Source organism: Amycolatopsis sp. NPDC102522 (assembly GCF_055584485.1).
Genome location: NZ_JBVJLY010000006.1, coordinates 169,432 through 226,503, shown reverse-complemented (window position 1 = coordinate 226,503; position 57,072 = coordinate 169,432). Strand labels below are relative to the sequence as shown.

Below are 57,072 nucleotides of genomic sequence, written 5' to 3'. Positions count from 1 at the left end.
TCCTCAGGCTAGAAGAGCGGGCGATCGCCGCCTAGCTACACGATGGTGTGACCCTCGCTGACCGGACGCTGATCGGCCCCGGGCATGCTGGAGGGACCAGACCGCGGAAGGGGGATCATGTCGCCACTCGTCGTGCACGGACTGTGGTCCCGAGGCCGCGGGATCGTGCTGTGGGGTGAACACGGCGACCGCCCGGCGACGACGTCGATGCGGCCGTCGAGCGCCGCCCGGCCGCATCCGTTCGCCGCGTCGGTCGCGGATCTGACCGCGCTGCACCCCGGCAAGCCGGCATCGGCCGTCCTGCTGCTGCCGTCGAGGCGCGGCGGTCCGGTCGCCTCGCCCGAGCTGGGCTCGCGCGGCCGCCCGCAGCAGGAACTGACGCTGGAACCCTGGTCGGTACCGGCGCTCCTGATCGACCCCTCCGAGCTGGGCGACCTGGCCGACACGGTCAGCTACGGCACCTCTGTCCGTCATCTCCGCGCGGTCGTCCGGCTGGCGGACGACCTGGTGCGCCGCGGCCGGGTGCTCCCGACGCTCGTGCGGAACGAGATCGTGGCGCGAGCGCGCTGGCGGCCGGTGGCCCGGGGCGGCGACGCTGTCGCGCTCCGGGCGCTGATCGCGGCCACCCCGCCGGTCGGCAGGGCCGAACACCCCGGACCGGATCCGTCGGCGCTCGTCACCGACGCGCTCCACACGCTGGTCGACGCCGCCGTCCGCGATCGCCTGGCCGCCGCAGGCCACGCGATCGAAAGCGACGGGCGTGAAGGGCCGTTCGGGGCGTGGTTCCACGCGCTGAAGAGCGCCGACGACCGGATCAGTCAAGCGCCGGGGCGGATGGGGATCGTCGCCGAAGGCATCGCGGCGTGGGACGAGGTCGGCGACACCGACCTCACCGAAGGCACGGTCTGCCTCAGACTCGACGAGGTTCCCACGCTGTACGGTCCTGCCGACGACCCGGACGACCAGACCGGCGACGGAACCAAGTGGCAGCTGCGTTTCCTCCTGCGTTCCGCAGCCGATCCCAGTCTCCTGCTCCCGGCCGAGGACGTCTGGTCCGGCAGCGCGGGCGCGAAGTTCACCGACCCCGAAGGCCTCTTCACCGCCGAGCTGGAGCGAGCCGCGGGAGTGCTGCCGATGCTCGGCCCGGCGGTCGAGGCCGAGAAGCCGGGCATCTACGACCTGACCGTCGCCGAAACCGTGGAGTTCCTCGACGGCGGCGCCGAACAGCTGGTCGCGGCCGGATTCGACGTCCAGCTCCCGGCGAGCTGGGGCGGCAGGCGGAAGCTCGCGCTCAAGCTGTCGGTCCGCGGTGCGCCCGTCGACCAGGCCGCCGTGCACCGGCTGGGCCGTCACCAGCTCGCTTCCTACCGCTGGGCGCTCGCTGTCGGGGAGGACGCCCTGACCGACGTGGAACTCGCCGGGCTCGCCGCCGCGAAGTCGTCGCTGGTGCGGCTTCGCGGCCGGTGGGTGAGCGTGGATCCCGAACTGCTGCGCGCCGGTCTCGAATACCTCCGCCGCGACGCGGACCGTGAGAAGCCGCCGCTGCCCACCCCGGCGGACCTGCTGGCCTTGCTCCACGGAGGCTTCGAAGCGCCCCTGCCGGTCACCGAGGTCACGACCGACGGCTGGATCGACGACTTCCTCGCCGGGCGTGTCCAGCGCACCATCGAGCCGGTCGAGCCGCCGCCGACGTTCCTCGCGACCCTGCGGCCGTACCAGAGCCGCGGCGTCGCCTGGCTTTCGTTCATGACGTCGATCGGGCTCGGTGCCTGCCTCGCCGACGACATGGGGCTCGGCAAGACCGTCCAGCTGCTCGCGCTGGAAGCGATCGAGCGGGCACAGGAGGACAGGGAGCCGACGCTGCTCGTCTGTCCGATGTCGCTGCTCGGGACGTGGCAGCGTGAAGCGGCCAAGTTCGCGCCGGAGCTGCGCGTGCACATCCATCACGGTGCCGATCGTGGTCACGCGCGCGTCGAGGGCGCGGACCTCGTCGTCACCACCTACTCGACCGCCGCCCGCGACGTCGACGAACTCGCGGGTATCCGGTGGCACCGGCTCGTGCTCGACGAGGCGCAGGCGGTCAAGAACCAGAACACCGGTCCGGCGCAGGCCCTGCGCCGGATCCCCGCCGGCCACCGGATCGCCCTGACCGGGACCCCGGTGGAAAACCGGCTCGCCGACCTGTGGTCGCTTTCGGATCTGCTCAACCCTGGCGTCCTCGGTGGCAGGCAGGAGTTCCGTGAGCGGTTCGAGGTGCCCATCGAACGCCGGGGCGACCTCACCGCGGCCACCGAGCTGCGCCGGCTCACCCGGCCGTTCCTGTTGCGGCGCCTCAAAACCGATCCCACCGTGCTCGCGGACCTGCCCGAGAAGATCGAGATCCTCCAGGAATACCGCCTCACCCGCGAACAGGTGACGCTGTACCGCGCGACCGTCGACGAGATGATGACCAAGATCGCCGACAGCGCCGGTGTCAAACGACGCGGCAACATTCTCGCGGCGATCACGAAGCTCAAGCAGATCTGCAACCACCCCGCGCATCTGCTGCACGACGGTTCGCCGATCGGAACCCGGTCCGGCAAGGTCAACCGGCTCGAAGAACTCCTGGCGGAGATCCTCGACTCGGGCGACCGCGCGCTGTGCTTCACCCAGTTCGCCGAGTTCGGGCACCTGCTCGTGCCGCATCTTTCGAGCAGGTTGAACGTGAAGATCGCCTTCCTGCACGGCGGGTTGTCGCAGCGGCGCCGTGACTCGATCGTCGAGCACTTCCAGTCGGGCGAAGGCCCGTCGATCCTGTTCGCGTCGCTGAAGACCGGGGGAGCGGGGCTGACGCTCACCGCCGCCACCCACGTCCTGCATCTCGACCGGTGGTGGAATCCGGCGGTCGAGGAACAGGCCACCGACCGTGCCTTCCGCATCGGCCAGCGGAACAGTGTCCAGGTGCGGAAGTTCGTCTGTCCCGGCACCATCGAGGAACGGATCGACGCCGTCATCACCAAGAAGGAAGCGCTCGCCGACCTCGTCGTCACCGACGGGGAAGACTGGCTGACGGAGCTGTCCACCGGCTCGTTGCGCGAGGTCTTCGCACTGGGACGGGAGGCTGCCGATGACTGAGGGATTCCGCCGGGCACTCGACGACCTCGGCGTCCACAAAGGACTGGTCCCGCCCTGCCGGGTCGACACCCTGACGATCGGTCCCGGTGCCGCCGTCGCCCAGGTGCGGGTGACACGGCAACGGTTCTACGAGGTCCGCATCGGTCTGCCGACGTTCGGCAAGCAGGTGTGGACGGCGGTCATCGCCGCCGTCGTCGCCGACGAAGCCACGACGACGGCCCTGCTCGACGGGCGGATCCCGGACGACATCGAACGCTTCTTCGCCGCCGAGCAGGTGCCGCTGTTTCCCGAGGCGGCGTGGGAACTGTCGCTGGACTGCACCTGCCCGGGCACGCGCGTCCCGTGCGATCACCTCGTCGCGGGGCTGATCGCGCTCGAGGAGGAAGCGGACCCGTTCGCCATCTTCGCCCTCCGCGGGCGCGATCGTGCGACGCTGCTCGAAGAGATCGGACGGCAGGCGGGCGCCCGCGTGACGGCTCCGGCGGCGGAAGACGAGGCGCCCGGCCTCGACGAGGTCATGGACGACTTCTTCGGCTGGGGCCCGGCCGGGGACGTCACGAACACGCGACGACCGCCGGCCGGTGACCCGCTGGGACTGCTCGACGAGGTCCCGCCACTGAAGTCCACAGTGGACGGAAAATCGGTCACCGCCCTGCTGCGACCGCTCTACCGGTCGCTCACCGGTCAGGAGTGAAGGAACTTCGGCTCGCGCTTCTCGGTGAACGCGGCCATGCCCTCCTTCTGGTCCTGGGTGGCGAAGGTGCCGTGGAACAGGCGCCGTTCGAACCGGAGCCCGTCGGCAAGACCGGACTCGAAGGCCTGGTTCACGGCTTCCTTGACCATCATCGCGGCGGGACGCGACATGCTCGCGATCTTCGCCGCCACGGCGAGAGCGTCGTCGAGCAGGCTTTCCGTCGGGACGACACGGGAGACGAGCCCTGACCGCTCGGCTTCGGCGGCGTCGATCATGCGGCCGGTGAGGCACAGGTCCATCGCCTTGGCCTTGCCGATCGCGCGGGTGAGCCGCTGGGAACCGCCCATGCCGGGGATGACGCCGAGGGTGATCTCCGGCTGGCCGAACTTGGCGTTCTCGGCCGCGATCAGGACGTCGCACATCATGGCCAGTTCGCAGCCGCCGCCGAGGGCGTACCCGGAGACCGCGGCGATCAGCGGGACACGGACCCGCGAAAGCGCGTCCCAGCCGGCGAACCAGTCGGCCGCGTAGACGTCGCTGAACGACTGCGGCTGCATCTCCTTGATGTCCGCGCCCGCCGCGAAGGCCTTGGCGGAGCCGGTGAGCACGATCGCGCCGACGTCGGGATCCTGGCCGAGTTCGCCCGCCGCCCCGGTGATGTCCCGCATGGCCTGCAGGTTCAATGCGTTGAGCGCCTTGGGCCGGTTGAGGGTGATCAGGGCGACGCGGTCGCCCGCCCGCTCGACGGTGATGGTCTCGTATTCGCTCATGCGGTGATTTCCTTGGTGAGGAGGCCGTCGCGGACGGCGGTGATGATGGCGGAGAAGTCCCGGCCGGGGCCGTCCCGTTCGACGAACGCCGCGTAGAGTTCCGCGGCCCTCGTGCCGAGCAGGGTGGCGACGTCGTTGTCTCTGGCCGCGGATTCGGCCAGGCGCAGGTCCTTCAGCATCAGGCCGCTGGCGAACCCGCCGGTGTAGTCCCGGTTGGCGGGGCTGGCCGGGACGGGGCCGGGCACCGGGCAGTTGGTGGTCAGCGCCCAGCACTGCCCGGATGCGGTCGAGGCGACGTCGAACAGCGCCTGCGGGGTGAGGCCGAGTTCCTCGCCGAGCGCGAAGGCCTCCGAGACGGCGATCATCGAGACGCCGAGGATCATGTTGTTGCAGATCTTCGCCGCCTGACCGGCGCCGGAGGATCCACAGTGGATCGCCCGGGCGCCCATGATGGCCAGGAACGGCTCCGCGGTGACGAACGCCTGCGAGTCGCCGCCGACCATGAAGGTCAGCGTTCCGGCTTCGGCACCGACCACACCGCCGGACACCGGGGCGTCGACGGCGCGGTGACCCGCCTCCAGGACCAGTCCGGCGGCTTGCCGCGCGTCGGCGACGTCGATGGTGGAGCAGTCGACGAACAGGGTCCCGGGCCGCGCGGACGGCAGGATCTCCCGGTAGCAGTCGAGGACGTGCCGGCCGCTGGGCAGCATCGTGATGACGACGTCCGCCGCCGCGACGGCCGCGCCCGCGCTGTCGAACCTGGCCACGCCGTCGGATCGTGTGCCGGGCGCCGGGTCGTAGCCGTGGACGGTCTCGCCGGACTTGACGAGGTTGGCGGCCATCGGACCGCCCATGTTGCCCAGGCCGAGGAAGGCGATCGTCATCGGGCCACCCCGTTCCATTCGGCGTCACCAAGATCGGCGAAATAGGCGTCGACGATCTTTTCGTCCACTTCGGACAGGACGGCGGGGGACCACTTCGGGGAGCGGTCCTTATCGATGATTTGCGCCCGGATGCCCTCGGCGAACTCGGCGGAGGAGAGCGCGCGGGTCGAGATCCGGAACTCCTGCGCCAGCACGGTTTCCAGGTCGGGCATCGCGGCCGCGGACCGGAGTGCCCGCAGGGTCACCTTCAGCGAGGTCGGCGACTTCGCCTCGATCTCCTTGGCGGCGGTGGCGGCGACGTCGCCACCGGCGTGGAGCCTGGTCAGGATCTCCTCGACGGTGTCGGCCGCGTAGCACTGGTCGATCCAGTCGGCGTCCTTGGCCAGCGTGCTCGGCGGCGCGGGTTCGGCGATCAGCTCCAGCGCGGTGTCCGGGGTCCGTGACGCGAGCGCGTCGAGCAGGTCCGGGATCTTCTCGCTGGAAACGAAGTGATCGGCGAGTCCACAGTGGATCGCGTCGGCGCCCGAGATCGACCCGGCGGTGAGCGCGATATGCGTCCCGAGTTCACCGGGCGCACGCGACAGCAGAAACGTGCCGCCGACGTCGGGGACGAAACCGATGCCGGTCTCGGGCATGCCGACGCGGGAGCGTTCGGTGACGATCCGGTGGCTGCCGTGCGCGGAGACGCCGACCCCGCCGCCCATGACGAGCCCGTCCATGAGCGCGAGATACGGCTTGGGGTAGCGCGAGATCAGCGCGTTCAGCCGGTATTCGTCGGCCCAGAACCGCAGAGAGGCGGTGCCGCCGGTGCGGGCGTCGTCGTAGATGGCGCGGATGTCGCCGCCCGCGCAGAGCCCGCGATCGCCGGCGCCGTCGATCAGCACGGCGCGGACGCCCGGGTCGGAACGCCAGGCTTCGAGGTGGTCGAGCATGGCGAGGACCATGTCGTGGTTCAGCGAGTTCAGCGCACGCGGCCGGTTCAGCGTGATCCGGCCGATTCCACTGTGGACGAGGAATTGGACGTCGTTCACGAGGCCTCCTGCAGCATCCGGCGCGAGATGATCACGCGCATGATTTCATTGGTCCCTTCGAGGATCTGATGCACCCGCAGATCGCGGACGATCTTCTCCAGCCCGTACTCGGCGAGGTAGCCGTAGCCGCCGTGCAGCTGCAGTGCCTGGTTGGCCACCTCGAACCCGGTGTCGGTGCAGAAGCGTTTGGCCATCGCCGAAAGCTGGGTCGCGGTGTCCTCACCGTGGTCGAGCGCGTCCGCGGCCCGCCAGAGCAGGGTGCGGGCGGCTTCGAGATCGGTGCGCATGTCGGCCAGCCGGAACTGCAACGCCTGCTTCTCGGACAGTTTCTCGCCGAACGCCGAACGCTCCGAGAGATGCCGGACGGCCATGCCGAGCGCGGCTTCGGCTCCACCGAGGGAGCAAGCCGAGATGTTGAGCCTGCCACCGTCCAATGCGGACATCGCGACGCGGAACCCGTTGCCTTCGCCGCCGAGCAACGCGGAAGCGGGAACGCGGGCGCCCTCGAAGATGACCTGCCGGGTGGGCTGGGCGTTCCAGCCCATCTTGATCTCGTTGGGGCCGAAAGAAACACCGGCCGTGTCCCGTTCGACGATGAACGCCGAGATCCCGCGCGCGCCGGGTCCGCCGGTGCGGGCGAGTACGACGTGGACGTCCGAGGTGCCCGCACCGGAGATGAACTGCTTGACCCCGTCGAGCACGTACTCGTCGCCCTCGCGGCGGGCGCGGGTGGAGAGCGCCGCCGCGTCGGAACCCGCGTCCGGTTCGGTGAGGCAGTAGCTGCCGAAAGTGTCCATGGTGGACATTCGAGGCAGGTATCGGTGACGCTGCACGTCGTCGCCGAACTTGTCGATCATGGTCGCGACCATGTTGTGGATGGAGATGTACGCGGCCAGCGACGGGCAGCCGGTGGCGAGTGCCTCGAAGACGAGGACGCCGTCGAGCCGCCCGAGCGCGGAGCCGCCGAGGTCTTCGGGCAGGTAGACGCCGCCCATGCCCAGCTGGGCGGCCTTGCGCAGGACGTCGACCGGGAAATGCTTGGCCTGGTCCCATTCGATCGCGTGCGGCGCGAGGTGTTCCGCGGCGAATTCCGCCGCGGTCTCGCGCAGGGCTCGCTGTTCGTCGGTCAGTCTCATCGCGGCCTCAGCTCATCGTCGGGATGACGAAGGAGGCGCCTTCCTTGGTGCCGGATGGCCAGCGCGAGGTGACCGTCTTGGTCTTGGTGTAGAAGCGGATCGAGTCCGGCCCGTGCTGGTTGAGGTCGCCGAAACCGGAACGCTTCCAGCCGCCGAAGGTGTGATAGGCGATCGGGACCGGGATGGGCACGTTGACCCCGACCATGCCGGTGTTCACCCGCGAGGTGAAGTCGCGGGCGGTGTCACCGTCGCGGGTGAAGATCGCGACGCCGTTGCCGTACTCGTGTTCGCTGGGCAGCCGCAGCGCCTCCTCGTAGTCGGCCGCGCGCACGATCGACAGCACCGGGCCGAATATCTCCTCGCGATAGATGCGCATGTCGGAGGTGACGTGGTCGAACAGGCAGCCGCCGAGGAAGAAGCCGTTCTCGTGACCATCCACAGTGGTCTCGCGACCGTCGACGAGCAGTTTCGCCCCCTCGGCGATGCCGATGTCGATGTAGTCGCGCACCCGCTGGACGGCTTCGGCGGTCACCAGCGGCCCGAAGTCGGCGGTCTCGTCGAGCGAGGCGCCGATCTTCAGCGTCTTGACTCGCTCGGTCAGCCGGGCGGCCAGCGCGTCGGCGGTGGCCTCACCGACCGGGACGGCGACCGAGATCGCCATGCAGCGCTCGCCCGCGGAACCGTAGCCGGCGCCGATCAGCGCGTCGACGACCTGGTCGAGATCGGCGTCCGGCATCACGATCATGTGGTTCTTGGCGCCACCGAAGCACTGTGCGCGCTTCCCGTGCGCGGCCGCGGTGGTGTAGATGTACTCGGCGATCGACGAGGAGCCGACGAAGCCGACAGCCTCGACACGGGGATCGGTGAGCAGCGCGTCGACGGCTTCCTTGTCGCCGTTGACCACGTTGAACACGCCCGGCGGCAGACCGGCTTCGAGGAAGAGTTCGGCCAGCCGCAGCGGGACCGACGGGTCGCGTTCGGAGGGCTTGAGCACGAACGCGTTCCCGCAGGCGATCGCCGGGGCGGCCTTCCACAGCGGGATCATCGCGGGGAAGTTGAACGGGGTGATCCCGGCGACCACGCCGAGCGGCTGCCGCATCGAGTAGACGTCGATGCCGGTGCCCGCGCTGTCGCTGTACTCGCCCTTGAGCAGGTGCGGGATGCCGATGGCGAACTCGACCACTTCGAGACCGCGCTGGATGTCACCGCGCGCGTCGGGCACGGTCTTGCCGTGTTCGGAGGAGAGCAGCCGGGCGAGGGAGTCTTCCTCGGCGCGGACGAGGTCGACGAACTTCATGAGGACCCGGGCGCGCCGCTGCGGGTTCCAGCGCGCCCATTCGAGCTGGGCCTGAGCGGCGTCGGTGACCACGGAGGCGACCTCGGCGGCCGACGCGAGCGGGACACGGGCCTGGACGGCGCCGCTGCTGGGATCGAAGACGTCGGCGAAGCGGCCGGAAGTCCCCGGTACCGGCTTGCCGCCGACGAAGTGACTGAGTTCGGTGCTCATGGATGCCCTTTCCGAAAGTACGCAGGACGAAGCCGCCCGAGGCCACGATCGGTGGCCGGGCAGGGGAGTACGGACGACTTACCGCCGGGGTGGTGGCGGGTCGGCGACTTTCGCGCAGGCAGGAAGAATCCGCATGCGTTCAGCTCCATCCTCGTGGACGAACGTGGACATCTGCGGCCGGTATCCTGGCTCCCGGATCCGCGGCGGCTCCGGCCTTCCCGGCTCGCGCCAGTGGCCTTCTCTACGGGAGCGCCGCTCCCCGGTCACAGTGGCGGGACCGCACCGGATTCTCACCGGCTTCCCTGCACCGCAGACCTGTGGACACCATAAAGTAGGAAGTCCGACTATGTCGAGGTTGTGGTGTACGCCTCAGGTGGGTGGAGGCGATCCACAGTGGACACGAACCGCCGTCGCGAACGCGTGCACCGGACCGGCCGAATGGGTGGTAGGCCTGGTCGGATAACGGAAAATCGGCAGCGGGAAACGGATCCGGTCTGGTAGTTGTCAGGTATGAGTGATGAGCCGACAGCGGCGGAGCTGGCCGACGAACTCCTCGACGTACTCGCGACCGAGATGCCGTTGATGGCGACCTTCGACAATATCGCCGGGCACGATCACGAGTTGCGGGACGTCTCCGAGGCCGGTGACGCCCGGCTGAGGGAACGGGCTGTCCGGATCGCCGGACACGCCGCCCGCTCCACGGATCCGGACCGGATCACGCTCGGCGTCGTCGCCCACCACGCGGAATCGCTCCTGACCAGGCTGGACGCACGGTTGAGCGAGTTCATCCTCGCCGACCCGATGGCCGCCGAAGGCATCGGGGCACTGTCCTGGCTTCCGCAGCTGGCACCGTCCGGGGAGCAGGCGGAGGAGGACTACCTGGCGAGGCTTTCAGCGTTCCCGGAGTTCTTCGCGGCTCTCGCCGACCGCCATCGCGCTGGGATCGAGGCAGGCCGGACCCCGGTGGAACGTGCGGTGCGCAACGCCGTCGACTACCTCGACCGGTTCCTGGCCGCTGAACCCAACCCGCTGGTCGTCCCGGCCCTGACCGGAGACCGCACGGCGCGGCGGGAGCGGCTGTTCACCGAAAAGGTGCGGCCGGCGCTCGTCGCCTACCGCGAGACGCTCGCCCGCGAGATCGCCGGACACGGCCGCCCCGACGACAAGCCGGGTCTTTGCCGGCTGGAGGGCGGCAAGGAAAGCTACGCGGGTCTGGTCAAGACGCACACCACCACCGGGGTCTCCGCGGAGGAGCTACACCGGATCGGCCTCGAAATAGGCCAGGCGCTCGACGAGGAGTACCGACGCCTCGGCGCCGCCGTGTTCGGCGAGGACGACCCCGTCGCGGTCCGGCGGCGGCTGCGCACCGATCCGTCGCTGCGCTGGCGAGACGCGGACGAGATGATCACGACGGCGACGGAAGCGGTCGCGCGGGCGACGGCCGCCGCTCCCGGCTGGTTCCGCCGGGTGCCGTCCGCCGAATGCGTCGTCCGTGCGGTGCCGGAAGCGGATGGCCCGTCCGCCGCCCAGGCGTACTACATGCCGCCCTCGGCCGACGGCAGCCGTCCCGGCGTCTACTCCACCAACGCCTACCAGGTGACCGAGCGGTTCCGGTTCATCGCCGAGTCCGTCGCCTTCCACGAAGCCGTTCCAGGACACCACTTCCAGGCTTGTGTGTCTTTCGAACTCGAAGGAGTGCCGCGGCTGCGCAAGCTCGTCCCGCTCTCGGCGTTCGACGAAGGCTGGGCGCTCTACACCGAACGGCTCGCCGACGAAATGGGCCTGTACTCCGACGACGTCATGCGGCTGGGCATGGTCGCGGAGGACTCCTTGCGCGCGGCACGGCTCGTCGTCGACACCGGGCTGCACGCCCTGGGCTGGACCAGGCAGCAATGCGTCGACTACCTCACCGAGCACTGCGTGCTCAGCGACGTCGAGGTGCGGTCCGAGACCGATCGCTATATCGAGTGGCCCGGCCAGGCCCTGTCGTACATGACGGGCAGGCTGGAGATCCAGCGTCTGCGCGCCCTTGCCGAGGAACGCCTGGGCGAGGCCTTCGACATCCGTGACTTCCACGACGTCGTGCTGAGGCACGGGCAGATTCCGCTGCCCGTGCTCGGCGACGTCCTGCGGGAGTGGGTGGAGCGGGTGCGTATGGGGCGAGAGTGACGATCACGAAGGTAGTGAAGGCCTCGCCCGCGTAACAATGGCACTTACTTGAGCTTCAGGAGCTTTTCGACGTTCCCGTGCGCGATCTTCTCGCGGTCCGCTTCGTCGATCGGCGCGGTCTTGAGCAGGTTCACCATGGGCTCGTTCGGGGTGTACGGGTGATCGACCGAGAAGATGATCCGGTCGGCCCCGAGCACGGCCAGCGCGCACTGCAGCGGCGGGAAGGTCGCGTAGCCGCTGGTGGTGATGTGCACGTTGGTCTTGAAGTAGTCCGCGACAGGCTGGCGAAGCTGCTCGTTGATCGGTGTCAGCACGACGTCGATCCGCGAAAGCGCGAACGGGATCATCTCGCCCATGTGGCCGATGATGATCTGCAGGTCCGGGTACTCGTCGAGGACACCGGAGACGATCAGCCGCAACAGGTGCACCGCCGTCTCCGAATGCCAGCCCCAGGCCGCCGTGGCGAGGTTGTCGGCCTGGAGGTCGGACAGGCCCGAGAAGTAGGCGTCCAGCACGGGTTTCGGCGGTAGCGCCGGATGCAGGTAGAGCGGGACCCGGAGCGATTCGGCGGCGGCGAGCACCGGCTGGAACGCCGCGTCGTCGAGAAAACGGCCCGTGGTGAGGCCGTTGAGCATCGCGCCCTTCAGCCCGAGTTCCTCGACGGCGCGGCGGAGTTCGTCGGCCGCGGCGTCCGGGGCTTGCAGCGGCAGAGCGGCGAAACCGGCGAATCGGTCGGGATGGTGGGAGATCGCGTCGGCCAGCGCGTCGTTCGCCTGGCCGGCCCGGTGCGCTTCCTCGGGCTTCAGCGCCTCCGCGCCGGGGACGGCGTGAGACAGGACCTGGACGTCGATGCCCGCCGCGTTCATGTCCGCGATCCGGCCGCGTCCGAGGTCACGGAGCTTCTTCCGGATGCCCACCATGATCGGGTGATCGCCCAGTTCACCCTCGCCTTCCTCGTTGTACAAGGTCGGATGGGTGAAATGCTCTTCGATGGCGATGACCTTCAACTCGATCCCTCCACGCGGACGATCACGGAATTCGTCGTCCAGTCTTCTCGTTTCGCGCGGAATACGGATCTTCTTTCGTGCCGAACACGCGGCGCCGGGAGTGGCCCCGGCGCCGCGTGAGCGGGCTCAGTCGCGCTTCGCCAGCGTCGCGACCTCGGCGTCGGACAGCGGCCTGTCGTAGAACCGGACGTCGTCCACCGCGCCGCGCAGGAAGTCGACCTGCTGGCCGCCGTACTGGCCGCGGCCGATCACCGTGTGGCCGGTGCTCGGTGCGGCGGAGCAGGCGTTCTGCGAGGCGACCTTCTTGCCGTCGACGTAGAGCGACAACGTTCCCGACTTGGCGTCGCGGACGCCGGTCAGGTGGTACCACTTGCCGACTTCCGGCTTCTCCGGCGACAGGGCGCGGAGGCCGACGAAGCTCATCGCCCACCGCTGGTCCTGCCCGGAGTACTGCAGGAAGAACGCGCTGTCGCGGCCGGTGTCCTGGCTGACGACGGTCTGGAACGCGCCACCGGTCTCGTCCAGCTTCGCCCACGCCGAGACCGAGTAGCTGCCCGCCGTGTTGACGAGGTTCGCCCCGGCGTCGGCCTGGCCGTTGCCCGCGAAGGCCAGCGCGCCGCCCTCGACACCGCCTGCCCATTGGGCGTTGGTCAGCGTGGCGTGCGCGGTGCCGACCGAGTCCGTGGCGCTGGATCCGTTGCCCTCGTTGAACTTGTAGGCGTGCACGCCGGTGATCCCCGGGGTGCCGGGGCCGGGGTCGGGCGCGCCGCTGCCGCTGCCGTCGGCGTTGCGGATGATCGCCTGGTTGACCGCGCGCACCTGCGCGAAGTCCATCTTCTTCACCTGCCTGTCATAGGTGAAGAAGCCGTTGACCTCGTGCTCGACGTCGGTGATCTGCGTGTAGATCGAGCCGCTGATCCCACAGCTTTGCGCCGAGGAGAGCACGTCACGCTGGTTCTGGACGTAGCGGCTGTTCAGGGTCGCCTGGTCCTTCACCATCTCGTAGGCGTGGCCTTCGCCGAACCACATGTGGTCCTTGACCTCGAGGCCGTAGCCGCCGTGTTCGCCGTCGATCGAGATCCGCTTGCCGTCGGGCATCGGCTTCGCGGGGCCTGGGTAGGCGTGCCAGTCGAGGACGTCACCCTTGCCGGAGTCGCCGAGCGAGTCGCAGCAGTTGACCCCGCTGTGCGCGTTGACCAGCCGGGTCGGGTCCTGGGCCTTGACGCTTTCGGCGACCTTCCCGGTCTCCTCGCGCGACCACTCCGCCCAGCCCTCGTTGAACGGCACGTAGCCGACGATCGAGGTCCAGTTCTTCTTCTGCTCCACCAGTTCCTTCAGCTCGACCTTGAACTGCCGCTGGGCGTCGACGGGCGGACGCCCGCCGGTGCGCATCGACGGCATGTCCTGCCAGACGAGCAGGCCGAGCTTGTCGGCGTGGTGGTACCAGCGATCGGGTTCGGTCTTGATGTGCTTGCGGACCGTGTTGAAGCCGAGGACCTTGTGCTGCTCGAGGTCGAAGCGCAGCGCCTGGTCGGTCGGCGCGGTGTAGATGCCGTCCGGCCAGTAACCCTGGTCCAAAGTGGACTGCAGGAAGAAGATCTTGCCGTTGAGGGTGAACCGGAGTTTGCCGTCGGCGCCCTTCGTGGTGCCGTACTCGCGCATGCCGAAGTAGGAGGACACCTTGTCGACGGTGCGGCGGCCGTCCTTCAGCTCGACGTCCAGGTCGTAGAGGAACGGCGAGTCAGGCGACCAGAGTTTCGCCTTGGGCACCGGCAGCGAGAGTGTCCCGGCAGCGGACGCCTTGCTGCGGCTGACCACCTTCCGGCCGTCGCGGACCACGGCCTCGACGGTCAGCCCGGAGCTGCCACCGGTGTCGACCGTGAGCCTGAGCGTCGAGGACTTGAGGTCGGGGACCATGCCGAGCGTGCCGACGTGCTTGGCCGCGACCGGTTCCATCCACACCGTCTGCCAGATGCCCGAGGCGCCTTCGTAGAAGATCCCGCGGTCGGGGACGAGACGCTGCTTGCCGACGGGCTGCCAGGTCGCGTCGGCGCGGTCCTCGACGCCGACGATGATCTCCTGCTCTCCCTTGGGCTTCAGCGCCGAGGTGACGTCCGCGGAGAACGCGCCGTAGCCGCCCTGATGCGCGGCCACCTCCTTGCCGTTGACCCAGACCTTCGCCTTGTAGTCGACGGCGCCGAAGTTGATCCGCAGGGTGTTGTCCCTGCCCACGCCCCAGTTCTTGGGCACGGTGAACGTGCGGCGGTACCACATGTAGTCCTCGTGCCGCTGGATCCCCGAAAGCGCCGATTCAGTGGGGTAGGGGACCAGGATCTTCTCGGCGAGCTTCTCGCCGAACGGCGGGACCTCGCCCGCCGAGGCGCCGGCGAACTCCCAGAGCCCGTTGAGGTTCTGCCAGTTCTCGCGCACCAGTTGCGGCCGCGGGTACTCGGGCAACGCGTTGGACGGCGACACCTGGCCGGTCCACGGGGTGGTCAGGCGCGGCTTGCCCATCTTCCAGCCGCTCTCCGCGGCCGTCGCGGTGCCTGACGTCAACGCCAAGGCGGCCAGCAAGGCCATCGCGGCGGTCAGGGGCTTCCGGAAGCGTCTCTGCTTTTCTCGGGGGCGGGGAGGTGACAACGTTGACAGCATCTGCTCGACACCCTTCTCCGGGGGCGGCCACCTCGGCGGAGGTGCGTCTCCCGCTGGACCTGTGCAGGCGTGAAACCACGACCCCGTGGCCGGTGGGAACCGGTGTGAGCCGGGCCACGGCTGGCCGTCAGGACGTTTTTACATCGTTGATACAACGTTGTAAAGCGTCGAAGGCCTCGAATCGGTCCTGGGCGGCGGAGCTGTCCGGTGTGTCAGGCGGGGCGGGATTCCCGCAGCCACTCGCCGAGCGTGCGGTAGTCGGCGCCGGTCAGGCCGTACCGAGGGTCGACCCGGTGCAGGAGCGCGGGCCCGGAGTGGTGACCGGACACCCAGTCGCGGTCGACGTCGGTGATCTCGTCGTCGACCCAGGCGAACGGACGGCCCTCGGCGTGCTCCAGCAGTGGGCGGGTCTTCCAGTGCAGACCGATGCGGGCGTCGAACTCGTCGGTGCCGGAGGGCTCGGGCCAGTCCACGACCGGCAGCCAGGGCAGGCCGAGCCTCGGGGTGAGGGAGTCGTTGGCGTCCTGCAGCCAGGTCGTGGCCCAGACCAGCTCGCCGGGAAGTGCTTTCAGACGCGAGCCCTGTGACGGATCAAGCCTGCCGAGAAGCGGGTTCTCGTCATGCCGCGGCGCCGGTCCGAAGATCGGATAGCGGGCGGGCTCCAGCCCGAACGGGATGAGCGGGCCGTCGACGTCGAGGTAGATCAGCGGAAGTTTCTCGGGGGCCACGGCGGCACACGTTAGTGGTCTTCGCAGTCGACCCATTCGAAGTATTCGGTCCCCGAGAGCGCCCGGCCCCGGAAAGTCCCGTCGAACGAGTACGCGCCCACGTCGCCGCGTCCGTGCCTGTACCGCAGCGGAGTGTCCACGGTCCCGTCGAGCTCGGCGATCTCCTCGGCGCCGTCCCGCACGGTCCAGCGAACCCCTGCGGCACCCGCATGGCGCGGCCCATCGGGTCGATCTCGGGTTCCGCACGAGGGGTCACCTCGACCGACACGTCCTGGAACACCGTCGCAGTTGAGTCCGCTCGTCGAGGTTGATCACATGGTAGGTGAAGAAATCCACCGGCAGTTTCCATCGCGACGACACCGGGGTGCGGAAAAGTGCCTGCGGGGCGGCTTTTCGCAGCAGCCCGGCGGTGCTGTGCTCCATGCGTTGACACGATAACTGACTGCTGAGTAACTTACTAGCGAGTCAGATCGAAGGGAGGCGTCGATGCCGACCGAAGAGCGGTCCTGGTGGGGCTGGGGCACCACTGACGGCGAACTGTCCAAGGAAGAGTCCGACGCGCTGGTCGCCCGCACGTCGGGCGTGTTGCCCGGGCACGACTTCACCGACCACGCCCCGCCGGAACCTTCGGAGCTCGACGTCCCGGCGTCGCGGATCCGCCCGCCCGCGGCGCTCGCCGCGTTGTGCGGCGACGAACCTGCCGACCGGTTGTCCCACGCCCGGGGCAAGGCTTTCCGTGACGTCGTCCGCAATCTGCTCGGGCAGCTCGACCACGTCCCGGATCTGGTCGCCCGCCCGCGCACCGAACAGGACGTCGTCGATCTCCTCGACTGGTGCACGGCTTCCGGAACCCCGCTGATTCCTTACGGTGGCGGCAGTTCCGTGGTCGGCGGGGTCGAGCCGCGGTTCGACGGCCCGGCGATCTCGATGGACCTGGCCGGTCTCGGCGCCGTGCTCGAAGTGGACACGGTGAGCCGCGCGGCCCGGATCCAGGCCGGGATCTTCGGGCCCGCACTGGAGGACCGTCTTCGCCCGCTGGGGCTGACCCTGCGGCACTTCCCGCAGTCGTTCGCGCATTCCACGCTCGGCGGCTGGCTCGCCACCCGCGCGGGCGGGCATTTCGCCACGCTCGCCACCCATATCGACGACCTCACCGAGTCGCTGCGCGTCGTCACCCCGGCCGGGATCAGTGAATCGCGGCGTCTGCCGGGATCGGGCGCCGGCCCCTCGCCGGACCGGATGTTCCTCGGCTCCGAGGGCGCGCTCGGCGTGATCACCGAAGCCTGGATGCGCCTGCAGGACCGGCCGGTATGGCAGGTCACCGCGTCGATCGCCTTCGAGCGGCAGGGAGACGCGGTCGCCGCCACCCGCGCGATCGCGCAGTCCGGGCTCCACCCGTCGAATTGCCGCCTTCTCGACCCTGCCGAAGCCTTCATCAACGCGGGCGCGAGCGTGGGCGGGGGACTGCTCCTGGTCGCGTTCGAATCCGCCGATCATCCGGTCGACACCTGGCTGGAGCGCGCGCTGGAACTGGCCGTCGGCCACGGTGGGACGGTGAAGACCAAACGCACCAAGGATTCCGCCCGGCCCCAAGGCGACTCGGCCTCGACGTGGCGATCGTCGTTCCTCCGGATGCCCTACCAGCGCGACGCACTGGCTCGCCGGTCGCTCATCGTGGAGACCTTCGAGACCGCCTGCACCTGGGACGCCTTCGACGAGTTCCACGACGCGATCACCTCGGCGGCCCGCGCCGCGATCGACGAGGTGTGCGGCGGCGCCGGTGTCGTCACCTGCCGCTTCACCCACGTCTATCCCGACGGTCCCGCGCCCTACTACGGGATCTACGCCGCCGGGCGCTGGGGGAGCACGGTCGCGCAGTGGGACGAGATCAAGGCCGCCGTCTCCGAGGCGATCGCGGGCCACGGCGGCACGATCACCCATCACCACGCCGTCGGCCGCGATCACCGCCCCTGGTACGACAGGCAACGCCCGGACCCGTTCGCGGCCGCGCTCACCGCTGCCAAAACCGCGCTCGACCCGGCGGGGATTCTCAACCCTGGGGTGCTGATCCGCTGACCGGCCGGCCGCTTATCCACTTTCACGCGCCGCGCCGTATCTGGCTTCCATCATCAGTACGGCCTCGTCCACGACGTGTGCCATCGATGCGTCGTCAGGGGACCAGTCGACGAGCAGCATCCGGGGCCAGAAGACGTAGTTGGAGATCATCCCGAGGAACTGGGTCGCTGCCAGTTCGGTGTCGTCCAGCTTGGCCGTGCCCAGGGCGTTCTCGGCGTCGAGATAGCGGCGTACCGAGTCGAAGTAAGGCATCTTCCCGTGCTCGAAGTGGGCCTCGCCCAACTCGGGGAAGCGCGGCAGTTCGGCGATGACGATGCGGAAGAGGGCCGCCATGCCGGGTCGGGTGAGGAGCGCGACGTACCGGCGGCCGATCGCCGTCAGGCCCGCCCGCAGGTCGCCCGCCGGTGGGCGGAGGTCGCCGTCGTCCTCGGCCGCCCAGGACTCCGTCACGATCGCGTCGAACAGCGCAGCCTTGGTCGGGAACTGCTTGAACAAAGTCGCCTTCGACACCCCTGCCGCCTCGGCGACCTTGGCCAGTGAGGCGCCGGCGTACCCGGCATCGAGGAACAGTCGGGTGGCGGCCTCGATGATGGCCGCCCGCTTCTGCTCGGCGACGCGCCGGTGGTAGGGCGAGGGCTCCGTCGTCATGGGCATCACTCTACGCGAGGCGAGTCACTTGACTCACCACCTGTCAGGTCCGTAGTGTTGGCGAGGTGAGTCACTCGACTCACCACTGTTTCGCAGAGAGGACCGCGTCATGGGACGCTTCGACAAGCAGACCGTTCTCGTCACCGGTGGCACTGGCGGGCAGGGCGCCAGCCACGTTCGGGCCTACCACGAGGAGGGGGCGAACGTTGTCATCGCCGCGCTCTCCGAAGGGCCGGGCAAGGAGCTCGCCGCTGAACTCGGCGAGCGGGCACTGTTCGTCCGCCTGGACGTCACCGACGAGGACGCCTGGACGGCGGCGGTCACCGAGACCGAACGCCGGTTCGGTCCGATCGCGGTTCTGGTCAACAACGCCGGCGTCCAGAACCCCGCGGTGCCGATCGAGGCCGTCGAACGGCGGGTCTGGGACCGCATACTCGACGTCAACCTCACCGGCACGTTTCTCGGTATCAAGACCGTGACCCCGTCACTGCGCCGCAACGGCGGCGGAGTGATCGTCAACATCGCCTCCACGATGGCCCACGTCGGCACTTCGCTCTACGCGCCGTACGTCGCCAGCAAGTGGGCGTTGCGCGGGCTCACCAGGACCGCCGCGCTGGAACTGGGTCGAGACGGCATCCGGGTCAACTCCATCCACCCCGGCGTCATCTCCACCCCGTTGGTCAACGAACCGATCGCCGGCCAGCCGCCCATCGCCGACTTCTACTCGCCCGAGCCGTACGCAATCCCACGAATGGGAACCCCGGCCGATATCACCACACTCCTCCTCTACCTCACCTCGGCCGACGCCGCTTTCGTCACGGGCTCGGAGTTCGTCGCGGACGGTGGGCTCCTGCTCGGCCCCGCCCTGCAGTCCGACACGACGGCGGCCTGACCGAATCGCCGGCCGCCGGTAGGTGAACGCAAACCGGCATACGCTCCTCAACGACACTCGACGAGCGGAACGGGAGACACCGTGGCGATTCCGGCAGAGCTGGTCTCGAAAGCCCAGGAGCACGTCGACTCGGGGGCCTTCTTCGCCGAGCTGGCCGAACTCGTCCGGTATCCGACCGTGAGCGATCATCCGAGCGGCCGCGTCGCCATCAAGGCATACCTGGACGAGGTGCTGACTCCGGCGCTGAGCGCGCTCGGCTGTTCCGTGGCGACGTATCCCAACCCCGACCCGGTCGGTGGCCCGTTCCTGATCGGGACCCGCATCGAGTCCCCCGAACTGCCCACTCTCCTGTGCTACGGCCATGCCGACGTCGTCGACGGGCACGAGGGCCGGTGGAGTGAGGGCCGGGATCCGTGGACCCTGACCGCCGACGGCGAGCGCTGGTACGGCCGCGGCTCCGCGGACAACAAGGGCCAGCACCTGATCAACCTGACCGCGCTCAGGCTCCTCCTTGCCGAAACGGGATCGCTCGGATTCAACCTCAAGTTCCTGTTCGAGACCGGCGAGGAGATCGGCTCGCCCGGCCTCGACGAGTTCGTCGCGGCGCACCGGGAGGCACTGAGCGCCGACGTCCTCATCGCCTCCGACGGCCCGCGCCTGGACGCGGCGACGCCGACACTGTTCCTCGGCGCGCGGGGCAGCGTCCGGATCGCCCTCGACGTCGATCTCCGTCCCGACGCCTACCACTCGGGGAACTGGGGCGGCGTCCTGCGCAATCCCGCCACCACACTCGCCGGGGCGATCGCCTCTCTCGTCGACGGGCACGGGCGTGTCCTGGTGCCGGAACTCCTGCCGCCCGAGCTCCCGGACGGCGTCCGCGCGGCGCTCGCCGGGCTCGAGATCGGGAACATGCCTGGGGATCCCGCGCTGGACGAGGGCTGGGGCGACACCGGGCTCACCGCCGCCGAGCGGCTGTACGGCTGGAACACCCTCGAAGTCCTTTCCCTCGGCGCGGCCGACATCGAGCGGCCGGTCAACGCCATTCCCGGCCGCGCTCGCGCGATGTTGCAGCTGCGCTACGTCGCGGGCACCGACGTCGACGGAGTGGGCGAGGCGGTCACGAAACACCTTGCCGCACAAGGGTTCCCAATGGTCGGTGTCACCGCCGAGGGAAGCTTCCGGGCGAGCCGCACTCCGGTCGAGGACCCGTGGGTGGGCTGGGCGAAGAGCGCCCTCGACGAGGTCTCCGACCGTCCTGTGGTGCTCTTGCCGAGCTTCGGAGGCGGCCTGCCGAACCATGTGTTCACCGACATCCTCGGCCTGCCGACGTTGTGGCTGCCGCATTCCTACCCGGGCTGCCTGCAGCACGCGCCCGACGAACACCTGCTCGCGCCGATCGCCCGCGAAGGCGTCGTGCTCGCCACGGCGCTGTTCCACGCCCTCGGGCGGCGCGGACATCGCTAGCGGTCGACAGTGGTGGACGCGGACCAGCTGACGAGGATCTTTGTGCGGGGTGGCGGGTTCGGCGGTGTAGAGGGAAAGGTCGTGGACCGCGCGGACGGACATCGGCAGGTCGTCCGACCGGTAGTTCAGTTCGAGGGCGCTGAGGGCTGAGGGCTGGAGCCGTTTGACACCGTCGTGCCGGATGCGGATGGCGAACATCGGCGCGTGCAGCGCCTTGGCTAGCGCGTTCGTTCGGCTTCGGTACTGCGGTCGCGTCCTGGACGGTGGCGTCGCTCTCGAGTCCAGTCTCGGCACTGTGGGGCCCGAGCAGACCATCCAAATGGGCCGACACCCCAGCCGGATACCGCTGGGCCGGGGTTCGGTATCACCGACGTGGTCGCCCTTGCCCGTGCCTGCATCGACTAGCTCTGGGCATGCCGAGGGGCCCGTCGCCGGTGGTGGTGGCGGGCTCGTCGGGGTCAGCGATGGTTGCGGCGGGGCGTTTGTAGCGGGTCCAGGTATTGCGGTGGGATGAACTCGGGTTTGCCGTCTGTAGCGATGTGGACTTGCCAGCCGGATTGTCCGTGGATGACCAGGTGGTGGTAGCGGCAGACGAGGCAGAGGTTGTTCAGGTCGGTGTCGCCGAGATGGCCCCACGGGAGAATGTGGTGGGCTTCGCAGTGTTTGGGTTTCCGATGGCAGCCTGGGAAGGCGCAGCCTCGGTCTCGCAGGTTCAGGGCCCGTCGTTGTCCGGGGGTGACGGTGCGGGCCGCGCGGCCGATGTCGAGGGGTTCGCTCTCGGAGCCGAGGACGGCGGGGATGATCTTGGCGTCGCAGGCGAGCATGCGGGCGTGGCGTGCGGTGATCTGGGAGACCCCGTCCACGCACGCCATCTCCAGTCCTGACGTCAAGGTGTCCAGCGGGATGGTGACGACGATGGTGGTGCGGTCCCCGGACAGGGTCGGTGCCTTGTCGTTGGTCATCGCGTAGTGGATCGCGTCGAACAACGCGTCCCCGTTGCGTTCGCCGGGGGTGCGCGGGTCGCGGTTGCCGTCTTCGTCGGCGGGTCTTCGTTGTCCCCAGGTCTCGAACAGCGCGTTCGCGCGGGCCCCGAATTCCGGATCCAGCAGCCCGGTGAGCCGCCACCACCCGTCGTCACGTTTCCGCAGGTGTACTTCGCGTGACGGTGGTGTCAGGTCGTCGTCTTTCGGCTCGTTGCCGTCGGGGTCGAGATGGGCCAGCAGATCCGCACCGGCGTTGGTGATCTCCTGAGGGCCCGCGTGGCGGGCCAGGTCCACCAGGATCTGTTCCGCCCCGGACCGCTCGTCCGCCGAGGCGTCGGCGGGCATCTTCCTCAATACCGCCAGGATCGGGTCCAGCTGCTGCTCACCAAGGTCACCCTCGGCCGCGGCGGCACCTGCGATGGGTGCGAACGCGGGTGCGGGGGTGCCGTCCAGGTTCCGGCCCTCGTTCACCGCCACCGCCCGCGCCACGGTGTCGCGTGCTTCCTTGGGAGTGATCCGGGCGGTCTCGGCGAACCAGCCCGCCGTCGACCCATGCCCGAACAACTCCATCGGACCCCGGGACTCGATCTCCACCAGAATCTGCCCGACCTCCGCCAACGCCTGACGCGCCACCGACATACGCTCGACCACACCGTGCACGAGCTCCCGCACACCAGCACGCCACAACCCCTGCGGCGGCTCGAGGTTCCGTGGGCTGGACACCCCGCAAGAATACCATCAATCGAACAAGTGTGCGAATGTGAAAAGGGTTCTTGAATGCAATTCGCCGACAAGTATTGAATAAGTTTCGTATTCTGGCGCAGGTCTGGCCGGACGCTCATCAAGGTGACCACGGATTCGGCCGACCGCGTCAGAACTGAGGGACTTCACAACTCCCGCAGGAGGTAGCGCTGCAGTTTCCCGCTCGCGTTACGCGGCAGTTCCTCGATGAACCGCACGCGCCGCGGGTACTTGTACGGCGCGGCAGTCGCTTTCGCGTGCTCCTGCAGAACCTGGACGAAGTGCGGGCTCTGTTCGACTCCGGGCCGGGCCACGACGAACGCCGTCACGACCGATCCACGATCCGGGTCCGGGGTGCCGATCACCGCGCATTCCTCCACGTCCGGATGGGCGAGCAGGACTTCCTCGACCTCGGGGGCGGCGATGTTGTAGCCCGACGAGATGATCATGTCGTCGCTGCGCGCGACGAACCGGAAATAGCCGTCGGCGTCGCGGACATAGGTGTCGCCGGTGAAGTTCCAGCCGTCGCGGACGTAGTCCTGCTGGCGCGGGTCTTCGAGGTAGCGGCAGCCTGTCGGCCCCTTCACGGCCAGGAATCCGGGCGTGCCATCGGGAACGGGCGAACCGTCGATGTCGAGTACGGCGGCCCGGTACCCGGGCACGACTTTTCCGGTCGTGCCCGGACGCGCGTCGTCGTCGGCGGCGGAGATGAAGACGTGCAGCATTTCGGTGCTGCCGAGCCCGTCGATGAGCGGCCGCCCGACGACGTCGCGGTAGTGCTCGGCCACGGGAGCGGGCAGCGACTCGCCCGCCGAGACCGCTCGGCGTACTCCGGCCAGCAGCCCTCCTTCGCCCGCGTTCAAGATCGCCCGGTACGCGGTCGGGGCGGTGAAGAGGACCGTGACGCCTTTGCCGGCGACGATGGCGGCGAGTTCCGCCGGAGTCGCGCGTCCGACCAGCAGCGTGGCCGCCCCCGCCCGCAGCGGGAAGACCAGCAGCCCGCCGAGGCCGAAAGTGAAGGCGAGCGGTGGCGTGCCGCAGAAGAGGTCGTCCGACGTCGGCCGCACGACGTGCCGGGAGAACGTGTCGGCGATCGCGAGCAGATCGCGGTGGAAGTGCATCGTCGCCTTCGGGGATCCGGTCGTGCCGGAGGTGAAGGCGAGCAGGGCGACGTCGTCGGCCGCGGTCGGGACGTCGGCGAAGGTCGCCGGATGCCGCTCCGCGCGGGCGGCGAGGTCCGTTCCGTAGGACACGACAGGCAGCTCCGGCGGGAGCTCGTTCAGGAGGCGTTCGTCGCAGACGGCGATCGCGGGCCTCGCGCGGCCGACGATCTTGTCGAGTTCGGCGCGCCGCAACATCGGCATGGTCGTGACGGCCACCGCGCCCGCCTTGAGCACGGCCAGCCACGCCGCCGCCAGCCAGGGCGTGTTGGCGCCCCGCAGCAGCACGCGATCGCCGGGAACCACGCCGAAATCGCTGACCAGGACATGGGCGACGCGGTTGGCGCGGGCCAGGACTTCGCCGTAGGTCCACGTTTCGGCGGGCGACAGCAGGCATGGCCTGTCCGGGCCGAACCTGGCGACGGTCTCGTCGAGCAGCGCGGTCGCGGCGTTCAGCCTGTCGGGATACCGCAGGTCCGGCAGGTCGAACACGAGCTCCGGCCACTGCCCGGCGGGCGGCAGCCGGTCACGGCAGAACGGGTCGACGTGCGCGCTGGGAGAAAGCCTCATCGTCGCCGCTCCTCGGTCCGCCCGGGCCCCCTAACGCGAAGGTAGCACTTGTTACGACCGTCGAGAAGACGCGATGTCCTGCCCGTGACGACGGCACCGGGCAGGACATGGGCGAAGACGGCAGAATGTCCGCTGTGGACGACGAACCGCCCGAACACGCGCGCTACGCCGACTATCGCCGTGGGCTGGCGGGGGTGGCGGACGCCGGGGAAGCCGCGTCGCCGGAAGCGCTGGCGGTGCTCGCCGCGAACGGCCGGACCAAGCGGGTCCGTAACGCGGCCGCGCTGAAGCTCAGCTCACGACCTCGGTGACCGCTCGCCGCAAGGTGGCGCGCACGGTCTCGGCGTCGTCGAGGTTCCCGCCGTGCAGCGCGCCGTCGCGGAGGAGGACGAGAGTGCGGGCGGCGTGGTCTGGGTCGGCATGACCCGCGTCGCGCGCCAGGTCGCGAAGAACGCCGAAGAACCAGTCCCGGTGGTCGTCGATGACCTGGCGGACCTGGTGCGCGGGATCGGGGTACTCGGCGGCGGCGTTGAGGAACTGGCAGCCGCGGAAGTCGTCGTCGACCGTCCGGTCGCCGATGACGCCCAGTGCGGCGAGCAGCGCTTCGCGGGCGGGTTTCCCGCTGGTCACCGCACCGACGCCGACCCGGATCCGCTCGCTCGTGGTGCTCAGGTAGGCGGCGACGAGGTCGTCCTTGGTGGGGTAGTGGCGGTAGAACGTCGCCCTGGTCACGGCCGCCTCGGACACCAGGCGCTCCACCCCGACGGCATGGATGCCCTCGGCGTAGAAGAGCCGTGAAGCGGTCTCGAGCAGCCGGACCTTCGGATGTACGTCGCGGTCGACAGTCGGCATCTCTCAACTCTAGAGAAAGAACGGTCATTCCACCAGGTCGCCTTCGTCACGTTGCGGAAGGCATCCAGGGGCACCATGGTTGAGGGAGAAAGACTGATCGTTCTCTCTAGCTCTGAAGGAGCCACCATGAGCAACCAGAAGCCCACCATCGTCCTGGTCCACGGTGCTTTCGCCGACTCGTCCAGCTGGAACGGCGTCGTCCCGAAGCTGCGTGAGCAGGGCTATCGGGTGGTCGCCGCGTCGAACCCGCTGCGCGGGATCGAGTCCGACGCGGACTACGTCGCTGACGTCGTCAACGGAGTGGACGGCCCCGTGGTGCTGGCCGGGCACTCCTACGGCGGCGTGGTGATCAGCCGCGCGGCCACCACCGCGTCGAACGTCAAGGCGCTCGTCTACATCGCCGCTTTCCAGCCGGAGGCGGGGGAGAGCGTGTTCGAGCTGTCCGGCCGGTTCGAGGGCGGCAAGCTCGGCCCGGACACCACGAACGTCCTGGCGTCCCAGGGTGAGCTGTCGATCAAGCCCGAGAGCTTCTCGGACGTGTTCGCGGCCGACGTCCCCGCGGAGACCGCCGACGTCATGGCTGTCACCCAGCGCCCGGTCACCGAGCGCGCGCTCGCCACGCCGTTCGACGGCGAGCCGGCGTGGAAGAACGTGCCGTCCTGGGCGCTGATCGCCGAGCAGGACCACGCGATCCCCGCCGCCGCGCAGGCGTTCATGTCCGAGCGCGCCGGTTCGGAGGTCACCAGGATCGAGGCTTCGCACGCGGTCTCGGTCTCGCGGCCGGACGTCGTCGCGGAGGTCATCCTCGCGGCGGCCGCCAAGGTCGCCTGACGCCTGCGGTCTGGACTGGGCCGCTTGACAGGGGAAACCTCCCCGGAGAGACTGCAAAAGCGTTTTTGCAGTCTCTCCGGGGAGAACCACGTGAAGGTCTTGGTGCTGGATTCGAGCCCGCGTCGTGAAGGCAATTCCTGGGCGCTGGCCCAGGCGCTGGCCAAGGGTGCGGAAGAAGCAGGTCACACGGTCGGCTTCGTCCGGCTCTCCGATTTCGTCGAGTCGCCGCTGGGGGACTGCCGCGACTGCCGGCTGAGCGACCGGTCCTGCGGTATCGCGGACGGCTACGAGCGGCTGCTGTTCGAGCACGTGCTCCCGGCGGACGCGATCGTCTACGCGACGCCCCTGCACTGGTACGGCATGACCGGACGGCTCAAGTCCTTCTTCGACCGGCTTTTCTGTTACACCTCAGGCAGTTCGCCGCATACCGCCGAGGTCGTGCCGGGGCTGATGAACAAACGCGCCGCGGTGCTGATCTCCTGCGAGGAGAGCTACCGCGGCGCGACTCTCGGGCTCGAAGCCCAGTTCCAGGAACTCACCCGGTACCTGCGTCAGGACCTTGCCGGGATCGTGGTCGGCGTCGGCAACAGCCGAGGCGAGGTAGAGCGCGATCCCGCCCGGCCACTGGAGGCCGCGGCGGACCTCGGACGTAGGCTGGGCGACGCCCACGTCACCGACTATCGGCTGGACACCGACCGGCCGAACCGCGTTTGGGGACCGCCCGTGGAGGCCTGAGTGTCGCCGACCATCCGTGACGTCGCCGCCGCCGCGGGGGTCTCGATCACCACCGTCTCCCATGTGCTCAGCGGGCAGGGGCGGATCTCCGACGAGACGAGGCAGCGTGTCGCGCGGGCGGCCGCCGAACTCGGTTACCAGGCCAGCGTGCACGCCCAGCAGCTGGTCACGCGGCGCAGCCGCACCTTGGCGATCCAGCTCGCGAACTCGGTCGACGCGAGCAGCGCCTGCGCGCTCGTGCCCAATTCGGACTACTTCCTCGAAGTCCTGAACGGGGCGGCCGAGGCCGCGTCGAAACGGTCGTACGCCCTGCTCCTGACTCCGGCGGACGCCGACCTCGACAGGCTGAACGCCTTCGCCGTCGACGGCGCGATCCTGGTGGATCCTCGCGGGGACGAGCCGTTCTTCGCGACGGGCTGGTGCCGTGACCGGCCGCTGGTGACCGTCGGACGCGCGATGGCCGCGCCGTGTCCCGTGCCGGTCGTCGTCGACAACGACCTGGTCGCGGCCGCCCGGCTGATGCTGGATCACTTGGCGGACAACGGTTACGAACGGCCCGCGATGATCACCACCGACATCAGCCGCTCCTACGCGGCGGATCTGGTCGCGGGGTACACCGGCTGGGCGGAAGACCGGGGACTGGAGCCGGTGGTGGTCGAGATCGACGAGCCGCCGACCACCGAAGGCACAGCGGAGGCGCTGGGCGACCTGCTCGACCGGCCGGTGTGCCCGGACGCCGTCTTCACGACGTCGGAGAACCTCGCCCTCGGTGTTCTCCACGAGGCTCGCCGCCGGCTCGCGGTGCCTGGCGAGCTCGGGATCTGCAGTGCGGTGGACAGCGGTTCCCTCCGGCTCACGTCGCCGCAGGTGACCGGCATGTTCGTGCATCCGCGCGAGGTGGGCGCCCGCGCGGCCACGGCGTTGATGGACCTCGTCGAGGGCGTCGCCCCGGGTGGCGAGCCGCGCCGGATCGAGGTACCCGTGCGGCTGAACGCGCGCGAATCGACCAGGCGCTAGGAACTCCGGCACTCCGCGACCGGCGCGTCCCCGCCGTCGTCACCGGTGGTCGCGATGAAGCCGAAGGTCGTCGTCGCACCGGCGGGCAGTACCGCGTTCCAGTCCACTTCGGACACTCGTACGCGGTCGCCGTCCTGTGCCAGGGAACCGTTCCACAGATTGGCGATCCGGGTGCCCGGCGGCAGGGTCCAGCTGACCTCCCAGCCGGCGAGCCGGGTGCCCTGGGAGTTCCGCACGGACACGCGGATCTCCGAACCACCTGGCCAGCTGCTGGCCACCTCGTAACGCGCTTCGCACACCGGTTTCGCGGCAGGAGCGGCGGGAGCGGCCGGAGCCGCCGCCGGAACGTCGGGCGAGTCGCCCTCGAACACGAGGATTCCCGCCAGGACGGCACCCGCCACCACCACACCGCCCGCGACGGCGAACGGCAGCCGCGAACGGCGGGTGGGCGCGGGAAGCCGTTTCGTCCCGGCCAGGACCGCCGGGCGGCCGTCGGCGACGGCGCTGAGCATCCGTTCGGCCTCGGCCATGTCCGGCCGCTCCCCGGGGTCCCGCCGGAGCAGGCGCAGCAGGACGTCGGTGAGCGGGCCGGTGGTCCGCGGCGCGGTGATCTCACCGCGGGCGACCCGTTTGAGGAGGGCGATCTGGTTGCCGTCGGTGCCGAACGGCGGTGCGCCTTCCCAAGCCGTGTAGAGCGTGGCGCCGAGGGAGAACACGTCCGACGGATAGCCGGGTTCCTCACCGTCCGCGACCTCGGGGGAGAGGAACGCCGGAGTGCCGACGACGAGGCCGTCGCCGGTCATGGTCCCTTCGCCCGCCGCGTGCGACAGGCCGAAATCGGCGATCTTCGCCTGGCCGTCCCCGGTGATCAGGATGTTGTTGGGCGTGACGTCCCGGTGCAGGATCCCGTCCTCGTGGGCCGCGGCCAGCGCCGACGCGATCTGCGCGCCGAGTTCCGCCACCCGCCCGGCGGGCAGCGGGCCGTCGTCCGCGAGGAGTTCCGTCAGCGGCCGCGACGGCAGGAACTCCATGACCAGGAACGGGGTCCCGTCCTGTTCGACGACGTCGTACACGGTGACGGCGTGCGGATGCTTGAGCCGCGCTGCGACCCGGGCCTCCCGCATCGCCCGCACGATCGATCGGAACGGGGCGTCGTCCCGCGAGGTGTCCGGCAGCAGTTGCTTGACCGCGACCGTCCGGTCGAGCCGCTCGTCGCGCGCCCGCCACACCACGCCCATCGCGCCCCGGCCGACCTTGCGCTCCAGCCGGTACCGCCCGGCAATGATGGCATCCCGGTTCACGACGCAACTGTAGCCGCTACGACAGCGGGACCTCCTCGACCGGCGCACCGGCCGCCGCGAGCCAGGCCTCGGCGAGCAACCGGTGGCCGAGCGGGCTCGGGTGGACACCGTCCGGTGCCAGCGTCGCCGCCCCGTGCTCGGCCGCCGCGCGCGGCATGAACAGATCCGCGCGGATCAGCCGGGCGCCGAACTCGGTGGCCACGTCGATGGCGGCTTCGATCCGGGGCGCCAGATCGCCGATCCAGGCATCCTGCTCCGGCTCCACCGGCAGCAGGAACGGGGTGATCACGTACAACTCGGCAGGGAGGTGCTGCCGCGCACTGGCCAGCAGCCGGGTGTAGGCGGCGCGGAACTTCCCGATCGGGCTCGGCAGGCCGCGGTCGAACGTCCGCCAGGTGTCGTTGATGCCGATCTTCACGGTCAGCACCGTGGGGCGCGCCGCGAGGACGTCGGTGGTCCAGCGGGCTTCGAGGTCGTAGATCCGGTTGCCGTTGAGCCCCCGGTTGAGTACCTCCGGCCCGTCGCCGAGGAGGTCCGCGATCCGGCGGACGTAGCCCTTGCCCAGTGCCGCCGGATCGGTGCGGTCGCGGCTGGAGTCGGTGATGGAGTCGCCGGCGAACAGCAGCCTGTCGGCTTCGGTGAACCTCACGCGCCCGCCTCGATCAGCTTCCGCAGGGAGTCGGCCTCGCCGGGGATCAGGTCCGGATCGTTGTCCGGGACGAACTCCAGCAGCGCGTCGAGCGGCCGCCCGGCCTTCGCGAGCAGCCCGAACGCGCGCGTCCACAACTCGGTCCTGGCTGTCAGCGGATGCCGCTCGTTGCTGGGCCACCACGAGAACACGTGCACCGCGCGCACCCGGTCGAGGACCAGTTCCAGCCCCGCCAGCGCCTGCTCGTCGGGCAGGTCCTGCGGTGGCTGCCAGTAGGTGCCGAGATTGTCGCGGCCGACCTCTTCGAGCAGCCGGACGGTCGATTCGGCGGTGTCGGTCAGCGTTCCGCCGTGGAACTCCAGCGCGACTTCCAGCCCGTGCTCGCTCGCGACGTCGGCGGCCTCGCGGAGACCGGTGACGACCTGCTCACGCTCCTCGGGGTCGACGTCCTCGGAACCGGCCTTGCCCGCCCACACCCGGATCCGCGAGGCGCCGAGCCGGACGGCGGTGGCGGCGATGTCGCCGAACTTGCCTGCTTCCATCGGGGTGGCGCGGAAGTAGGACCCGTACGAATCGCAGGTCAGCCCGTGCCGTGCCGTGGCTTCGAACGCGCGGTCGGCCGCCCAGTCGTCACCGGGGCGGACATGGACGTCGGCGCCCCACTCGATCACCTGCAGTCCCGCGTTCGCGGCACGGTCGGCGACCTCGTCGGCGTCCAGCCGCCGCAGCGTCACCGAACACAGTCCGGGGCGGATCATCGTTCCTCCAACGGTTGAGTGCTTTCCCGCAGTACGACCTCGCCGGTGATCGGCTTGACACGGGGACTGTCCGCGCGGTGGTCGAGGATGAAGTCGAGGGCTTGTTCGCCCATCCGCTCGATCGGGACGCGCACGGTGGACAGCGAAGGCCTTATGTCGCGCAAGGTGATGATGTCGTCGAAGCCCGCGATCGCGATGTGCTCCGGTACGTCGAGGCCGTGGTCGCGGCAGGCGGCCATCGCGCCGACGGCCATCACGTCGTTGACCGCGAAGACACAGCCTCGGAAGCCGTTCTCCAGCGCTCGCACCATCGCCGCGTAGCCGCCGTCGCGGGTGAACTCCGCGTGCAGGACGTGGTTGGCTGGCATGGAGACGCCGTGGTGGGCGAGGCCGTCGCGGAATCCCAGGACGCGATCGCGCGAGGTCAGCAGTCCGGGCGGCCCGGCGAGCACGAGGAAGTCGCGGTGCCCGAGTCCGGTGAGCCGTCCGGCCAGCGCCGCCGCCCCGGGCCCGTTCTCCAGCATGACGGTGTCGAAAGGCAGCTTCCGCTGCCCGATCACCACGACCCGGCCGTCGGCGGCCTCGAAAGCCTTGAGTTCCTTGGTCAGATTCCGTTGCAGGGCACTGTCCTCGTTGCGCGACCCGGCCAGGATGACCGCCCGCGCCCGTTGACCCCGCAACGTCGTGACGTACTCGAGTTCTTTCTCCGGCCGGTTTTCGGTGCTCGCGATGGTGACCGTCAGACCGTGCCGGGCGGCCACGCGCATGACGCCGGACGCGATCGAGGAGAAGTAGGGGTCGACGATGTCGTGCACCAGCAGCCCGACGACGTTGCCGCGGCCGCGGGCCATCGCCTGCGCGGGCACGTTCGCCGTGTACCGCAGCCGTTCCGCGGCCCGCAGCACCGATTCCCGAAGATTCCCGCTGACCTGCCTGGTCCCGCCGTTGAGCGCTCTCGACGCCGTCGCGAGCGACACTCCCGCCTCACGGGCGACGTCGGCCAGGGTGGCCGAACCCGCTGCGCGCTGCGGCATGGGTTCCTCCTCGGTGGTGCGGTGGGCTCACGCCGGCGTGGGCTGACGCCGGCGTGAGCCCGGCTCTGTTGTCGACCGCCTGGATGTCGACCGCCCGGCTACGGAGCGCCGGGGCCGACGTCCGTGGGGTTGAGCGGCCGGTTGGTGATGGCGGCCGTCGAGTACTCGTCCGCCCCGACGTCACGCTTGCTGCCGCGAGCCTGAGCGTCGATGTCCACCGTGACCGGTGCGGTCGACAGGGTCGCCGCGTCGATCGCCGGGCTGCCCGCGGCGAGCCGCGAGACCCCGTCGGTGCCCTGCACGAGCTTCGGGTCGACCCGCTGGAAAGTGCCGGCCGGGATGTTCCCGTTCCCGCCCGAACCCCACAGGATGTTGCCCGACCACGTGAAGTTGCCCGTGGTGCTCATCGTGACCAGGTCGCCGTTGCTGCCGACGAAGAGGTTGTCCGAGATCGTGCAGTCGCGCGGTTCGATCGTCCGTTTGGTCTCGCCGGAGAGCGTGCCGCCGTTGTTCAGCAGCGTGTTGTGCGCGATGAGCACGCGGTCCGCCGCGTCGTTGCCGCGCCGTGATTCCTTTGATTCGCCAGGGAAGTGGTCCCGAACGGAGCCGCTGCCGACGACCAGCGCGCTGCTGGACAGTCCGGCGATGTAGTTGTTGAGGATCTTGTGGTCGTTGCCGTAGATCCGGATGCCTTCCTTGCCGCCGATGATGAAGTTGGATTCGACGACGGTCTTGTTCCCGTGGCGCAGCACGATGCCGCCCAGGCTGTTCCGGATGGTGTTGTTGCGGATGAAGTTGCCCGACGACTTGACCGAGATCGCCTCCGGGTCGCCGTTGGCGCGTTCGAACAGGTTGTACTCCACCGTGGCGCCGGCGGTGCTCAGCGCACGCGGGCTGACGCCGAGCCGGATCGGCTCGCCGCCGTTGTCGCCGGGGAAGGTGTGGTCGGAGAAGTAGTTCCGCAGGACGTGGACGCCCGTCGCCATCTTGTCTTCGTCCGCGCCCTCGATGCAGAGCATGACGCCGAGCGTCGTCTTGTTGTGGAAGTGGTTGCGGTCGACCTTGCTGTAGTCGGCGCGGACCATCACCCAGTGCAGGTTCGGGAGGTCGGCCAGCTGGAAGTCGTTGCGGGTCAGGCGGATCCGCGAACAGTTCGGCGGGATCTCCAGCGTGGTGCTCTGCCGGAAATTGAACCCGCTGAGCGTGACGCCGGTGGAGTCGTCGAAGACGAAGCTCTGCTCGCCGTTCAGCGTCACCCCGCCGGTGGACTGGGCGACGATGGTGATCGGCTGGTCCTTGGTGCCGCGCCTGCCGGTGATGGTGATCGGCTTGCCCGTCGGCACGGTGTAGGTGCCGTTGTTCACGGTGATGACCGCACCGGCGGCGGCCGAGTTGATGGCGCTCTGGAGTTCAGTCAGCGAACTGACGTTCAGAGCGCACAGACCGTTCGGCCTGGCCGACGCCGTTCCGGCGGTGACCCAGGGGACGGTGACCAGCGCGGCGCCGAGAGTGGCGCCGGTGAGGAACCTTCTGCGATCCATGATGCCTCCGTGCTCAATCGGTGGGGAGGGTTTCCGCGGCGGCGGGGCTGGTGAGGAACAGTTCGATCACCGGGACCGGGGTGTCCGGTTTCCGGATGGGGAGCTTGAGGGTGAGCGTGCCTTCCGGCTGCCCGCCCATCTGGGTGTTCTGCGCGGTCTGCCCGGGATCCGTGTGCACCTGCCGGATTTCCGAGGCGTCGTCGAGCAACTGGGCGTAGCGCACCCGCCCGGCCATCCCCGGCAGGTGGACGTGGTTCATCGGCCAGCTGAAGAGGTGCAGGTAGAGCCGGTCTCCGCGCTGGGTGTAGCGGCCGTCGGCGGGGGCGGTGAACTCCGAGGGGCCGCAGCCGCGGATGGAGCGTTCGTGCCGGTCCATCCAGCGGCCGAGTTCGGCGAGCACCTCGTGCGCCCGGGGGTCGATCTCGCCCCGGCCGTTCGGTCCGACGTTGAGCAGCAGGTTGCCGTCCTTGGACACGCCGTCGACGAGCATCCGGATGAGCAGTTCAGGGCTCTTGTAGTCGAGGTTGTCGCGGTCGTAACCCCAGCTGCCGTTGAGGGTCTGGCACGCCTCCCACACCACCGGGACACCGTCGCGGGTCATCGGCCCGGACGGCTGGTACTGCTCCGGGGTGATGAAGTCGCCGGGGATGCCGGTCCGGTCGTTGATCAGGATGCCGGGCTGCAGTTCGCGGATCATCGCGAGCAGGGCGGGGGAGTCCCAGTCGTCCGGTCCCTTGCCGCCCCACCATTCCTTGCGGCCCTTGTAGGAGAAGTCGAAGAACAGGTAGTCGATCTTGCCGAAGCGGGTGAGCAGTTCGCGGACCTGGCCGTGCAGGTAGAGCTGGTACTCGGCGATGTCGGCGTACTGGTGCGCCGCGATGTACTCCTGGTCGTCACGACGGGGATGGGTGCCGTCGACGGGGAACGCCGGGTGGTGCCAATCGATCAGCGAATGGTAGAAGCCGACCTTCAAGCCTTCTTCGCGGCACGCGTCGACGAACGGCTCGAGCAGATCCTGGCCGTACGGCGTGTTCGTCACCTTGAAGTCGGTGAGATCGCTGTCCCACAGGCAGAAACCGTCGTGGTGCTTGGTGGTCAGCACGACGTAGGTCATGCCGGCTGCCTTCGCGGCCCGCGCCCACGAACGAGGGTCGTACTTGTCCGGTTCGAAGTGGTCGAAGTAGACGCGGTACTGCTCGTCGGTCAGCTTTTCGCGGTTCTGCACCCATTCGTGCCGGGCGGCCAGGGAATACAGTCCCCAGTGGACGAACATCCCGAACCGGTCGTGCGTGAACCAGGCGGTGGAACTCACTTCAGGATCGCTCCTTGAGAATGGGGTGGGTCAGCCCTTCAGCGCGCCCGAGGCGAGGCCGCGGACGAACGAACGCTGGAAGAACAGGAACGCGGCGACCGAGGGCAGCAGCGCCAGCAGCGACGCCGCCATGATCACGCCGGGCGTCACGTCCGCGTCGATGCGCAGAGTGCGCAGGGCCAGCGGCAGCGTGTAGGTCGAGGCGTCGGACGAGACCAGCATCGGCAGCAGGTACTGGTCCCAGATCATCGTGAAGCCGAAGACCCCGATCACGCCGAGCGCGGGCTTGCACATCGGCAGGATGATCTGCGCGAAGATCCGCAGATCCCCGGCGCCGTCGATGCGCGCCGCCTCTTCGAGTTCGCGAGGGACGTCCTTCATGAACTCGGTCATCACCAGGATCGAGAACGCCCACGCGCCCAGCGGCACGATCATCCCGGCGAGGCTGCCGATCAGGTTGATGTGCACCAAGGGAAGATCCGACAGGATCAGCGACAGCGGGATCGCGAGGATCTCCTCCGGCAGCATCAGCGTCGCCAGGATCGCGACCAGCACGAAGGTCATGAAGCGGAACTTCTTGCGCGCCAACGCGTAGCCGGCCAGCACCGAGATGACGACCTGCAGCAGCAGGCCGAAGCCGACCACCAGGAACGAGTTGAGCAGGTACAGCCCGACACCCTTGTCGAACGCGATGCCGAAGTTCTCCAAGGTGGGGCTCGACGGGATGACGCTCAGCGCCGTCGGGTCGGACACGTCGCTGAACGAACTGACCAGCAGCGCCAGCAGCGGGCCCGCGAACACCATCAGCAGCAGGGCGTACACGGTGTACTTCAGGATCCGTCCGCCCGGCGACTTGACGGCGTCGAGGCCGAGCGCCGAATCGTTGGCCGCGGTCATGCGTCTCGCCTCCGTCGAAGCACCTGGACGAACAGCGTCAGCACGAGCGTCGCGAGGAACAGCAGGACCGCTCCCGCCGCGCCGACGCCCAGCCGGTTCTGTTCCAGGCCGAGTTTGTAGATCAGGGTCATCGCCACCTCGGTCGAGCCGTTCGGCCCGCCGTTGGTCAGCAGGAACACCTCGGTGAACACCCGCAGGCCGCGGATCGCCGCGAGGACGAACAGGATCGAGAACACCGACCGCAGGCCCGGCAGCGTCACGTGGAGGATCTTGCGCCAGCGCCCGGCACCGTCCACAGTGGCCGCTTCGTAGAGCCCCCGGTCGATGCCTGCCAGGCCCGCGAGGAAGATCATCATGTCGTACGGCGCGCCGCGCCAGATCCCGGTGACGATGACCGAGACCATCGACGTGTCGGGATCGTTGATGAACCCGGACGGCCCCAGCCCGACCATGCCGAGGATGGAGTTCAGCATCCCGTCCTCGGTCGGGTGGTACATGATCCGCCAGAGTTCGGCGACCACCGCGATCGGCACGACCACCGGCAGGAACGCCGCCGACCGCAGGAACTTCAGCCGCTTGCTCTGGCCCTCCATCAGCAGGGCGAGCGCGAGGCCGATGACCATCGACCCCACGGTCTGCCCGATCGCGATCACGACGGTGTGCCAGATCGCGGAGTGGAACGCCTCGTCACCGAGGACGGTGCTGTAGTTCTGCCCGCCGACCCACTGGTTGCCCAGGTACGGCTGGACGTCCTGGAAGGACATCGTCACCGCGGTGATCATCGGGATGAACTTGAAGTACACGAACAGGATCAGGGCGGGGGCCAGGAACAGCCACGGCGTCCACCACTTCCCGTCGCGGTCGCTGCGCCTGCGGGCCTTCGGCGCGGACGCCCGCTTGGCGGCGGGACGGTCCGCGCCGACGGCCGCCGGCTTGGCGTGATCTACGGTCATGAGGCGCTGATCCCCTGTTGCTGCAAGGTCGCGGTGAGCTTGGTGTCGAGTTTGGACAGTTCCGCCTTGGTGTCGAGCTTGCAGTCGGCGACGAGCGCGCTGACCGTGTCGGCGGTGTCCTGGCGGACCGGCGTCCAGTTCGGGATGGACGGTGCGTAGTGGCCCGACTTGGCATAGATCTCGGCGTAGGTCTTCCACCGCGGGTCCGAGCGGACCTGGGTGATGTCGACGTTCTTGTTCACCGGGAGCTGCACGATGAAGGCCGATTCGCCCTCCATGCCGATCTTCTGGCCGTCGGCCGAGATCGCGAAGTCACCGAAAGCGTCCTGCCCGGCCTGGTTCGGGGAGCCGGCCATCATGAAGATCGACAGGCCCTCGGCCAGGACGTCGGCGTTCTTGGCGCCCTTCGGCATCGGGACGACCTCGTACTTGTCCTTGCCGAGCGACTTGTCGAAGCGCGGCAACAGATACGGGCCGACGACGTACATCCCGGCCTTGCCCGCTTCGAAGGTCTCGTTGGTCGCGGGGGTCGGCATGGTGACCGAACCGGGCTGGATGGCGTTGTCCTTGCAGCCGAGGTCGCGGAAATACTGCACCGCGGCCACGGATTCCGGCGTGCTCATCGACGGCTTGTACTTGCCGCCGCCTGCCTCGGTGATGAAGTCGCCGCCCCCGGCCCACAGGAAGTTGGAGAAGTACCAGGAGGCGTAGCCCCGCTTGGTCGACAGCGTCGCGTTCAGTCCCGCGGTGTCGTTCTTCCCGTTGCCGTCGGGGTCGCCGGTGGTGAAGGCCTTGGCGAGGTCCGCCAGTTCGGCCCAGCTCTGCGGGACGCTCTTGCCGAGCTTCTCGCGCCAGTCCTTGCGGATCAGCAGCGCCGAAGCCTGCGCGCTGTAAGGCAGGCCGTACAGCTTGCCGTCCGGGGTCTGGTTCGACTTGAGCGCCTGCTCGGTGAGCTCCGAGGCGTGCTTGATCTTGCCCTGGTCGACCTCGCGGACGAGACCCTGGCTCTTCAACGTGCCGACCTGCGTGACGTCGTTCATCACGATGTCCGGCAGGTCGCGCTGGGCGGCGCGCTGGGCCAGCTTCGTCTCGAAGTCGTCGAAGATCGCGGTGACCTGCACCTTGAATCCCGTGGCCCTCTCGAAGGCTTCCGCGAGCCGTTTGGTGGCCTGCTCCCCGGCGCCGCCGGGGGTCGTCCGGGTCCACAGTTCCAAAGGTGCCTTGGTGTCCTGCGCGACGTTCGTTCCGGCGGGGCCTGCCGAGCAGCCCGAAATGACCAGCGCTGAGACTGTGAGTCCCACGCCGATCCACCGCGATTTACGCATCGCTTCTCCTGTTCACTGTGGACCACGCTGTCTACTCCGGAGGGACGGTAAGCGCTTTCCCGGTGTGCGGTCAATGGTCCGATGATTACGAATTTCAATCGGCCGGGTTTGCCTCTGTGTGGGACTGGCCGCGCGTGGACCGGGTTAAGCATCCGATGTATGGTCGCCGACGGAGGTAGGGATGACCGAGCTGCAACACCGGCCGACGGCACTTCTCGTGATGGAGGAACGCCGCCGCGACGACGTTTACCCCGAGGCGGTGCTGAAGGAGATCGGATCGCTGGTGGACCTGCGTGAGCCGGTCACCCGTGAGCGACTGGCGGAGGACCCGGCGGCCCTGGAAGGCGTTGAAATCCTGTTGTCCGGCTGGGGTGCCCCGGTGCTGGATTCCGTCCTCTTGGGACACGCGCCGGACCTGCGTGCCGTGCTGGTCGCCGCCGGATCGGTCCGACCGCTGACCACGCCCGAGTTCTGGGCGCGCGAGCTCCCGATCGTGTCCGCCGCGGCCGCGAACGCCATCCCGGTCGCCGAGTTCACCCTGGCCCAGGTCCTCTTAGGACTCAAACAGGTGCACCGGATCTCTCGTGAGATCCGCGAGCGGAAGGCCTACCCGCCGGACCCGAGGGTCGCCGGGGCGTACCGATCACGGGTCGGCCTGCTCGGTCTCGGCGAGATCGGTGCTCTCGTCGCGTCGCATTTGCGTGGTTTCGATGTGGAAGTGCTGGCGAGCGACCCCGTCGTCGACGCGGCTACCGCCGAGAGCCTGGGCGTGCGGTTGGTGGGCCTGGACGAGCTGTTCGCCACCTGCCCCGTGGTCAGCCTGCACGCGCCGCTGCTCCCGGAGACCGAGGGACTGGTGAACGGGGAGCTGGTGGACAGGATGGGCATCGGCGCGACCCTGATCAACACCGCCCGCGGAGCCGTTGTCGACGAGCCGTCGGTCATCCCCGTGCTGGGCGAGCGCCCGGACCTCACGGCGATCCTCGACGTCACCTGGCCGGAACCGCCCGCGCCGGACTCGCCGCTGTACACACTGCCGAACGTGGTGCTCACCCCGCATCTGGCCGGCGCGCTGGGCGCCGAGCGCGCGCGGATGGGCGAGCTCGTCGCGGAGGAGCTGCGGCGGTTCGTGCTCGGGCAGCCGCTCCAGTACGCCGTCGCGCCGGACCGGGCTCATCTGCGGGCTTAACCTGGCGAGGTGACACTCGCTTTTCGGGAGATCGGTCTCCCTGCCGGCGTACCCGTGGTCCTGCTGCACGCCTTGGGCAGCAAATCGGGCACTTGGGACGTACTCGCTCGAGGCGATGGTGCGTGACCGTCCGTTCGGCTGGCTCCGCGGTTAGTCCTCTGAATGCGAATGTATAACGCCCTATACCGCGCGGCGTCGGCCAGATCGCGATCGAGAGGTGACCGAGCGTGACCCGTGTGTGGAAACAGGGACACTCAACGTCTCTATTTCCACACACCTCTCGCCCTGGACAAGGTCCGGGTTTCAGAGGCGGCCGGGATCGGTCGCCAGCGTGGTGATGGCGCGCCGCGGGTCTTCGGTCAGCCGCCGGGTCTTGTGTGGACGCGCCAGGTCTTCCCGGAGCCGAAATCGGGTTCGACGGAGATCGTGACCTCGTCGCCGAACCTGACCTCGCTCAGGTAGTTGATCCGCGCTTCGAGAAGTACCGGGCCGAAGTCGCCTTGTACGAAGGTGACTCCGGCCTGCCGCAGATAGGAGACCCGGGCCCGGTCCGCCCAGTCGTGATAGGCGAGAGCGGTGACGTGGCCGTTGAAGTCGGTGTCGGCCCGGCGCGGGGTCAGGGTCACGGTGAAGGTCGCCATCTCAGTGGTGTCCGCTTTGGGCGGTCACGACGAAGTTCACGGTCTTCTCGTCGAGGATCTTGTGCGTCGGGTCGGCCAGGCCGATCCACACCTTGTGCGGACCCGGCGGCAGCGACTGGATGATGAGCGGTTCGCCGCTGCCGTCCGCCCAGTGCCACGCCGCGTCGTCGACGGTCACGTGGATGTGGCCGATCCGGGGCGAGACGTCGAGGGCGGCGGGGCCGTACACCGGGACGATCCGGAGGTTTTCCGCCCGGTAGCGCAGTACGACCAGGCCCATCGCGAGCTGTTCGGGCAAGGGCGCGTCCACGACCAGCGAAGGCTTCGGCTGCGAGGGCAGGGGCACCACGGGGGCGGGCGACCAGTCGGCGGCGACGGCGGCAGGGGGAGCGGGTGCCGGTGCGGCGGATGGGGGAGCACTGCAGGCGGCGGACAAGGCGACGGCGACCAGAGTGGCGGTGACGGCGAATTTCCCAAGGGCGGGCATGGAAATCACGCTAGGCCGGGCGACGGGCGCGCGGCGCCCGTCGGGTGACGTCATCGCTGTACGTCGTCGTGACACTTTCCGGTGATCAGCAGGTGAACCACGGTGATCCGTGGAATATCAGGGACAACGAGCGGGGGGCGGAAGATCTCCGCGGTTCTCCGCGTCGTGTGCCGTCGACCTGTTGGGCGTCCCGGTGGGCTGCCTGGAGACCGACGAAGTGCACGCGACCCCTATCTGTCAGTACGTGATGACCGGATTTGGGCTGGGGCTCGGCTGCATCCAGCGCTGAACGGGGACCGGGTGGGCGTCCCTGCGAGGCACCCACCCGGCTCCCCTTCCCGGTGCGGCTCACCGGTCACCGCACCGGGAAGATCAGGCTCCGGTGACCGAGGCGATCCACTGCCGGTGCGCGACGACATCGGTGTAGATCGTGTCGCCGGTACCGCACGTCGAGCTGTTGTGGCCCGCCCGGCTGGTCGCGCCGGCCAGTGCGCCCTGGACGACCAGCGGTCCGCCGGAGTCGCCGTAGCAGGCGGTCTGATTGGTCGTGCTGTAGACGCACAGCTCGGTCGCCCCCTGGAAGCCCGCCTGACAGCGGCTGTCCGGATCGATACGGGTGTTGAGCTGCTTCAGGTTCGCAGGCGGCCTCGATTCACAACCGCGCTGCGGGCAGGTCTGGCCCCAGCCGTACAGCGTGACGCCGGTCCCGGACGCGGGCGAGCTGCCCGCGATCTGGATCGGAGTGTTCTGCACCGGCTGCGCGAGCCGCACCAGCGCGATGTCGTTCGGTCCGGGCTGTCCACTGTAGTTCGGGTGCTTGATCATGCGCGACGCCGAGGTCAGGACTCCGCCGGACTGCCAGGTCTTCGACCCGATGCGCAGCCGCAGCGCCTGCTGTGGGATGCAGTGCGCCGCGGTCACCACCCACTGCGAGGCGATGAGCGAGCCGCCGCAGCCGTGGCTGCCGTTGATCTGCAGGGAAGCGATCCACGGGAAGTCGCCGGACGCCTGCCCGCCGCCGACGATGGTCGGGCCGACCTGTCCCGGTTCCTGGGCCGCCACCGGCGTTGACACGGACAGTGCCGCCGCGCCCGCGACCAGCGGGATCAGAGCGACGCGTAGCAGGGTACGCAGTCTCATGGGGAGTCCTCCTCGACATTGAAGGGGATGTGTGGGAATCACCCTCGCCGCATCGGGGCTTCCGGAGAACTCCCGTCTTTGTATAGCGTTCGTCTATGGAACTGGGGTTCCGGCAGTTGCGGGTGGTCCGCGCCATCGCCGAGACGGGGACGCTGTCGGCCGCCGCGGCCGCGCTCGGCCTGACCCAGCCCACCGTCACCGAATGCCTGTGTCGGGCGGAACGCGTCGCCGGCGGTCCGCTGTTCCACCGGGACCGGCGCGGCGCGCGGATCACGCCGCTGGGCGAGCTGGTGGTGAGCCACGCCCGCGGTGTGCTCGACGAGCTGGCCCGGCTCGAGACCGCTTTGGGCAGAAACCGGTACGGCACGCTTCCCGATCCCGTCCGGGTCTGCGGCATCCCCGGCCAGCTGGTGGGAAACCTCGCCGTGGCCGTGCCGCGGACGCTGTCCACCGGCGTCGAGGTCCGGGGCGCCTTGAGTGTCCCGGCGGCGCTGGACCTGCTCGCCGACCATCGGCTCGAAGCGCTCGTCGTGGTCGATTTCCCGGGCCATGTCCACGATCCGCCGCCGGAGGTCGGGCGCGCGACGGTCGCGACGGAACCGCTGTTCGTGGCCGTCGCCGAGCATCACCGCCTCGCGGGCCGCTCCGAGATCGCGTTGGAGGAGCTGGCCGGCGAACACTGGCTGAGCGTCGCCGACACCGCGGACCTCGACGACACGGAGTTCACCGGCTACCTCGACGGCGTGTGCCGGGCGGCCGGGTTCGCCCCCGCGATCCGTACCCTGCCGGCGAGTGTCTGCGCGCAGCTGTGCGAACTGGGCGAGGCCGTCCTGCCGATGGTGCCCGGCGCCCGGCGCCGCAGTGGGATCGAGATCATCCCTTTGCGCGGCACCCCGCTGCGCATGACGACCAGGCTGTACTGGCACGAGCGCGGGCCGTTGTCGGGCGACGCTGTCCGCGTGCTGTGGGAAGAACTCGTGCGGGCGCAGCACGCCGTCATGGAGATCCCGGATCGGTACCGCGCCTGGCTTGCCGACAATCCACAATGGACGACCACTGTGGACTCGTTCGAAGAGGCGAGGTCAGGTGCCGAGCCAGCCGGGGTTGGCCGCAGCCCACTCCGGCAGGCGATGCCGGATCGCGGCCAGCTCGGCGATGGCGTGCACGAGGCCGGCGCGGACCGTGGGGACGTCGACCGATGAGCCGTCGCGCCACAGCAGAAGATGCCGGGTCCGCAGCGGTACACCCCGCAGGGCCACCACGGAACCGGGCATCGTGGACCCGGAGTCGAGGGACTGGGCCAGCGCCACCGCGCGGGGATCACGCCGGACGGTCTGCCGCAGCACCATCGGTTCCAGCTCCTGCACGGTGATCGTGCCGAGGCCCGCCCTGGCACACTGGTCCGTCAGGTGATCGTGGAACTCGTCGTCCCCGCCCGCCACTGCCAGCCAGGCCGATCCGGCGAGCTCCGCCAGCGACACCTCGCCGAGCCCGGCGACGGGATGCTCCGGGGACACGATCACGAAGACCGGCTCCGTCCCGACGGGAAGCAGATGGACGCCGTCCGGCGGGACGATCTCCTGACCGGGGTGGTCCACATACAGCGCCAGTTCCACCGTGCCGTCGAGAAGCGCGGAGAACAACGCGGTCCTGCTGGTCATCGCGAGCAGTTCGACCGGACGGCCGGGGGCGGCCGCGGCGACCACGCCGCTCAACGTCTCGGCGAAGACCGTGGGGAGCGCGCCGATCCGGAGCAGGCCCTCGGACGGCGCGCGGTGGAACCGGCGGATCGCCAGGTCGAGGTCGTCCGCCGCGGCCAGGACCCGCCGTGCGTGGTTCAGGAGCACCTCGCCCAGCGCGGTGGGCCGCACGCCGTGCCGGTCCCGTTCGAACACCGTCCGTTCCAGTGCCCGCTCGACCCGGTGGAGCTGCGCGCTGAGCGCGGGCTGGGACAGCCCGAGGGCGGTCGCGGCCTTCGCGATGCTGCCCGCCGACGCGATCGCGTCGAGGAGGCGCAGATGCCGGACGTCGATTTCCACCGGCCAAGTATGGCCGTCCCCGGGGCCGATCAGGGGGCTGATCACAGGTCGTCCTCGCTGATGATCGTGCGGAGCTTGTGCAGGGCGCGGTGCTGGGCGACCCGGACCAGGCCGGGGCTCACCCGCAGGACCGCGCCTGTCTCGGGCGCCGACATGCCGACGGTGATCCGCAGCCGGATGATCTCCCGCTGGATGTCGGGCAGGGCGCTCATCAGCCGGGTCAGCCGGTCGTGGCCGTCGGCGGCGAGGGCGTGCCATTCGGGCTCGTCGGGCTCGGGTGCCGTTCGGTCGGGCGGGTCGGGCGTGGGTTCGGATCTGTCCCGCGCTCGCCGCCGGAAGGCAGCGGCGACCTTCCGGGCGGCGATCCCGAGGACGGCGGTGAGGAAGGAACCGCCGGTGGCCCGGGCAGTGGGAAGCGCGGTGAGCACGGCGAGGCAGGTCTCCTGCGCGACGTCCTCCGCGGCGACCACCCGCACGTCGGTCCCGCCCATCCGGCTCCGGCAGTAGCTCGCGACCACCGGCTGGACGATGCTCATCAACTCGTTCGTGGCCACGGGGTCGCCACGGCTGGCGCGGGGGACGAGGGATTCGAGATCCGCTGTCAGCGCGCCGTCGTCAGGGGGCGGAACCGCCCCCGGCGAAGTGAGGTCACCGGGGGCGGTCCAGGTCAGGCGAGTTCCCAAAGCGCGGGCACGTTCGGCGGTTCCCAGCCGGGCATGGAGGTGTGCGGCTGGATCACCCGGTAGTTGCTGCCGCCGTAGGTGGCTGTCGCGCCGGAGCCGTAGTAGGTGTACGGCGCCCAGGTGCCGCCCGGCGGGTTCGACGTCGTCGGACCGGTCGGGGTGGTGGTCGTGGTCGGCTGGCTGGTGCTGGTCGGCCCGCCGCCGCTGACGGTCAACCGCAGGCCGTAGACGCTCAGGATCTCCGAGATCGGCTGGAAGTAGGTCGTGCCGCCGGAGCTGCAGTTGCCGGAGCCACCGGAGGTGACGCCCTGCGCCTGGTCACCGCTGATCCACGAACCGCCGGAGTCACCGGGCTCGGCGCAGGCGTTGGTCCGGGTCAGGCCGGTGATGGTGCCTTCGGGATAGGTGACCGAGGCGTTCTTCTGCAGGATGGTGCCGCAGTGCCAGCCCGTGGTGGAACCGGAACGGCAGACCGAGCCGTTGAGCGCGGCCTCGGTCGAACCGGCCACCGGCACGGTGCCGGGGTAGCGGTTGACCAGCGCGCGCGGGGTGTTGCCCGCGTCGGCGCGGACCCAGGCGTAGTCGTTGCCGGGGAAGCTCGAACCGGCGACGCTCCCGCTCGGGTTCGACGTGCGGGTCCCGGCGGTGCCACAGTGGCCGGCGGTCACGAAACCGCCGTCGACCGCGAAGCCGATGGAGCAGCGGCCCGAGCCGAACGTGTAGGCGTTGCCGCCGATGATGTCGATCAGCGCGCGTGGCTGCTCGGTGCTGGCCTCGATCCGGACGAGATCGGCCTGCACGCCGGATTCGGCGGCCCAGGACTTCGCGGCGGCCTCGCCACCGGCGGTGGCCAGCACGACGACGGAGTTGGTGACGACGTCGGTGTACCAGCCGGGCACGGTCTTCGGTGCCTTCGTGGACTTGGCGTCCAGCCGCAGTTTCGCCGAGTCGAGGTCGGCGGAGCTACGGCTGACGGTCTTCGCGGTCGCGCCCGCGGCGCGCACCAGGTCGGCCTGGGCGGCGTCGGTGACGGCCACGGTGAGCGTGGTCCCGGAGGCGTCCAGCCAGGATCCGGCGTACGACGTGCCGAGCTGCCTCTTCAGTGTGCTGTCGGCGATCGCGGCGCGCTGCTCGCCCGCGAGCCGGAGCTTCGCCTGCTCGGGGCTGATCTTCAGGTCGCGGGACAACGCGGCCAGCATTTCGGACTGCGCCTGGTCACCGGAGGTGGCTTGCTGACCGGCACTCGCGCTGGGGGTGAGGGCGATGGCGGTGATCAAGCCTGCCCCGGTTATGGCCGCTGCTGTCGCGGCTAAGATCTTTCTGTTCATTTCAACGCTTTCCTCGAAACGGGCGGGGGAGGGGGATTCGTCCCCGACCGTACGAGGCGCATCACTCGACTGGTACATACCATTTGGGTCATATCCCCCGGCTTGAGCGCTGGGTGATATGGCGGCCGGTCGTCCTGATCCAGTACGTGATTCCGTTGTGGCTCAGCGGTTTCCGTCGTCGTCCAAAGAAGATTCGGACATCCGCGCGATTTGGCTCGTCGCGGTGTCCCTCGTCGTCAATACCGTACTTTTGAGGGGTATGGCAAAGGGAACCCCGGAACTTCTCACAGAATGAGGAAGTGCCCGTCGTACCGGAGGGGGCGCCGGCACGACGGGCACAGGTGGGGAGGACCTCAGCGAGCGGTGCAGCGGTAGCTCGCGGCCACCGCGGGATCACCGTGGCCCCGGTACCGCGAGACCTGCGGATACGGGCAGAGATCGCGGGTGAGGGTCTTGTCGCCGTTCGCCGCGGGCAGGGTCGCCGGTGCCTTGCCGTGTTCGACCCAGTCGACGAGCGCGCCCAGCGCGTTCGTCGGTGCGGCGCCCGCGCCGCCGAAGCAGTGCGCGACACCCGGCGCGAGGAACAGCCGGTAGAAGTCGTCGACCCACCTCGGACCGCCCAGCTCACGCTCCACCTCACGGCGGTACTGGAGCGTGCCGCCCGGCGGGATCAGCTGGTCGTCGGTGCCGACGAAGGTGATCAGCTTGCCGCCCGCCCGGCGGAAGTCCGACAGATCGGGGTCCGAGGTGCCGATGACGTCGTCGTACTCCCGCACCGACTGACGGAACAGCTCGGCGTACTGACGATAGGTGAGCTTCTCGGTGTCGAACCCAGGCTGCTTCTTCAGGAACGTCCGCACCCAGCCGGTGGCCACCGGGAACCCCGGAGCGGTCGTCACCGGGCCGAAGTCCGCGCCCTTGGGGAGACCGGCCCAGAGCCGTCGCCCGTGCTCGTCGGTCGGCCCGGCCCAGATCTTGCGCACGACCTCGGCGTCCGCCGCGGTGACGGTGACCTCTTTGTCGCCGCAGAGGACCTTCGTGCCGATGAGGGAACGCGGGTCGTAGCCGCATTCGTCCGGCCGGTCCACGATGCCGTTGGTGACCCCGTCCCTGCCGTCGCAGGCCTTGATCGCGGCCTGCTGGAAGGCGGTGAAGACACAGGTCGCGGGGAAGGTCTTCTCCTGGTTCATCACGACTCGAGGCCAGAGGGTCGCGACCGCGAACTCCGCCCAGTGCACGGCGGGCGCGTTCGCCAGGACACCGTCGAAGTCCTCGGGATACTCCTGCGCTTCGGAGTAGCCCTGACGGCCACCGGTCGAGCAGCCGTTCCAGTACGAGTGACCGACGGCCCGCTGGTAGAACTTCCGGGTCACGTCCTTCCCGATGACGGCGGCCTCGTGCACGGACCGGGTCGCGAAGTTCGTCACCAGCGGTTTGTCGATCTCGCCCTGGGGGGTGAGCGCCCACGAGGTGTCGAGGAAGGTCAGGGGGACACCGGCGTCGGTCGTCACGCCGCTGTAGCCGTCCTTGACCGCCTGGACGAGCGGGGCGCCGAAGTCACCGGCGGTGTAGGCGCTGCCGCCGACCGCCTGGAGCCTGCCCGTCCATCCGGTCTGCGGGAGCGCGACGGCGACCTTGACGTGGTCGCCCGCCTTCCCGTGGGTCAGCGTGACGGTGATTTCGCAGTACGCGGGCACGCCGGTGATCGGGGCGGGTGCCGAGAACGGGGTGGGCGGGAACGTGACGGTCCCGCCCGGTTTCAGGGCCGCCTCCACCGCTTCGATCCGCGCGCCCGCGGGCGCCGGCACGGGGACCGCCGCGCACGAGGACGACGTCGCCGCCTCCGCGGGCGCCGTCTGTGTGACCGAGGTCAGCACCAGCGGCAGCAAAGCGGCCAAGGGGGCCGCCGCCAGGAACGTCTTCTTGCGTCTCATCACTTTCCTTTGCCGGTCATCCGAAAGAGCAGCCTGGGACTGAAGCTAGGCCGATCGTGTTGACACGCCGTCTACATCCTGTGGACGTCGCGGGTACGTCCTAACTGGACCGTTTGGGTATCGTCGGATGGGCGGGCCAGTCGGCCTGGGGGAGGAATGCCGCACCATGCCGCTTTTCGGACGGGAAGCCGAGCTGAAGGACTTGGGCGAGCTCGTCGACGGGCCCGCTGCGAACTGCGGAGGTGTCCTCGTCCAGGGGGAACCCGGCATCGGCAAGTCCGCCGTCGTGGCGGAAGCCGTCGCCGCGGCGACGGTCGGAGGGCTGCGGGTGCTGCGCACGACCGGCGTCGAGGCCGAACGGAACTTTGCCTACGCGGCCCTTCACCAGCTGCTCCACCCGGTGCGGGCCGGCGCGGACACCCTGCCCGCGCCGCAGCGGTCCGCGCTCTGGGCGGCGCTGGGGCTCGCCGAGGCGGCGGAGCCCAATCCCTACTTCGTCGGACTGGCCGCGCTGACGCTGCTTTCGGACGAGGCGGCGGCCAAGCCGATGCTGATCGTCGCCGAAGACGTCCACTGGATGGACCGGGAGAGCGCCGACGTCCTCGCGTTCGTGGCCAGGCGGATCGACACCGAACCGATCGTCCTGATCGCGACCGTCCGGGACGGGGAGCCGTCACCACTGCGCGACGCCGGACTGTCCTCAATGGACATCGAACGCCTGCCCGGCGATGTCGCGGCCGAGCTGCTCGACTCCGTCGCCCCCTGGCTCACTTCGCCGGTCCGGTCGCGGCTGCTCGCCGAGGCCGCCGGGAACCCGCTGGCCCTGACCGAGCTGCCGTCGGCCGTGACCGAGGCGCCCGATCCCGTGCTGCCGCTGACCGAACGGCTCGAGCGCACGTTCGGCGCCCGGTTCACCGCCCTGGCGGAACCGGGCCGCACGACGTTGCTGGTGGCCGCGCTCAACGAGACCGGTTCGCTCACCGAGACCCTCGCGGCGGCGGCCGCGTTGCTGGGCGAAGACGTCGAACCGTCGGCTCTGACGCCCGCCGTCGAGGCCCGGTTGATCGACCTCGAACCCCGGACGGTTTCTTTCCGGCACCCGCTGATGCGTTCGGCCATCCCCGCGTCGGTGTCGTTCGAGGAACGGCGGCGCGCTCACCTGAGCCTCGCCGAGACCGTGCGCGCGCAGCCGGACCGTCGAGCCTGGCATCAGGCGGCCGCGGCGACCGGCGCCGACGAAGACGTGGCCGTCGAGTTGGAGAACGCCGCCGACCGTGCCCGGCACCGCGGCGGGGTGACGGCCGCCGTCGCCGCGCTGGAGCAGGCGGCCCGGTTGAGCGCCGATCCGGAGCGGCGGGCGGGCCGGTTGCTGCGTGCGGCCGAGCTGGCCGTCGAGTCCGGGGGCCGCGAGACGGCGGAACGCCTCGTCCGGGACGCGCGCGCGGGTGATCTCACGCCACGGCAACGATCGACGGCGAGCTGGCTGCTCAGCGGGTTCGAGGACGGTGTCCGCGAGGATCTTTCCCGGGTCGCGGAATTGGCGCGGCTGGCCGAGTCGGTCGCGGAGGAGGGGCACCCGGATCCGGCGATGCGCGTCCTGTGGGGTGCCGCCATGCGCTGCTTCTGGGCCGAACCCGGCTCGGACACGCGGCGGACGCTGCTGGCCGTCGCGGACGGTCTCCCGGTCGAGAACTCGGACCCGCGGCTGGTCGCCGTCGCCGCCTACGTGGCGCCGTTCGAACGGGCGGAGTCCGTGCTCGGCGAGCTGCGCGGGCTGGCCGCCACCACCGGAGCCGATCCCGAGGTCGACCGCTTTCTCGGCAGCGCGTCGCTGCAGGTCGGCGCGGTCGATCTGGCCGCGCGGTTCTCGGCCGCCGCGGCACCGGGGCTGCGCGCGCAAGGCAGGCTCGGGTTGCTGCCACGGGCACTGGCTGTCCAGGCGTGGAGCCGGGTCCGGCTCGGCGATCTCGCCGCGGCCGTCCCGGTCGCGGCGGAAGCGGCGAAATTCGCCAAGGAGACCGGGCAGCCGTTCATGTACGGCCTCGCCACCGCGGTCCAGGCCGAGATCGCCGCGCTGCGGGGCGAGCACAAACAGGCGAAGGCGCTGGCTGACGAGGCCGAACGGACCGGACTGGCCGCGGGCGCCCGGCCGGTACTGGCGACAGTGCAGCTCGCGCGGGGGATCACGGCGTCGAGCGAGGGCCGTTTCGACGACGCGTTCGCCGACCTGCGGCGCCTGTTCGACCCAGCCGATCCCGCTTTCCAGCTGGCGCTGCGCGTCTACTTCGTCGCGGACCTCGCCGAGGTCGCGATCCGGGCGGGCCAGGCCGAGGCCCTGCGCGAGGTCGTCGGGGAGATGGAGCGGCTGGCCCTGTCGACCCCGGCGCCCGCCTTGCACCTCGGACTGCGCTACGCCCGAGCGGTGCTTGACCCGAGCGACGAACTGTTCGAGACCGCGTTGGGAGCGGAGCTGGACGGCTGGCCCGCCGAACGCGGGCGGCTGCACCTGGCCTACGGCGAATGGCTGCGGCGGCAGCGGCGCGCCGTGGACTCGCGGGCGCATCTGCGCATCGCGCGGGAGACGTTCGACGCGCTCGGCATGACCGCGTGGGCCGAACGCGCCCGCCGGGAACTACGGAGCGCGGGGGAGTCCAGCCCCCACCGCGGCCCGGACGCGCGCGAGAAGCTGACCCCGCACGAGCTGAGCATCGTGCAGCTGGCCGCGGAGGGACTGACGAACCGGGAGATCGGGCAGCGGCTCTACCTGTCCCACCGGACGGTGGGGACGCATCTGCACCGGATCTTCCCGAAACTCGGGGTGAGTTCGCGCGCGGAACTCGCGGGAGCGCTCAAGCAACGCGGGTCGTGAGTGGCAGGTGTCGTTCTCTTGCGGGGTAAGGCAAACGTGTCGGGCTGGTGAAGGGGACTTTCGCCGCATCGCACGCGGGGAAGGTTCCCTTCACCTCACTCCCCGCTGGGTTCCGGTGCTCTACGTCACTGTCCTGGAGGGGCCCTTCAGGACACGACACCGACCCGGGACATCTCGGCCCTTCGGAAAGCCTTCCGAAACACGGCGCGAGCGCGGGGCGTCAGGCGACGGTCGCGTCCAGCGTGACCTCGATGTTCCCCCGCGTCGCCTTCGAGTACGGGCACACCTGGTGCGCGCCCTGGACCAGCTCGTCGGCGGTGGCCTGGTCGATCCCGGAGGCCTCCAGGTGCAGCGCGGCGCTCAGGTGGAACTCGCCTGCGGCGGTGTCGTGGTGCAGCGTCACGTCGGCGACCACCGCGAGGTCGTTCAGGGCCACCTTCTTGACGCCCGCGACGCGGCGGACGGCGCCGACGAAGCAGGACGCCCAGCCCGCGGCGAACAGCTGCTCGGGGTTCGTGCCGTCGCCGGCGCCACCGAAGGCCTTCGGCACGGCGAGGCCGACGTCGAGCACGCCGTCGTCGGAGGTCGCCCGGCCGCCGTTGCGGCCTTCCGCGGTCGAAGTGGCGACGGCGGTGTACGTGGTTTCAGACATGCCGCAACCGTAGGAATCCGGCCGGGGCCGCGGCGCCCGTCGGACGACGTCATTCCTGTACGTCATGGGCGGACGACGTACGCCGACGACGTCGTCCGACGGTCGCGGCGGCCGCCCGGGCTCGCCTACCTTTCCGCTCATGTCCTCCCTGCCGCAGGAAGTCCGGTACCGCTTCACCGTGCTCGGCCCGCCCGGTTTCACCAGCGGCGGCACCCGGCTGGACCTCGGCTCGCCGCAGCAGCAGGCCGTCTTGACGGTGTTGCTGGCCAACGCGGGCAGCTTCGTCCGGACCGGCGAGCTGATCGACGGACTCTGGGGCGAGCGGGCCCCCGCGACCGGTGAAGCGGTCATCCGGACCTACATCTCCCGCCTTCGACGGCTTCTCTCCTTGCAAGGACTGGGATCGGCGATCATTTCGCGGTCCGGCGGCTACCAGCTGGATCCGGATTCCTTCGAAGTGGACGCCGTCGAATTCGCCGGGCTGATCGAGAGCGCGCGTCAGGCGCGCACCGTGGAGGCGGCGGCGAAGCTGCTGGAACGGGCACTCGGTCTTTGGACGGGCACGGCGCTGGCCGGCGTCCCCGGCGAAGCGGCCGAGCACGAGCGCTCGCGGCTGGAACGGCTGAAGCTGACCGCCACCCAGGAGCTGCTCCGGCTGCGCTTGGAACTCGGGGAGCACGACGAGGTGGTGGCCGAGGTGCCCATGCTCATCGAACGGAACCGCCTCGAAGAACCGCTGTACGAGATCTACCTCCTCGCCCTCCATCGTGGCGGGCGGCGGGCCGAGGCACTTGAGCTCTACCGGTCGATCCACGACCTGTTCGACGAGGAGCTCGGGGTCCGTCCGGGGCCGAAACTGCGGGCGCTGCACGAGAAGGTGCTTCGCGCCGAGGACGAGCAGACGCCTGTCGTCCGAGAGTCGGGCTCGCTGTTCGTCGGCAGGGAGCGCGAACGCGCCGAGTTCCGGCGGTTGCTGGCGAGAGACCCGGCCAAGGGCGTGGAAGTCCTGTTCTTCACCGGCGCCCCCGGTATCGGGAAGTCGACACTGCTGCGGAAGTTCGCCGACGACGCGGCCGCCCTGGGCAAGCCCGTACGGCTGGTCGACGCGTTCGAAGACCTCGCCGATCCGGCCGAAGTCTTCCGCCGCCTGCCCGAAGGCGCCACTGTCGTGATCGCGGGCCGGAACGGTCCGGACGCCATGCTGCTCGTCGACCCGGCGTGGTCGAGGAGGATCAGGCTCCGAAGGCTCGAAGCCTTGAGCGAAACCGAATCCGTGGAACTGCTGGAAGCGCGCGACGTCGAACCGGGTCTCCGGAAGTCCATTGTGGACTTCGCGGCGGGCAATCCGTTCGCGCTCTCCTTGGCCGCCGAGGTCAGCAGGTCACCGCGAGTGGACGCGGCGCGCTACGTGATCGACACCGTCTACGCGCATTTGGCGGGAAATCCGCCGTCGGAGGCACATCGGTGGGCGTTGTACGTCTGCGCACAGGCCGGTCACACCACCGAAGACCTCCTTCGGTCCGTGCTTCCGGGAGGGCGGTCGTCGGAGCTGTTCGACTGGCTCCGCGACCACCCCTGTGTCGAAGCCGCCGCCGAGGGCCTGGTCCTCGGCGGCGTGCTCCGCGAGGCGCTCGACAGGCACCTCCGGTGGCGTGACCCGGCGGGCCGCGCACGGATGCGCGGCCGGATCAGCCGGGTCACGACCGGCCGGTGATCAGGTGCGCAGCCACACCGCCGTGTCTGTCGGGAGCTCACCGTCGAGAGGGCCACTGGCCATCAGCACCTCGCGATGAGGCGGCAGCGGCACCGGTGCGTGGGAGAAGTTCAGCACGAAGGTGAACCCCGGTTCCCGGGTGAACGCGAGGACGCCGTCGTCCAGTGACAGCCACTCCAACTCTCCCGGGCCGAGCGCGGGAAGTTCGTCCCGCAGACGCAGACCGGCACGGTAGAGCCGGAGCATCGACGCCGGCTCGGCCGCCTGCGCTTCCGCCGTGCCGGAGCGCCATTCCGCGGGCTGGGGCAGCCAGGTCCCGCCGGTGCCGAAGCCGAACGGCGGGGCGTCACCGGACCAGGGGAGCGGGACGCGGCAGCCGTCCCGGCCAGGGTCGGCGCCGTTCGTGCGGGCCCACACCGGGTCCTGACGGAGCTCGTCGGGGATGTCCTCGATCTCCCACAAGCCGAGCTCTTCCCCTTGGTAGACATACAGACCGCCGGGCAGCGCCATGGTCAGCAGCGCCGCCGCCCGTGCCCGGCGCGTGCCCAGTTCCCGGTCGACAGGGGTGCCGTGCAGCCGGTCGGCGAACGCGAAGCCGGTGTCGCCTTCGCGCCCGTACCGGGTCACGTGCCGGGTGACATCGTGGTTCGACAGGACCCAGGCCGCGGGCGCGTCGACCTCCCCGTGTGCCACCAGCGTCCGCTCGATGACCTCCCGGAAGCGCGCGGAATCCCAGGGGCACACCAGGAAATCGAAGTTGAACGCCGCGTGCAGCTCGTCGCGGCGGAGATACCGTGCGGCCCGCGACAGGTCCGGCAGCCACATTTCGCCGACCAGGACCCGGTCTCCCGGGTAGCTGTCGGCGATCTTGCGCCACGACCGGTAGATCTCGTGCAGCCCCTCCTGATCGGAGAACGGCGTCTCGTCGCCGGGGTCGACGTCGGGCAGCCGCGGATCCTTCACCAGCCCGTCCGCGACGTCGATGCGGAACCCGTCGACCCCGCGGTCGAACCAGAACCGCAGGACGTCTTCGAAGTCCGCGCGGATGTCCTGGTTGTCCCAGTTGAAGTCCGGCTGACGCGAGCTGTAGAGATGCAGGAACCACTCGCCGTCCGGGACCCGCGTCCACGCGGAGCCGCCGAAGCGTGACTTCCAGTTGTTCGGCGGTTCGGAGCCGTCCGGCCCCCGGCCCGGCCGGAACCAGAACCGTTGCCGCTCGGGCGATCCCGGTTCCGCCGCGAGTGCGTCGGCGAACCACCGGTGCTCGTCGGAACAGTGGTTCGGCACGATGTCGATGATCACGCGGATGCCCTTGGCGTGGGCGGCGGCGATCAGCTCCTCCGCCTCGGCGAGCGTGCCGAAGAGCGGGTCGATCTCCCGGAAGTCGGCGACGTCGTAGCCGCCGTCGTCCATCGGCGACGGATACCACGGGGTGAACCAGATCGCGTCGATCCCCAGTTCGGCCAGGTAGTCCAGCCGCGCGCGGACCCCGGCGAGATCGCCGACGCCGTCGCCGTTCCCGTCGGCGAAACTGCGGATGTAGACCTGGTAGATGGCCGCGCTCCGCCACCATCCGGCGGACTGCCCCAATGCGGTCACGGAAAATGCCCTCCCAATCGTTTGCGGAAACCCCGAGAGTCAGCCTTTGACGCTGCCGGCGGTGAGCCCGGCGAGGATGTGCCGCTGGAACGCCAGGAACAGCGCCACCATCGGCAGGCTGGCCAGCACCATGCCGGCGACCAGCACGTTCAGCGGCATGTCGATGGCCACTCGCTGCAGCATCACCGACAGCGTCTGCTTTTCGGTGTCCGGGAACACCAGCAGCGGCCAGATGAAGTCCTTCCACGCGGCCACTACCGCGAGGATCGAGACCACGGCCAGGATCGGCCGCGAGATCGGCAGGATGATGCGCCACAGCGTGCGCACCGGCCCGGCGCCGTCGAGCCGCGCGGCTTCGATCAGCTCGTCCGGGATCTGGTCGAAGAACCGTTTCAGCAGATAGATGTTGAACGCGTTCGCCGCGGCGGGCAGCCAGACCGCCGCCGGTGAGTTGACCAGGTTGACGTGCAGCAACGGCAGATCGGTGATCGTCACGTAGGTCGGCACCAGCAGCGCCGCCGCCGGCAGCATCAACGTCACCAGCATGAGTCCCAGCACGACGTTGCCGAATTTCGGCCGCAGTTTCGACAACGCGAACGCCGCGGGGACGTCGATGGCCAGCTGGGCCAGCCAGGCGCCCCCGGCGACGACGACCGTGTTGAGGAAGTACTTGCCGAGACTCAGCTGATCCCACGCGTCGGCGAAGGTCTCCGGATGCCACTCGTTCGGAATGAACGTCGCGGGCGTCTGCACGAGCTCCTGCGGTGACTTCATCGCGCCGGTCACCGCCCAGTACAGCGGGAACAGGAACGCGATGACGAACAGCAGCAGGGTGCAGCCGAAGACGACGGCGTACCCGATCTTGCCGCCGGGACTGCGCAGCGTGCCGGGGGAGACGAGCGTCCTCATGACTGATCCGCCTTCCGGGTCAGGCGCACGTACAACGCGGAGAACACCCCGAGCGCGACGAACAGCAACAGGCTCAACGCGCTCGCCGAGCCGAAGTCGTTGTAGACGAAGGCGTAGCGGTACAGCAGCAGGAGCACGGTGACGGTGGAGTCGTCCGGCCCGCCGCCGGTCATCACGTACGGCTCGGTGAACACCTGCATCGTCGCGACGACCTGCAGCAGCAGGAGCACCAGCAGCACGAACCGCGTCTGCGGCAGCGTGACATGGATCAGGCGCTTCCACAGCCCGGCGCCGTCGAGCTCCGCGGCTTCGTAGAGCTCGCCGGGGATCGTGCCGAGCGCGGCGAGGTAGATCAGCGTGGTGCTGCCCATGTTCGCCCACGTGGAGACGAACACCAGTGACAACATCGAGGTGTCGCTGGAGTCGAGCCACTGACCGCCGGACAGGCCGACGGCGCCGAGCGCGGAGTTGAACAGCCCGGAACCCGGGTCGTAGAACCACTTCCACATCAGGGCGGTGACCACCGGCGGCAGCATCACCGGCAGGTAGACCGCGAGCCGGAAGAACGCCTTGGCGTGCCGCAGTTCGTTGAGCAGGACCGCGGTCAGGAACGGCACCACGAATCCGAAGACCAGCGCGAGCGCGGTGAACAGCAGCGTGTTGCGCCAGGCGACACCGAACAGCGGGTCTTCGAACGGGCGGGTGAAGTTGTCGAACCCCACCCACGTCGGCGGATTGACGAAGTCGACCTGCTGGAAGCTCAGCAGCACCCCGCGCACGATCGGGTACCAGGAGAACAGCGCGAACACCACGAGCGCGGCGCACAGCAATCCGTACGCGGTGAGGTTTTCCTTGAGCTTGCGCCGCAAGCGGGTCCGGCGGCGGTCGGCCGCGGACGCGACCGGGCGACCGGCCCGCGACGACGCCGTCGCGGGCCAGTCGAGGACGCTACTTGACCTGTGAGAGGACACTGTTGACCTTCGACTCGGCCGACGACAGCTGCTGATCGATGTTCGCGTTCCGATCGGTGAGCACCGCCTGCATCACACTGTCGAGAACGGCGTACACCTGCTGCGCGTTCGGCGGTTCGATGCTGCCCTTGATCCGCGAACTCGCGTCCACATAGGACTGGAAGTTCTCGGCGGGAACGTTGGCGTGCTTGGTCTTCAGTGCGAGCTGCTGATCGCGGACGGCACCCTGCCAGATGTCCGGCGTCGGCTCGGCCGGCAGCCCGACAGGCTGCTTGCCGTCGACGTACTGCTGGACGTGCTTCTCGAAGCGCTCCGGGTTGAGGTACTTCCAGCGGACCCATTCCAGGCCCGCCTTGACCTTCTCCGGCGAGGCCTTCGGGTTGATCATGTACCCCTCACCGCCGAGCAGGGTGCCCTGGCCGCCCGGCATCCCGGCGACGCCGTAGTCCTCGTACTTGCCGTTGAACTGCTTGACCAGCACCAGGACGTTGTCCGGGGCGGCCATGTACATGCCGAGCTGACCCGCGCCCATCATGCGCTGCACGTCCTGGGCTTCGAGCAACTGCTTGCTGCCCATGGTGTCGTCGTCCCACCGCATGGCGCGCAGCTGGTTCAGGGCGGCCTTGGCCTTGTCGTTGTTGAAGGCCGCGACCCACTTGTCGCCGTCCTTGCGGGCGACCTCGCTGCCCATGGAGTAGAGCCAGCCGGTCAGATGCCAGCCGCCCTGGTTGTTCTTGCTGTAGTCGGCGTACCCGACGGTGCCGTTGCCCAGCGCGGCGATCTTCTTCGCGGCTTCGCGGACCTCGTCCCAGGTCTGCGGCGGTTTGTTCGGGTCCAGCCCGGCCTTCTGGAACAGTGGGCGGCTGTAGAGCAAGCCCATGCTGTAGTTCATCGTCGGCAGGCCGTAGAGCTTGCCGTCGGCGCCCCGGAAGTTGTCCAGTAATTCCGGCCTGATGTCGTTGAAATTCTTCAGGTTCTTTGCCACTTCGGTGATGTCGGCGGCCTGACGGCGCGAGATGATCTGCGCCGGGTCGGTGAAGTAGACGTAGTAGACGTCTTCGAGCTGCCCGCCGGCGAGCTTGGCGGAGAACGTCTTCGGGTCCATGAACCCTTCGTGCGGCTCGATGTCGATGTCGGGATGGCTCTCCTCGAACTCCTTGACGTCGGCGTCGAACACGCTGCGCTCGAACGGTTGGCTGGTCGGGGGCTGGCCGGTGACGGTGATCTTGACCTTGCCCCCGGCTCCGGCGTCTTCACCGGAGCCGGAACCGCAGGCGGCCACTCCCAGAACGAGCCCGCCCGCGGCGAGCAGGCAGAACATCCGGCGGCGCACGGTGGGGGACCAAGTGCTGCTCATCTTCAAGCCTCATCTCGGGATCGCGACGGCTGTCACGTGATTGCGGTCACTCTAAAGTGAAGCCCCGGATTAACGCAATAACTCGATGAGAACGTGCAACTTTGCGACAGAGCGTGTCGCTGAACGCGA

48 protein-coding genes and 1 riboswitch are annotated in these 57,072 nt (G+C 69.4%); of the genes, 14 read left to right on the top strand and 34 right to left on the bottom strand.

The annotated features are described in order from the left end of the window. The first annotated feature begins 117 nt into the window (after positions 1-117). Positions 118-3,114 (top strand): DEAD/DEAH box helicase, encoded by a 2,997-nt coding sequence (locus tag ACZ6YV_RS17725; protein WP_465510615.1) that lies wholly within the window; start codon positions 118-120, stop codon positions 3,112-3,114. Then, on the top strand, positions 3,107-3,808 hold the full coding sequence (locus ACZ6YV_RS17720) for an SWIM zinc finger family protein (RefSeq protein ID WP_465510614.1): 702 nt from the start codon (positions 3,107-3,109) through the stop codon (positions 3,806-3,808). The genes ACZ6YV_RS17725 and ACZ6YV_RS17720 overlap by 8 nt, the downstream gene beginning before the upstream one ends. On the opposite strand, the gene ACZ6YV_RS17715 is transcribed toward ACZ6YV_RS17720, so the two are convergent. Genes ACZ6YV_RS17715 through ACZ6YV_RS17695 form a run of 5 tightly spaced genes read right to left on the bottom strand, consistent with a single transcriptional unit; the run spans position 3,799 to position 9,136 of the window. Continuing rightward, positions 3,799-4,578, bottom strand: a complete 780-nt coding sequence (locus ACZ6YV_RS17715; protein ID WP_465510613.1) for an enoyl-CoA hydratase — start codon at positions 4,576-4,578, stop codon at positions 3,799-3,801. The genes ACZ6YV_RS17720 and ACZ6YV_RS17715 overlap by 10 nt on opposite strands. Next, positions 4,575-5,462 carry a 3-hydroxyisobutyrate dehydrogenase gene (mmsB, locus tag ACZ6YV_RS17710; protein ID WP_465510612.1) on the bottom strand — a complete coding sequence of 296 codons (888 nt, stop codon included), beginning with the start codon at positions 5,460-5,462 and terminating at the stop codon, positions 4,575-4,577. The genes ACZ6YV_RS17715 and mmsB overlap by 4 nt, the downstream gene beginning before the upstream one ends. Further along, positions 5,459-6,493, bottom strand: coding sequence for an enoyl-CoA hydratase/isomerase family protein (locus ACZ6YV_RS17705; protein ID WP_465510611.1), 1,035 nt, complete (start codon positions 6,491-6,493; stop codon positions 5,459-5,461). Before ACZ6YV_RS17705 ends, mmsB begins: the two co-directional genes overlap by 4 nt. Further along, on the bottom strand, positions 6,490-7,629 hold the full coding sequence (locus ACZ6YV_RS17700; RefSeq protein WP_465510610.1) for an acyl-CoA dehydrogenase family protein: 1,140 nt from the start codon (positions 7,627-7,629) through the stop codon (positions 6,490-6,492). Before ACZ6YV_RS17700 ends, ACZ6YV_RS17705 begins: the two co-directional genes overlap by 4 nt. 7 nt (positions 7,630-7,636) lie before the next feature. Continuing rightward, complete coding sequence (locus tag ACZ6YV_RS17695) at positions 7,637-9,136, bottom strand: CoA-acylating methylmalonate-semialdehyde dehydrogenase (protein WP_465510609.1); 1,500 nt, start codon at positions 9,134-9,136, stop codon at positions 7,637-7,639. A gap of 158 nt (positions 9,137-9,294) precedes the next feature. Then, positions 9,295-9,480: riboswitch (cobalamin riboswitch) on the bottom strand. Positions 9,481-9,646: 166 nt separating this feature from the next. On the opposite strand from ACZ6YV_RS17695, the gene ACZ6YV_RS17690 reads away from it, so the two are divergent. Beyond that, positions 9,647-11,305: a DUF885 domain-containing protein gene (locus ACZ6YV_RS17690; RefSeq protein WP_465510608.1), complete on the top strand. Its 1,659-nt coding sequence runs from the start codon at positions 9,647-9,649 to the stop codon at positions 11,303-11,305. A gap of 44 nt (positions 11,306-11,349) precedes the next feature. On the opposite strand, the gene ACZ6YV_RS17685 is transcribed toward ACZ6YV_RS17690, so the two are convergent. The 4 genes from ACZ6YV_RS17685 to ACZ6YV_RS17670 form a co-directional block, all read right to left on the bottom strand. Then, positions 11,350-12,312: an amidohydrolase family protein gene (locus ACZ6YV_RS17685; RefSeq protein WP_465510607.1), complete on the bottom strand. Its 963-nt coding sequence runs from the start codon at positions 12,310-12,312 to the stop codon at positions 11,350-11,352. Between the two features lie 126 nt (positions 12,313-12,438). Further along, positions 12,439-14,892, bottom strand: coding sequence for a LamG-like jellyroll fold domain-containing protein (locus tag ACZ6YV_RS17680; protein WP_465510606.1), 2,454 nt, complete (start codon positions 14,890-14,892; stop codon positions 12,439-12,441). Positions 14,893-15,176: 284 nt separating this feature from the next. Next, the gene (locus ACZ6YV_RS17675; RefSeq protein ID WP_465510605.1) at positions 15,177-15,692 is read right to left on the bottom strand and encodes an HAD domain-containing protein; all 516 of its coding nucleotides are present in this window, start codon (positions 15,690-15,692) and stop codon (positions 15,177-15,179) included. 11 nt (positions 15,693-15,703) lie between these two features. Beyond that, positions 15,704-15,874, bottom strand: a complete 171-nt coding sequence (locus ACZ6YV_RS17670) for a DUF6670 family protein (RefSeq protein WP_465510604.1) — start codon at positions 15,872-15,874, stop codon at positions 15,704-15,706. Positions 15,875-16,178: 304 nt separating this feature from the next. On the opposite strand from ACZ6YV_RS17670, the gene ACZ6YV_RS17665 reads away from it, so the two are divergent. After that, positions 16,179-17,768: an FAD-binding oxidoreductase gene (locus ACZ6YV_RS17665; protein WP_465510603.1), complete on the top strand. Its 1,590-nt coding sequence runs from the start codon at positions 16,179-16,181 to the stop codon at positions 17,766-17,768. Positions 17,769-17,780: 12 nt separating this feature from the next. Here the strand turns inward: ACZ6YV_RS17665 and ACZ6YV_RS17660 are convergent, their stop codons facing one another. After that, positions 17,781-18,416, bottom strand: a complete 636-nt coding sequence (locus ACZ6YV_RS17660; protein ID WP_465510602.1) for a TetR/AcrR family transcriptional regulator — start codon at positions 18,414-18,416, stop codon at positions 17,781-17,783. 109 nt (positions 18,417-18,525) lie between these two features. Between ACZ6YV_RS17660 and ACZ6YV_RS17655 the strand changes: the two genes are divergently transcribed. Both ACZ6YV_RS17655 and ACZ6YV_RS17650 read left to right on the top strand, forming a co-directional pair. Then, complete coding sequence (locus ACZ6YV_RS17655) at positions 18,526-19,308, top strand: SDR family NAD(P)-dependent oxidoreductase (protein ID WP_465510601.1); 783 nt, start codon at positions 18,526-18,528, stop codon at positions 19,306-19,308. 81 nt (positions 19,309-19,389) lie between these two features. After that, the gene (locus ACZ6YV_RS17650; protein ID WP_465510600.1) at positions 19,390-20,772 is read left to right on the top strand and encodes a M20 family metallopeptidase; all 1,383 of its coding nucleotides are present in this window, start codon (positions 19,390-19,392) and stop codon (positions 20,770-20,772) included. Between the two features lie 458 nt (positions 20,773-21,230). On the opposite strand, the gene ACZ6YV_RS17645 is transcribed toward ACZ6YV_RS17650, so the two are convergent. Beyond that, on the bottom strand, positions 21,231-22,478 hold the full coding sequence (locus ACZ6YV_RS17645) for an HNH endonuclease signature motif containing protein (RefSeq protein ID WP_465510599.1): 1,248 nt from the start codon (positions 22,476-22,478) through the stop codon (positions 21,231-21,233). Between the two features lie 164 nt (positions 22,479-22,642). Further along, positions 22,643-24,226: an AMP-binding protein gene (locus tag ACZ6YV_RS17640; RefSeq protein WP_465510598.1), complete on the bottom strand. Its 1,584-nt coding sequence runs from the start codon at positions 24,224-24,226 to the stop codon at positions 22,643-22,645. Between the two features lie 134 nt (positions 24,227-24,360). Here ACZ6YV_RS17640 and ACZ6YV_RS17635 point away from each other — a divergent pair, with 134 nt between their 5' ends. Next, positions 24,361-24,537 (top strand): hypothetical protein, encoded by a 177-nt coding sequence (locus tag ACZ6YV_RS17635; protein WP_465510597.1) that lies wholly within the window; start codon positions 24,361-24,363, stop codon positions 24,535-24,537. Here the strand turns inward: ACZ6YV_RS17635 and ACZ6YV_RS17630 are convergent. After that, a complete protein-coding gene (locus tag ACZ6YV_RS17630) occupies positions 24,518-25,078 on the bottom strand; it encodes a TetR/AcrR family transcriptional regulator (RefSeq protein ID WP_465510596.1) in 561 nt (186 codons plus the stop codon). The genes ACZ6YV_RS17635 and ACZ6YV_RS17630 overlap by 20 nt on opposite strands. A 126-nt stretch (positions 25,079-25,204) precedes the next feature. Here ACZ6YV_RS17630 and ACZ6YV_RS17625 point away from each other — a divergent pair, with 126 nt between their 5' ends. The 3 genes from ACZ6YV_RS17625 to ACZ6YV_RS17615 all read left to right on the top strand — a co-directional run bounded on the left by ACZ6YV_RS17625 (position 25,205) and on the right by ACZ6YV_RS17615 (position 27,661). Continuing rightward, the gene (locus ACZ6YV_RS17625) at positions 25,205-25,909 is read left to right on the top strand and encodes an alpha/beta fold hydrolase (protein WP_465510595.1); all 705 of its coding nucleotides are present in this window, start codon (positions 25,205-25,207) and stop codon (positions 25,907-25,909) included. A 90-nt stretch (positions 25,910-25,999) separates the two neighbouring features. After that, positions 26,000-26,644 (top strand): flavodoxin family protein, encoded by a 645-nt coding sequence (locus tag ACZ6YV_RS17620; RefSeq protein ID WP_465510594.1) that lies wholly within the window; start codon positions 26,000-26,002, stop codon positions 26,642-26,644. Further along, positions 26,645-27,661, top strand: coding sequence for a LacI family DNA-binding transcriptional regulator (locus ACZ6YV_RS17615; RefSeq protein WP_465510593.1), 1,017 nt, complete (start codon positions 26,645-26,647; stop codon positions 27,659-27,661). It begins immediately after the preceding gene. Here ACZ6YV_RS17615 and ACZ6YV_RS17610 read toward each other — a convergent pair. From ACZ6YV_RS17610 to ACZ6YV_RS17570, 9 genes are all read right to left on the bottom strand, one after another. Beyond that, positions 27,658-28,962 (bottom strand): serine/threonine-protein kinase, encoded by a 1,305-nt coding sequence (locus tag ACZ6YV_RS17610; protein ID WP_465510592.1) that lies wholly within the window; start codon positions 28,960-28,962, stop codon positions 27,658-27,660. The genes ACZ6YV_RS17615 and ACZ6YV_RS17610 overlap by 4 nt on opposite strands. A gap of 16 nt (positions 28,963-28,978) precedes the next feature. Then, positions 28,979-29,611, bottom strand: coding sequence for an SGNH/GDSL hydrolase family protein (locus ACZ6YV_RS17605; RefSeq protein ID WP_465510591.1), 633 nt, complete (start codon positions 29,609-29,611; stop codon positions 28,979-28,981). Further along, a complete protein-coding gene (locus ACZ6YV_RS17600; protein WP_465510590.1) occupies positions 29,608-30,369 on the bottom strand; it encodes a sugar phosphate isomerase/epimerase family protein in 762 nt (253 codons plus the stop codon). The genes ACZ6YV_RS17605 and ACZ6YV_RS17600 overlap by 4 nt, the downstream gene beginning before the upstream one ends. Next, on the bottom strand, positions 30,366-31,403 hold the full coding sequence (locus tag ACZ6YV_RS17595) for a LacI family DNA-binding transcriptional regulator (protein WP_465510589.1): 1,038 nt from the start codon (positions 31,401-31,403) through the stop codon (positions 30,366-30,368). The genes ACZ6YV_RS17600 and ACZ6YV_RS17595 overlap by 4 nt, the downstream gene beginning before the upstream one ends. Positions 31,404-31,501: 98 nt before the next feature. Beyond that, positions 31,502-32,944, bottom strand: a complete 1,443-nt coding sequence (locus ACZ6YV_RS17590; RefSeq protein WP_465510588.1) for a chondroitinase-B domain-containing protein — start codon at positions 32,942-32,944, stop codon at positions 31,502-31,504. A 13-nt stretch (positions 32,945-32,957) separates the two neighbouring features. Further along, complete coding sequence (locus tag ACZ6YV_RS17585; RefSeq protein WP_465510587.1) at positions 32,958-34,256, bottom strand: alpha-L-fucosidase; 1,299 nt, start codon at positions 34,254-34,256, stop codon at positions 32,958-32,960. Between the two features lie 30 nt (positions 34,257-34,286). Further along, positions 34,287-35,153, bottom strand: a complete 867-nt coding sequence (locus ACZ6YV_RS17580) for a carbohydrate ABC transporter permease (protein ID WP_465510586.1) — start codon at positions 35,151-35,153, stop codon at positions 34,287-34,289. Next, positions 35,150-36,106, bottom strand: a complete 957-nt coding sequence (locus ACZ6YV_RS17575; RefSeq protein WP_465510585.1) for a carbohydrate ABC transporter permease — start codon at positions 36,104-36,106, stop codon at positions 35,150-35,152. The genes ACZ6YV_RS17580 and ACZ6YV_RS17575 overlap by 4 nt, the downstream gene beginning before the upstream one ends. Next, complete coding sequence (locus tag ACZ6YV_RS17570; RefSeq protein ID WP_465510584.1) at positions 36,103-37,431, bottom strand: sugar ABC transporter substrate-binding protein; 1,329 nt, start codon at positions 37,429-37,431, stop codon at positions 36,103-36,105. Before ACZ6YV_RS17570 ends, ACZ6YV_RS17575 begins: the two co-directional genes overlap by 4 nt. 181 nt (positions 37,432-37,612) lie before the next feature. Between ACZ6YV_RS17570 and ACZ6YV_RS17565 the strand changes: the two genes are divergently transcribed. Next, entirely contained in the window at positions 37,613-38,620 is a 1,008-nt protein-coding gene (locus tag ACZ6YV_RS17565) for a hydroxyacid dehydrogenase (RefSeq protein WP_465510583.1), read from the top strand. 359 nt (positions 38,621-38,979) lie between these two features. Here the strand turns inward: ACZ6YV_RS17565 and ACZ6YV_RS17560 are convergent, their stop codons facing one another. The 3 genes from ACZ6YV_RS17560 to ACZ6YV_RS17550 all read right to left on the bottom strand — a co-directional run bounded on the left by ACZ6YV_RS17560 (position 38,980) and on the right by ACZ6YV_RS17550 (position 40,888). Beyond that, positions 38,980-39,261, bottom strand: a complete 282-nt coding sequence (locus ACZ6YV_RS17560) for an acyl-CoA thioesterase (RefSeq protein ID WP_465510582.1) — start codon at positions 39,259-39,261, stop codon at positions 38,980-38,982. Between the two features lies 1 nt (position 39,262). Next, the gene (locus ACZ6YV_RS17555; RefSeq protein WP_465510581.1) at positions 39,263-39,748 is read right to left on the bottom strand and encodes a DUF6130 family protein; all 486 of its coding nucleotides are present in this window, start codon (positions 39,746-39,748) and stop codon (positions 39,263-39,265) included. Positions 39,749-40,120: 372 nt separating this feature from the next. Continuing rightward, on the bottom strand, positions 40,121-40,888 hold the full coding sequence (locus ACZ6YV_RS17550; protein WP_465510580.1) for a S1 family peptidase: 768 nt from the start codon (positions 40,886-40,888) through the stop codon (positions 40,121-40,123). 95 nt (positions 40,889-40,983) lie between these two features. On the opposite strand from ACZ6YV_RS17550, the gene ACZ6YV_RS17545 reads away from it, so the two are divergent. Continuing rightward, a complete protein-coding gene (locus ACZ6YV_RS17545; protein ID WP_465510579.1) occupies positions 40,984-42,090 on the top strand; it encodes a LysR family transcriptional regulator in 1,107 nt (368 codons plus the stop codon). Here ACZ6YV_RS17545 and ACZ6YV_RS17540 read toward each other — a convergent pair. From ACZ6YV_RS17540 to ACZ6YV_RS17525, 4 genes are all read right to left on the bottom strand, one after another. Further along, positions 41,971-42,927: a LysR family transcriptional regulator gene (locus tag ACZ6YV_RS17540; protein WP_465510578.1), complete on the bottom strand. Its 957-nt coding sequence runs from the start codon at positions 42,925-42,927 to the stop codon at positions 41,971-41,973. The genes ACZ6YV_RS17545 and ACZ6YV_RS17540 overlap by 120 nt on opposite strands. A 41-nt stretch (positions 42,928-42,968) precedes the next feature. After that, the gene (locus tag ACZ6YV_RS17535; protein WP_465510577.1) at positions 42,969-43,610 is read right to left on the bottom strand and encodes a sigma-70 family RNA polymerase sigma factor; all 642 of its coding nucleotides are present in this window, start codon (positions 43,608-43,610) and stop codon (positions 42,969-42,971) included. Continuing rightward, entirely contained in the window at positions 43,595-44,938 is a 1,344-nt protein-coding gene (locus ACZ6YV_RS17530; RefSeq protein WP_465510576.1) for an alpha-lytic protease prodomain-containing protein, read from the bottom strand. The genes ACZ6YV_RS17535 and ACZ6YV_RS17530 overlap by 16 nt, the downstream gene beginning before the upstream one ends. Before the next feature lie 353 nt (positions 44,939-45,291). Next, the gene (locus ACZ6YV_RS17525; protein ID WP_465510575.1) at positions 45,292-46,872 is read right to left on the bottom strand and encodes a tannase/feruloyl esterase family alpha/beta hydrolase; all 1,581 of its coding nucleotides are present in this window, start codon (positions 46,870-46,872) and stop codon (positions 45,292-45,294) included. Between the two features lie 166 nt (positions 46,873-47,038). Between ACZ6YV_RS17525 and ACZ6YV_RS17520 the strand changes: the two genes are divergently transcribed. Next, entirely contained in the window at positions 47,039-49,741 is a 2,703-nt protein-coding gene (locus ACZ6YV_RS17520; RefSeq protein ID WP_465510574.1) for a helix-turn-helix transcriptional regulator, read from the top strand. A 220-nt stretch (positions 49,742-49,961) separates the two neighbouring features. Here the strand turns inward: ACZ6YV_RS17520 and ACZ6YV_RS17515 are convergent, their stop codons facing one another. Then, positions 49,962-50,393 carry an organic hydroperoxide resistance protein gene (locus ACZ6YV_RS17515; RefSeq protein WP_465510573.1) on the bottom strand — a complete coding sequence of 144 codons (432 nt, stop codon included), beginning with the start codon at positions 50,391-50,393 and terminating at the stop codon, positions 49,962-49,964. Positions 50,394-50,532: 139 nt separating this feature from the next. Between ACZ6YV_RS17515 and ACZ6YV_RS17510 the strand changes: the two genes are divergently transcribed. Then, positions 50,533-52,107, top strand: coding sequence for a BTAD domain-containing putative transcriptional regulator (locus ACZ6YV_RS17510; protein WP_465510572.1), 1,575 nt, complete (start codon positions 50,533-50,535; stop codon positions 52,105-52,107). Here ACZ6YV_RS17510 and ACZ6YV_RS17505 read toward each other — a convergent pair whose 3' ends face one another. Genes ACZ6YV_RS17505 through ACZ6YV_RS17490 form a run of 4 tightly spaced genes read right to left on the bottom strand, consistent with a single transcriptional unit; the run spans position 52,108 to position 56,943 of the window. After that, positions 52,108-53,706, bottom strand: a complete 1,599-nt coding sequence (locus tag ACZ6YV_RS17505; protein ID WP_465510571.1) for a glycoside hydrolase family 13 protein — start codon at positions 53,704-53,706, stop codon at positions 52,108-52,110. Between the two features lie 39 nt (positions 53,707-53,745). Further along, positions 53,746-54,615 carry a carbohydrate ABC transporter permease gene (locus tag ACZ6YV_RS17500; protein ID WP_465510570.1) on the bottom strand — a complete coding sequence of 290 codons (870 nt, stop codon included), beginning with the start codon at positions 54,613-54,615 and terminating at the stop codon, positions 53,746-53,748. Beyond that, on the bottom strand, positions 54,612-55,586 hold the full coding sequence (locus ACZ6YV_RS17495; RefSeq protein WP_465510569.1) for a carbohydrate ABC transporter permease: 975 nt from the start codon (positions 55,584-55,586) through the stop codon (positions 54,612-54,614). The genes ACZ6YV_RS17500 and ACZ6YV_RS17495 overlap by 4 nt, the downstream gene beginning before the upstream one ends. Then, positions 55,564-56,943, bottom strand: coding sequence for an ABC transporter substrate-binding protein (locus ACZ6YV_RS17490; protein WP_465510568.1), 1,380 nt, complete (start codon positions 56,941-56,943; stop codon positions 55,564-55,566). Before ACZ6YV_RS17490 ends, ACZ6YV_RS17495 begins: the two co-directional genes overlap by 23 nt. Between the last annotated feature and the right edge of the window lie 129 nt (positions 56,944-57,072).

Coding starts and splice junctions, on each gene's coding strand:
- ACZ6YV_RS17520 (WP_465510574.1), top strand. CDS start 47,039: ATGCCGCTTTTCGGACGGGAAGCCGAGCTGAAGGACTTGGGCGAGCTC.
- ACZ6YV_RS17595 (WP_465510589.1), bottom strand. CDS start 31,403: ATGCCGCAGCGCGCAGCGGGTTCGGCCACCCTGGCCGACGTCGCCCGT.
- ACZ6YV_RS17530 (WP_465510576.1), bottom strand. CDS start 44,938: ATGAACAGAAAGATCTTAGCCGCGACAGCAGCGGCCATAACCGGGGCA.
- ACZ6YV_RS17680 (WP_465510606.1), bottom strand. CDS start 14,892: ATGGCCTTGCTGGCCGCCTTGGCGTTGACGTCAGGCACCGCGACGGCC.
- ACZ6YV_RS17555 (WP_465510581.1), bottom strand. CDS start 39,748: ATGCCCGCCCTTGGGAAATTCGCCGTCACCGCCACTCTGGTCGCCGTC.
- ACZ6YV_RS17570 (WP_465510584.1), bottom strand. CDS start 37,431: ATGCGTAAATCGCGGTGGATCGGCGTGGGACTCACAGTCTCAGCGCTG.
- ACZ6YV_RS17550 (WP_465510580.1), bottom strand. CDS start 40,888: ATGAGACTGCGTACCCTGCTACGCGTCGCTCTGATCCCGCTGGTCGCG.
- ACZ6YV_RS17560 (WP_465510582.1), bottom strand. CDS start 39,261: ATGGCGACCTTCACCGTGACCCTGACCCCGCGCCGGGCCGACACCGAC.
- ACZ6YV_RS17715 (WP_465510613.1), bottom strand. CDS start 4,578: ATGAGCGAATACGAGACCATCACCGTCGAGCGGGCGGGCGACCGCGTC.
- ACZ6YV_RS17725 (WP_465510615.1), top strand. CDS start 118: ATGTCGCCACTCGTCGTGCACGGACTGTGGTCCCGAGGCCGCGGGATC.
- ACZ6YV_RS17515 (WP_465510573.1), bottom strand. CDS start 50,393: ATGTCTGAAACCACGTACACCGCCGTCGCCACTTCGACCGCGGAAGGC.
- ACZ6YV_RS17700 (WP_465510610.1), bottom strand. CDS start 7,629: ATGAGACTGACCGACGAACAGCGAGCCCTGCGCGAGACCGCGGCGGAA.
- ACZ6YV_RS17665 (WP_465510603.1), top strand. CDS start 16,179: ATGCCGACCGAAGAGCGGTCCTGGTGGGGCTGGGGCACCACTGACGGC.
- ACZ6YV_RS17720 (WP_465510614.1), top strand. CDS start 3,107: ATGACTGAGGGATTCCGCCGGGCACTCGACGACCTCGGCGTCCACAAA.
- ACZ6YV_RS17510 (WP_465510572.1), top strand. CDS start 50,533: ATGTCCTCCCTGCCGCAGGAAGTCCGGTACCGCTTCACCGTGCTCGGC.
- ACZ6YV_RS17625 (WP_465510595.1), top strand. CDS start 25,205: ATGAGCAACCAGAAGCCCACCATCGTCCTGGTCCACGGTGCTTTCGCC.
- ACZ6YV_RS17655 (WP_465510601.1), top strand. CDS start 18,526: ATGGGACGCTTCGACAAGCAGACCGTTCTCGTCACCGGTGGCACTGGC.
- ACZ6YV_RS17630 (WP_465510596.1), bottom strand. CDS start 25,078: ATGCCGACTGTCGACCGCGACGTACATCCGAAGGTCCGGCTGCTCGAG.
- ACZ6YV_RS17600 (WP_465510590.1), bottom strand. CDS start 30,369: ATGATCCGCCCCGGACTGTGTTCGGTGACGCTGCGGCGGCTGGACGCC.
- ACZ6YV_RS17695 (WP_465510609.1), bottom strand. CDS start 9,136: ATGAGCACCGAACTCAGTCACTTCGTCGGCGGCAAGCCGGTACCGGGG.
- ACZ6YV_RS17565 (WP_465510583.1), top strand. CDS start 37,613: ATGACCGAGCTGCAACACCGGCCGACGGCACTTCTCGTGATGGAGGAA.
- mmsB (WP_465510612.1), bottom strand. CDS start 5,462: ATGACGATCGCCTTCCTCGGCCTGGGCAACATGGGCGGTCCGATGGCC.
- ACZ6YV_RS17690 (WP_465510608.1), top strand. CDS start 9,647: ATGAGTGATGAGCCGACAGCGGCGGAGCTGGCCGACGAACTCCTCGAC.
- ACZ6YV_RS17490 (WP_465510568.1), bottom strand. CDS start 56,943: ATGAGCAGCACTTGGTCCCCCACCGTGCGCCGCCGGATGTTCTGCCTG.
- ACZ6YV_RS17640 (WP_465510598.1), bottom strand. CDS start 24,226: ATGAGGCTTTCTCCCAGCGCGCACGTCGACCCGTTCTGCCGTGACCGG.
- ACZ6YV_RS17575 (WP_465510585.1), bottom strand. CDS start 36,106: ATGACCGTAGATCACGCCAAGCCGGCGGCCGTCGGCGCGGACCGTCCC.
- ACZ6YV_RS17590 (WP_465510588.1), bottom strand. CDS start 32,944: ATGGATCGCAGAAGGTTCCTCACCGGCGCCACTCTCGGCGCCGCGCTG.
- ACZ6YV_RS17660 (WP_465510602.1), bottom strand. CDS start 18,416: ATGACGACGGAGCCCTCGCCCTACCACCGGCGCGTCGCCGAGCAGAAG.
- ACZ6YV_RS17545 (WP_465510579.1), top strand. CDS start 40,984: ATGGAACTGGGGTTCCGGCAGTTGCGGGTGGTCCGCGCCATCGCCGAG.
- ACZ6YV_RS17525 (WP_465510575.1), bottom strand. CDS start 46,872: ATGAGACGCAAGAAGACGTTCCTGGCGGCGGCCCCCTTGGCCGCTTTG.
- ACZ6YV_RS17500 (WP_465510570.1), bottom strand. CDS start 54,615: ATGAGGACGCTCGTCTCCCCCGGCACGCTGCGCAGTCCCGGCGGCAAG.
- ACZ6YV_RS17580 (WP_465510586.1), bottom strand. CDS start 35,153: ATGACCGCGGCCAACGATTCGGCGCTCGGCCTCGACGCCGTCAAGTCG.